Source organism: Sabulicella glaciei (assembly GCF_026183895.1).
Classification (GTDB): Bacteria; Pseudomonadota; Alphaproteobacteria; order Acetobacterales; family Acetobacteraceae; genus Roseococcus; species Roseococcus glaciei.
This window is the reverse complement of the sequence record NZ_JAPFQI010000012.1, coordinates 55,900-112,872: the sequence shown is the minus strand read 5'-3', so window position 1 is coordinate 112,872 and position 56,973 is coordinate 55,900. Positions and strand designations below refer to the sequence as shown.

Below are 56,973 nucleotides of genomic sequence, written 5' to 3'. Positions count from 1 at the left end.
CCTGCTGCTGGGTGACGTCGTTGCGCGCGATAAACACGCATTCGTAAAGCGGCATGTTGTCTCCCTATGGATGCTCAGCCCCGGCGGCCCTCGGGATGACGGCGCGCAAACGGGCATAGCCGCGGGCGTGCCACGCCGGCGGCAGGGTGGCGGGGGTTAACCACAGCCGGGACGCGGTGTCCATGGCGGCTTTCGCCGCCCTGCCCTCACAGGACGGAATAGGCCGCGCGGGACAGGGCCTGGAGGGTGGGGGCGGCCTCCGCCCCGGCCGGGAGGGTCACGCGCAGCTTCACCGTCCAGCCCGCGGACTGTCCCACGCAGGCATAGGTGTCGGCCGCCTGACCGCCCGTGAAGCGCTGCTCCGCCACCACGCAGCGTGATCCGGTGAGCAGCGAGCCCCATTCGCGCGGCGCGCCCACCGTGTATTGCCGCATGGCGCCCAGGGAGCGGATGTCCTCCTGGGCCTGGGCGAGTTCCGCCTCCACCGTGGTGCCGCGGCGATACAGGTAGATCGTCGCCACGCCCGGCCCCGAGGCCGGCCGGTATTCAGCCGCCGCGCCCAGCCCGGCCCCGCCAGGACGGGTTTCCAGGTCGGTGACCCCCCGCCGCGACCAGCCCGCCGCTTCCGCCGGCAGGCGGGAGGCGAGTTCCGCCGGGGCCTGGGCGAAGGCCGGCACGGCAGCCAGGAGCATCAGCGCGGGGAGAAGGGGTCGCATCGCACGCATCCTAACGCCAGGATGGCGGCATGAGTCGCGTGGTTCCTTTCCTTCTCCTCGTCCTTCTGGTCCTTCCCGCCCAGGCGGCGGAGCTCAAGCTCGCCACCTGGAACATCGCCTGGCTGACGCTGCGCCCGGCGGGCGACCCGACCCTGCCGCGCGACCTCGTCGCCCGCGACGCTGCCGACTGGCGCCGCCTCGCCGAATATGCGCGACGGCTGGAGGCGGACATCCTGGCCGTGCAGGAGGTGGACGGCCCCGAAGCCCTGGCGCGCATCCTGCCCGAGCGCGACTACGCCTTCTTCTTCGCGCGGGAGGCGGATGTGCAGCGCACCGGCTTCGCCATCCGGCGCGGCCTCCGCGCCGTGCAGAACCCGGACCTGGAAGGGCTGGACACCGCGCCGCACGCCCGCTTCTCGCTCCGGCGCGGGACCGACGTGACGGTCTTCCCCGAAGGGGCGCCGCTGCGCCTCCTGTCCGTCCACCTCAAGGCCGGATGCCGGGAGGGGCCCATCGCCTCCTCGCGCGGACAGGATTGCGAGGTCCTCGCGCGCCAGTCCCGCATCCTCGCCGACTGGGTGGGTGAGCGCCGCAGGGAGGGCATCGCCTTCGCCATACTGGGCGACTTCAACCGCCGCATGGACCATCCGCGCGACGACATGACCGCCGCGCTCTCGGCCGAGGCGCCGGTGCTGCGCGCCACCGCCGGCGCCTCGAACCCGTGCTGGTCCGATGCGCGCGGCGGGCGGCCCTTCATCAGCCATATCCTGCTGGGCGGCGGGGCGGAGCGCCTCGTCCTGCCGGGCAGCCTGCGCGTCATGGTCTATGCCGAGCGCGACCCGGCGCTGCGCGAGCGGATCTCCGACCACTGCCCGATCTCGGTGCGGATGCGGCTTCGGTGAACGCGTTCCTGCGCGTCACCGCGCCGCTTGCCGCGGTGAACTTCCTGAACCAGGCGAGCCGCGCGGTGCTGGCGGTGATCGGCCCGGCCCTGGCGCTGGAATTCGCCCTGTCGGCGAGCGACCTCGGCCTGCTCGCCGCGGTGATGTTCATGGCCTATGCGGCGACGCAGCTTCCTGCCGGCCTCGCCCTCGACCTGTTCGGGGCGCGACGCGTGCAGGCGGCGCTGGCGCTGACCGCCGGGGCGGGGTTCCTGCTCTGCGCCCTGGCCGAGGGAATCGGCACGGTGATGCTGGGGCGGGTCCTCACTGGCATCGGCATCGCCGCTGGGCTCACCGCCATGCTCAAGGCCAACACGCAGTGGTATCCCCGGCATCGCGTCGCCGCGATGACCGGCACCGGCCTGCTGATCGGCGCCATGGGCGGAGTGTCGGTGACGCTGCCGCTTTCCGCCCTGCTTCCCCTCATCGGCTGGCGCGGCGGCTTCGCCCTGTTGGCCGGGCTGTCCCTCGTCGTGGCGCTGTGGATCTGGCTTTCCGTTCCCGATGCGCCGCCCGGCCAGTTGCGGCCCGCCCGGCGCTCCCTGGCTGCCGAGGCGCGGGCCTTCGGGCCGATCTTCCGGCATCCCGCCTTTACCGGCTTCGTCCCCGCGGTCTGCGTCCTGTCCGCGCTGAACTTCACCTATCAGGGGCTCTGGGCAGGGCCGTGGCTGCGCGACGTCGCGGGGCTGGGCGCCGAGGCGCGCGCCGCCGTGCTCTTCGCCTATGCGGGGGGCATGGCGCTGGGCTCCTTTGCCACCGGCCAGCTCGCTTCCTGGGGGCAGGCACGGGGCGCGCCACCCATGCTCGTCCCCTTCCTGGCGATGGGGGTGCAGATCACCCTCCAGGCAGTCTTCGCCCTCGCCGCGCCGACCGGGCTTGCGGCGCTTTGCCTGCTCTGGGGCCTGTTCGCGGTGGCTGGTTCAGCGGGGCCGGCTGCCTATGCGGCGATCGGGCAGCACTTCCCGGCGGAGCTTGCCGGGCGGGTCGCCACCGCGATCAACGCCGCCATGCTCTGCCTCGTCTTCGCCCTTCAGACACTGATCGGGGCGCTGCTCGACCTTTGGCCCCGCACAGCGGCGGGCGGGTGGAACCCGGCCGGGTATTCCTGGGCGCTGGTCTTCACGATAGCGCTTCACCTCCTTGCGCTGCTTTGGGCTTGGCGCGCCGCACGCCGGGTGCGAGCCTCCGCGGCATGAAGATCGAGACCGCGGCGATGCTTCGCCGCTTCCGCGTCGAGGACGGCAAGGGATTTACCCTCCAGCAGCACGACCCCGCCGACCTCGCGGGGTCGGGGCTCGACAAGAAATCGGCGGAGAAGCTGCTCGCCAACGGCGTCTCGCGGCTCTCCGCCCTGCAGGACATGCTCTATGCGCAGGATCGCTGGGGGGTGTTGTGCATCTTCCAGGCGATGGACGCGGCCGGAAAGGACGGGGCGATCAAGCACGTCTTCTCCGGCGTGAACCCCCAGGGCTGCCACGTCGCCAGCTTCAAGGCCCCCAGCGCGACGGAGCGCGACCACGACTTCCTTTGGCGCCACGCCGCCCAGCTCCCGGCCCGCGGCCAGATCGGGATCCACAACCGCTCCTGGTACGAGGAAGTGCTGGTGGCGCGCGTCCACCCGCGCATCCTGGCGGCGCAGATGCTGCCTTCGCGCCTGGTCACCAAGGACATCTGGAAGGAGCGGCTGGAAGACATCGCCGCCTTCGAGCGCTACCTCGCCCGCCAGGGCATCGTGGTGCTGAAGTTCTTTCTCCACCTCAGCCCGGAGGAGCAGAAGCGCCGGTTCCTGTCGCGCATCGAGGAGCCGTCGAAGAACTGGAAGTTCAGCCCTGCCGACGTGGCGGAGCGGCGCCACTGGGACAGCTACATGGCGGCCTACGAGGAGGCGATCGCCCGCACCGCCAGGCCGCACGCCCCCTGGTTCGTGGTGCCGGCGGACCGCAAGTGGTTCACGCGCCTCGTCGTGGTGGAGGCGATCGTGGCGGCGCTGGAAGGGCTCGACCTCCACTACCCGGTGCTGGACGAGGCGGACCGGATGGCCCTGGCCGAGGCCAAGGCAGCGCTCGACACATGAGCCTCGTCTTCTTCCACGGCGCCAACGTGGACGATGCCGACCGCGAGGATTGGCTGCGGCGGAACGGCCATGCCGGGAAGCCGCTGCGCGCCGTTTCCACCGCGCTGCTGCTCGACCGGTGCCTGTCCTTCGAGCGCTTCGGCCGCTCGCGCGGCGGCGGGGTCGTCACCTTGTCCGTTGCGCCCGGCCATGCGGTGGAAGGCGTGGTCTTCGAGGTGGAGGACGAGGCCCTTGCCCTGCTGGACCTGAAGCAAGGCCACCCCGACGCCTATCTGCGCGAAATGGTTCATGCCGTCCTGCCCGGCGGCGCCACTTGCGAGGCGTGGATCTATGACGCGCCGCCCTCCCGCCGCCAGGGCCATGTCCCGCCCACCCGCGCCTATCTGGACCTGATCCGCCGCGGCCTCGCCTCGCATGGGCTGGGCATGGCGGCGATGGAGGCGGCGGCGACCGGGCGGCCCGCCCGTCCTGTCGTGCCCTGGCTCTTCGTCTACGGCACGCTGCGCGCGGGGCAGGCCAACGCGTCGCTGCTGGAAGGGCTGACGCGCCACCCAGCCCGGACTCGCGGCGTGCTGCACGACCTTGGGCCCTATCCCGTCATGCGCCGGGGCGACGGCGAGGTGCAGGGCGAGATCGTGCCGCTGGAACCCGCGCGCCTCGTGAGGCTGGACGCGCTGGAGGAAGCGCTTCCCTTCGGGACGCCGGGCGGGGCCTATCGCCGGACGGTGCTGGAGGTGCGGCTCAGCGACGGCAGCCGGAGGCGGGCGCAGGCCTATGTGTCCGATGCGGAATGCGCGGCGCCGGTCATCGCCTCGGGCGATTGGTGCGCGCTGGGCGACCGGCGTCCCGCCTGGGACCGCCACGCCGCAGGCCGGCGCGGCTGAGGGGATTGGTCGGGGCGACTGGATTCGAACCAGCGACCTCCTGCTCCCAAAGCAGGCGCACTACCAGGCTGTGCTACGCCCCGTCGCCGCCCTCCTAGACCAGATCGGCGCCGCACGGAACCTCAGGGGGGCGGCAGCACCTTGCCCGGGTTCATCCGGCCCGCCGGGTCCAACACGTCCTTGATGGCGCGCATGACCGATAGGGTCACCGGATCCTTCAGCCCCGCCATGGCCGCGCGCTTCGACTGGCCGATCCCGTGCTCCGCCGAGAACGAGCCGCCGAGTTCCACCGCGATCTCGCCCACCCGCTCCTCGAACCCGGCGCCGCGCCGCGCCCAGTCGGCATGGGTGGTGCCGGGGGGCGCCTGGAGGGAAAGGTGGATGTTGCCGTCGCCCATGTGGCCGATCGCCACCATCTTTCCCTCCGGGTAGCGCTCCGCGATCAGCGCGCCGCAGCTTTCGAGGAAGTCGGGGATAGCACTGACCGGCACGGCGGTGTCGGTCGGCAGGCCCGGCGCCTCCTGGCGCGAGCAGGCCGGGAAGCCCTCGCGGATGTCCCAGAGGTTGCGGCGCTGGTCCTCGCTTTCGCAGAGGATGACATCCTCCGCCTCGCCCGCCTCCAGCGCCGCCATCAGCGCAGCTTCCAGCGCCTCGCGCACCGGGATGGAGAGATGGGTCGAAGCCGCTTCGACGAGGCAGAACCAGGAGGTCGAAAGCTCCATCGGCTTCCGAACATGCGGCGCGTGCTTCAGCGTGATCTCGATGCAGGGCCGGCCGATCAGCTCGAAGGCGACGAGCTCCGCGCCGCTGCCCTGGCAGCGGGCGAGCAGGCGCAGCGCCTCGTGCGGCGAGCGGACCGCGACCAGTGCCGTTTCGCGCTTCAGCAGGGGCGGGAAGAGCTTGAGCGAGGCGGCGGTAATCACGCCCAGCGTCCCTTCCGCGCCCATGAACAGGTGGCGCAGCGCGTAGCCGCTATTGTCCTTGCGGACCCGGCGGAGGTCGTCCAGCACGCGGCCATCGGGCAGCACCACCTCCAGCCCCAGCACGAGGTCGCGCGCATTGCCATAGCGCAGGGTGCGGATGCCGCCCGCATTGGTGGACAGCGCGCCACCCACCATCGCCGAGCCCTGGGCACCGAAATGCAGCGGAAAGAATCGCCCGGCTGCCTCCGCCGCCACCTGCACCGCCTCCACCGTGCAGCCCGCTTCCGCCACCAGGGACAGGTCGAGCGGGTCGAGGGCGCGGATGCGGTTCATCCGCTCCAGCGACAGGACGACGCTGGGCGGCCCCTGCTCGATCGGCACCGCCGCGCCGCAAAGCGAGGTGCGGCCGCCCGCCGGAACGACGGCGAGGCCCAGATCGGCGCAGAGGCGCAGGGCGGAAGCCACCTCCGCCGTGCTGGCGGGGCGCAGCACCGCCTCGGGATGGCCGCGATACACGCCGCGCCAATCCACGGCATAGGGCGCGACGTCGCCCGCATCGCGCAGGAGGCCCTGGGGGCCGAGGGTGTCGGCAAGGAGGTCAAGCGGTGGCATGGCCCCATGCCACGCCCGGCCATGGCTTGCGTCAAGCGGCGCGCCGCCGGACCATGCGGGAAAGGCGGCTCGAACAGGGAGAGGCAGGGATGGAGGAAACGGACATCATCGTGGTCGGCAGCGGCTCGGCGGGGTCGGCCCTGGCCGGGAGGCTGTCGGAGGATCCGCGCCTGTCCGTCACGGTGCTGGAGGCCGGCTCGCGGGACCGCAACGCCTGGCTGCACATCCCCATCGGCTACGCCAAGACGATGTACCACCCCACCATCTCCTGGAATTACCAGACCGAGGCTGAGCCGGGGCTGGGCGGGCGTTCCGTGCCCTGGCCGCGCGGCCGGGTGCTGGGCGGTTCCTCCGCCATCAACGGGCTGATCTACATTCGCGGCCAGATGGAGGATTACGACCAGTGGCGGCAGATGGGCTGCACCGGCTGGGGATTCGAGGATTGCCTGCCCTATTTCAAGCGCGCCGAGGGCAATGAGCGCGGTCCGTCGCACCTCCATGGCGCGGAAGGGCCGCTTTGCGTCAGCGACCTGCGCGACCGGAACCCGCTTTCCGTCGCCTTCCTGGAGGCCGCACGGGAGCTGGGCTTTCCGGTCAACCCGGATTTCAATGGCGAAAGCCAGGAAGGGGCAGGCTGGTACCAGGTGACGGTGCGCAACGGCGTGCGCTGCTCCGCCGCCACCGCCTTTCTCAAGCCGGCGCTGCGCCGGCCCAACCTTCGCCTGCTGACCGACGCGCATGCGCTGCGCGTGCTGATGGAGGACGGGCGGGCCGTCGGCGTCGCCTATCGCCAGCATGGCCAGGAAAAGGTCATCCGCGCCCGGCGGGAGGTCGTGCTGTCCGGCGGGGCGATCAATTCGCCGCAGCTCCTGATGCTGTCGGGCATCGGCCCGGCCGAGCACCTGCAGGAGATGGGCATCGAGGTGCGCCGCGACACGCCCGGCGTGGGGCGCCATCTGCAAGACCACTTCCAGGCGCGGCTGATGTTCCGGGCCAGCCAGCGCGGCTCCCTGAACGAGATGGTGAACAGCCTCTGGGGCATGGCGCGGATGGGCGCGCAATACGCGCTGACACGAAGCGGTCCGCTGACCTTCGCTGCGGGGACCAGCGGCCTCTTCGCCCGCGTCCTGCCGCAGAGCGCCACGCCGGACGTGCAGTTCCACTTCATTCCCTGGAGCGCGGACACCGTGAAGGAAGGGCTGCACCGCTTCCCCGGCTTCACCATGAGCGTCTGCCAGCTCCGCCCGGAAAGCCGGGGCGACATCACCCTGGCCAGCCCGGACCCGATGGCCAAGGCGCGCATCCGCGCCAACTACCTGGCGACGGAAACCGACCGGCAATGCATGGTGGAGGGGCTGAAGCTGGCGCAGCGCCTCGCCGACACGAGGGCCATGCAGCCTTGGATCGAATCGCGCTACGCCCCGGCGCCCGGCAAGGGCGAGACGGACGAGGACCTGCTGGAGTTTTGCCGCAACACCGGAGGGACCATCTACCACCCGACCAGCACCTGCCGCATGGGCTCGGACGAGGGCGCGGTCGTGGACACCGAACTGCGCGTGAAGGGGGTGGACCGGCTGCGCATCGCCGATTGCTCCATCATGCCAGCCGTGGTCAGCGGCAACACCAATGCCGGGGCCATCATGATCGGCGAGCGCTGCGCCGAGTTCATCCGGCGGGCGGCGTGAGGACGAAGCGCAGCGCATCGAGGCCGAAAATGTGCACCCTCCCCTCCTCGCGCATGCCGATCTTCGCGAGGACGCGGCAGGAAGCCGCGTTCTCCGGCAGGGCATAGCCGACAAGGCCCGGGAGACGGAGCACGCCGAAGCCGTAATCCCGCGCCGCCAGCGCAGCCTCGGTGGCGAGGCCCTGTCCCCAGGCCCGGCTGTCCAGCATGTAAAGGATCTCCGTCTCACGGCCGAGGTCGCGCAGCCCGGCATGGCCGAGCAGGGTGCCCGACCCACGATCCTCCACCGCCCAGGGTCCATAGCCGCCCGCCTCCCAGAGCGCGGCGAAGCGCGGGACGATGCGCTCCGCATCCTCGCGCGCGGTGGCGCAGAGCGCCATGCCGCCGGGCAGGAACCTCACCACCTCGGGCTTGGCGCGGATCGCGGCGTAGGGGGCGATGTCCCCGGCCCGGAAGGGGCGCAGCTTCAGGCGCTTCGTCTCGATCACGGGTCAAGCCTACGGCAAGGCCTTGCCGAAGCGCCAACCCACGGCCATGTTTCCGGGGCCGGCGCCTTGTCCGGTGCGATGGAGATGAAGCGATGGCCTGGAAGACCCCGAAGATCACCGAAATCTCGCTCGCGCTCGAGATCAACAGCTACGCCTGCGCCGAGATCGGCTGAGGCTCCTTCCCGCCCCCATGCTGCGCGCCATCATCTTGGGTGCCGGCGCTGGGGGCGGCTTTCCTCAATGGAACTCCGCAGGGCCCGGATGCCGGCGTTCGCGCGGCGGTGACCCGGCGGCCCCGCCGCGCAGCCAGGCGAGCCTTGCGGTCAGCGCCGACGGCGATCGGTGGCTGCTGGTCAATGCCTCGCCCGATCTCCGCCAGCAGATCGCCGCGACGCCCGCGCTGCATCCCCGTCCCGAACCGCTCCGCAATTCGCCCATTGCCGCCGTGCTGCTGACGGGTGGCGAGGTGGACACGATCGCGGGGCTGCTGTCCCTGCGGGAACGCCAAGGCTTCCGCCTCTACGCCGCGCCGCCGACGCTGCGCGTGCTGGAGGAGAACCCGATCTTCCGCTGCCTCAATCCCGATTTCGTCCGGCGCGAAGCGCTGCCCCTCGGCACCGGCTTCGAGCCGTGCGACTCCGCCGGCGCGAAGCTGGGGCTGCGCATCACCGCCCACGCCGTGCCCGGCAAGGTGCCGCTCTTCAAGGAGGGCGATGCGGCGCCCGGCATCGCCGAGGATGGCGAGACGCTGGGGCTGGAGATTCGCGCCGTTTCGGGCGGCGGGACGCTCCACTACATTCCCGGCTGCGCCGCCATGACCCCGGCCCTGCGCGACCGCTTGCGCGGCGCGGAGTGCGCGCTGTTCGACGGCACCCTGTACACCGATGACGAGATGATCCGCGCCGGGGCCGGCCCCAAGACCGGGCGCCGCATGGGCCACATGCCGGTGAAGGAAACGGTGGCGGAGTTCGCGCCGCTTGGGGTCCGGCGGCGCGTGCTGGTGCACCTGAACAACACCAACCCTGCCCTGCTCGCCGACAGCCCGGAGCGCGCGGCGCTGCGCGAGGCGGGGTGGGAGGTGGCGGAGGATGGGATGGAGATCGCCCTGTGACCGATTTGCTGACCCACACCGCCTTCGAGGGCGCGCTGCGCGCCATCGGCGCCGAGCGCTACCATGTCCACCATCCCTTCCATCACCTGCTGCATGACGGGAAGCTTTCGAAGGGGCAGGTGCAGGCCTGGGCGCTGAACCGCTACTGCTACCAGGCGCATATCCCGATGAAGGACGCCTCGCTGCTGGCGCGGCTGCCAACGCCGGAGCTGCGCCGCGAATGGCGCCGCCGCCTTGTGGACCATGACGGGGACGGGGTGGCGCCGGGGGGGGTGGAGCGCTGGCTGGCCCTGACGGACGGGCTGGGGCTGGACCGGGACTACGTCGCTTCCATGGAAGGCATCCTGCCAGCGACGCGATTCGCCGTGGAGGCCTATGTGCGCTTCGTGCGCGAGCGCTCGGTGCTGGAGGCGGTCGCCTCCTCGCTGACCGAGATGTTCTCCACCGACATCATCCGCACCCGCGTCTCGGGCATGCTGGCGAACTACTCCTTCGTGTCGGAGGAAACGCTGGCCTATTTCAAGCCGCGCCTGACCCAGGCCCCGGCCGACGTGGCCTTCGCACTGGACTACGTGAAGCGCGAGGCCCGCACGCGCGAGCAGCAGGAGCAGTGCCTCGCCGCGCTGCGCTTCAAGTGCGACCTGCTCTGGGCGCAGCTGGATGCGCTGCACTTCGCCTATGTGGAGCCGGCCTTGCCGCCGCCCGGCGCCTTCCGGATCCCGCCGTCATGACGCCGCGCTTCGCCCCCGGCGTGCGGCTGCACGAGGACAAGGCGCGCGGCCGCACCGTGGTGATGGCGCCCGAGCGGATGTTCGTGCCGGATGAGATCGCGCTGGCCGTGCTGCGCCTGGTGGACGGGAAGCGGGACGAGGCGGCGATTGTCGCCGCGTTGGCCGCGCAATACGACGCGCCGGAGGAGGTGATCGCCGGCGACGTGAAGGCGCTGCTGGACGACCTCGCCACGCGCGGGGCGCTGATCCGTGGCTGACGCGCCGCTCGCCCTGCTGGCGGAGCTGACGCATCGCTGCCCGCTGCGCTGCCCCTATTGCTCCAACCCCGTGGAACTGGCGCGGGCGGGCACGGAGCTTTCGACCGGGGAATGGGAGCGCGTGCTGGGCGAGGCGGCGGAGCTGGGCTGCCTGCAGGTGCATCTCTCGGGCGGCGAGCCGACTGTGCGGCGCGACCTTCCCGAGATCGTGGCGGCAGCGCGCGGGGCCGGGCTCTACGCCAACCTCATCACCGCGGGCGTGCTGCTCGACGCGCCGTTGATGGCGCGGCTGGTCGAGGCCGGGCTGGATCACGTCCAGCTTTCGATCCAAGACGCGGAGGAAGCGGGGGCCGAGCGCATCGGCGGGATGCGCGGCGCCATGCCCCGCAAGGCGGAGGCGGCGCGGCTGGTGCGGGAGGCCGGGCTGCCGCTGACGCTCAACGCCGTCGTGCACCGGCAGAACCTGCCCAACCTGTCGCGCATGATCGAGCGCGCCCTGGAATGGGGCGCGGCGCGGCTGGAGGTGGCGCATGTGCAGTATTACGGCTGGGCCCTGCTGAATCGCGACGCCCTCCTGCCCGACCGCGCCATGCTGGACGAGGCGACGCGGGTGGTGACCGAGGCGCAGCAACGACTCCAGGGCCGGCTCGTGATCGACTACGTGGTGCCGGACTACCACGCCAAGCGGCCCAAGGCCTGCATGGGTGGCTGGGCGCGCCGCTTCCTCGGCGTCTCGCCGGCCGGGCGCATCCTGCCCTGCCACGCCGCCGAGTCGCTGACGGGGCTCGACTTCCCCAATGTGCGCGAGGTTTCGCTGCGCGCGGCGTGGGAGGACAGCCCGGCCTTCAACGCCTTCCGGGGCACCGGCTGGATGCCTGCGCCCTGCCGCGGCTGCGAGCATGCGGAGCAGGATTGGGGCGGCTGCCGCTGCCAAGCCTTCGCCCTCACCGGGGACATGCGCGCGACCGACCCGGCCTGCGCCTTGTCCCCGCACCACGCAGTGCTGGCGGAGGCGGTGGCCTCGGCCGGCGCGCCCGACTTCCGTTACCGCGGCTTCACGCGAGAGGACATCTTGCCCTCGCATGATGTGCGCCTTTCTAATGCTTGAACGGCCCGAAACGCGGCCGGGGAGGAGAACGACATGATCCGACGCCGCCTCTTGGGCCTCGCAGCCGCCGTGGCCCTGCCGGGCCTCGCGCTTGCGCAGCAGCAGCAACCTGCCCCGCCCGCCTGGGCGCAGGGCCGCCCGGCCGAGATGGCGAACTCGCCCCTCGCCCCGCATGCGCCGCGCCTGACCGTCACGCCCCCCGACCGCATCCCGGTGAACAGCCTGCGCGTGCCCGAGGGGTTCCAGGTGGAACTCTGGGCGCATGGCCTGCCCGGCGCGCGCGCCATGGCGCGCGGCCCGAACGGGACGATCTTCGTCGGCACGCGTGGCCTTGGCCGCGTCTATGCGGTGAAGGACAACGGACAGGCGCGCGAGGTCTCGACCTTGATGTCGGGGCTGGACCAGCCTTCCGGCGTCGCGGTGCGCGACGGCGCCCTCTACATCGCCGCGATGCACCGGGTGCTGCGCATCGACAATGTCGAGAGCAACCTGCAGAACCCGCAGCCCACCGACCTGACCAGCGCCTTCGGCCAGGCGACGGAGCCGCACCACGGCTGGAAGCACATCGCCTTCGGCCCGGACGGGCGGCTCTACATCCCGCGCGGCGTGCCCTGCAACGTCTGCGAGGTGCCGGAAGATCGCTTCGCGCTGATCGAGAGCTGGAACCCCGACGGTTCCGACCGCCGCATCGAGGCGCGCGGCGTCCGCAACTCGGTGGGCTTCGACTTCCACCCGCGCACCGGCCAGCTCTGGTTCAGCAACCACGGGCGCGACTGGGCGGGGAACAACAACCCCTCCGACACGCTGCACGTGAGCCTGCGGCGCGGCGAGAACCATGGCTTCCCGTGGTGCGCCGGCGGGTTCCAGGACCCGGCGGTGGAGGGGCGTCTGTGCTCCGAATTCCCGCCCCCGGCGCTCATCCTGGGCCCGCATGTCGCGCCGATCGGCACGCATTTCTACACCGGCACCGCCTTCCCGGAGCAGTACCGCAACGCGCTGTTCATCGCGCTGCGCGGCTCCTGGAACCGCGCGCCCCTGTCGGGCTTCGAGGTGATCGCTGTGCGGGAGGGCGAGAATGGGCGCCTGACGCAGCAGCCCTTCCTGACCGGTTTCCGGGATGACGCGAACCAGCGCTTCTCGGGCCGCCCGGCCGGGCTTCTGACCCTGCCCGATGGCTCGCTCCTCGTTTCCGACGAGGATAACGGCGCGATCTACCGCGTTTCCTATCGCCGGTGATGCGCGGCGCGATGCTTCCGGCGGCGGCCCTTCTGGCCGCCGCCTTTTCCTTTCCTGCCCCGGCGCAGGATGCCTCGCGCGGCGCCGCCGTGGCGGAAGCGCGGCAATGCCAGGCCTGCCACGGCCCCCAGGGCCGCAGCGAAACGCCCGAGATGCCGTCGCTTGCTGGGCAGCAAGAAGATTTCCTCACCATCCAGCTCATCCTGTTCCGGGAAGGGCTGCGGCGCGTCCCCGCCATGACCGAGGCGGCGCGCGGACTTTCGGACACGGAGGCGCAGGACCTCGCAGCCTATTTCGCCACGCTCCCCTCGGGCCCGAAGCCGGATCGCGGCAGCCCCGACCCGGCGCTGATGGCGCGGGGCGCCGAGGTGTCGGCCTCCCGCAACTGCAATGCCTGCCACATGCCCAATTTCGCCGGGCGCGCCAACGTGCCGCGGGTGAACCACCAGCGCGAGGACTACCTGCTCCATACCCTCACGGAGTACCGGGACGGGGTGCGGGTCGGGGCCGACACGCAGATGAACGGGCTGCTCTACGGCCTCACGGATGACGACCTTCGCGCCGTGGCGCATTTCCTGGCGCATCAGGAATAAGGCCTTGTTCCGGGCTGGGTGCGGCCCGACATGGGCCGGACCATGCCGATTCCCTTCGACAACAGCTATGCCCGCCTTCCCGAGCGCTTCTATGTGAAGCAGGCGGGCACGCCGGTCGCGGCGCCGCGCCTCCTCAAGCTCAACCGGCGCCTCGCGACGGAGATGGGGCTGGACGCCGATTGGCTTGCCTCGCCGGAAGGCGTGGCGGCCCTGGCGGGGAATGCGGTGCCGGAGGGGGCGGAGCCCCTGGCGCAGGCCTATGCCGGGCACCAGTTCGGCGGTTTCTCGCCCTCGCTGGGCGACGGGCGGGCCCTGTTGCTGGGCGAGGTGATGGCGCCGGACGGGCAGCGCCTGGACCTGCATCTGAAGGGATCGGGGCCGACGCCCTTTTCCCGCCGCGGCGACGGCCGGGCGGCGGTCGGGCCGGTGCTGCGCGAATACGTGATCTCGGAGGCGATGCAGGCTTTCGGCATCCCGACGACGCGCTCCTTGGCCGCCGTGGCCACGGGCGAGCCGGTGTATCGCGAGAAGAGCCTGCCCGGCGCCGTCCTGACGCGCGTCGCCGCCAGCCATATCCGCGTCGGCACCTTCCAGTATTTCGCCGCGCGCAACGACGCCGAAGCGGTGCGGATCCTGGCGGACCATGCCATCGCCCGCCACGATCCCGCGGCCGCCGAAAGTTCCGAGCCCTATGTCGCCTTCCTCGAGGGCGTCGCACGGCGCCAAGCCTCGCTGGTCGCGCAATGGCTGCTGGTCGGCTTCATCCATGGCGTGATGAACACGGACAACACGACCATCTCGGGCGAGACCATCGATTACGGCCCCTGCGCCTTTCTCGACGCCTACCACCCGGACACGGTGTTCTCCTCCATCGACCATGGCGGGCGCTACGCCTACGGGCAGCAGCCGCGCATCATGCTGTGGAACCTCACCCGCTTGGCCGAGGCGCTCCTGCCCCTGCTGGCCGAGAACGAGGAAGCGGCGATCGAGCGCGCCCAGGCCGCGCTGGAGGCCTATGCGCCTCGCTTCAACGTCGTGTACCGCGCCGGCCTCGCCCGCAAGCTGGGCCTGCGCGAGCCGGACAATGAGCTGGCCGACGAACTCCTGCGCCGCATGGCCGCGAACGAGGCGGATTTCACCCTGACCTTCCGCCGTCTGGACGGGGATGCACGCTCCCTGTTCCGCGACCCCGGTGCATTCGATTCCTGGGCCGAGGGCTGGCGGGCCCGCGTGGCGGCCGAGGCGATGAACCCGGCCGAGCGGCAGGCCATGATGCGCCAAGCCAATCCCGCCCGCATCCCGCGCAACCACAAGGTGGAGGAAGCCCTGGCCGCGGCGGTCGAGCGCGACGACCTCGAGCCCTTCGAGGCGCTGCTGCGCGCCCTGGAGCACCCCTTTGAGGACGATCCGCGCTTCGACGCCTTTGCGCTGCCGCCCCAGCCCGAGCAGCGCGTCCTCGCCACATTTTGTGGTACCTGACGAGCGAACCATCGGCGATTTCCAGCGTTGCCCTTTCTGGAAGCTCATGGCGCAATGGACGCACATCCGGGGAGCGACGATGGCCTTGTATCTCGTGACTGGCGGAGCCGGATTCATCGGTTCCCATCTGATTGATGCCCTCCTCGCCCAGGGGCATGGCGTCCGCGTGCTGGACGATCTTTCCACCGGGCAGCGCGGCAACCTCGACGGGCGCGCCGAACTGGTGATCGGCGACGTGGCGGATGCCGCGCTGGTGCGCCGGGCGACGGAGGGCACGGCAGGGGTGTTCCACCTCGCCGCCATCGCCTCCGTGCAGCGCTCCAACGAGGATTGGTGCGGCACCCACCGGACCAACCTGTCGGGCACGGTCGCGGTGCTGGACGCGGCACGGAGCGCGGGCGCCATCCCGGTCGTCTATGCCTCCTCCGCCGCCATCTATGGCGACCAGGGCGATGCCCGGATCGCCGAGACCGCCACGCCGCGCCCGCAAACCGCCTATGGCGCCGACAAGCTCGGCTCCGAGCTTCATGCCTCCGTGGCCTGGGGGGTACACGGCGTTCCGACGCTCGGCTTTCGCTTCTTCAATGTCTACGGGCCGCGCCAGGATCCCCATTCCCCCTATTCGGGGGTGATCTCCATCTTCGCCTCGCGCGCCGTTTCCGGGCAGCCGGTCACGATCAACGGCGACGGCTTGCAATCGCGCGACTTCATCCATGTCTCCGACGTGGTGCGCGGCCTGCTCGCCGGGATGCGGAGCCTCGCGGAAGCGCCGCGGGCCGAGGTGCTGAACCTGTGCACCGGGCGCGGCACGACGCTGCTCGACCTCGTCGCCGCCCTGGGACGGGTCACCGGGAACAAGCTGGCGGCGAGTCACGGTCCGGCGCGGTTGGGCGACATCCGGACCTCGCTGGGCGACCCCACGCGGGTCGAGGCCGCGCTCGGCGTGACCGCACAGCTGGGCCTGGACGAAGGGCTACGGACCTTGGTCATGCCTGCGCGCCACGCGGCCTGAGGTTCAGCCCCGCCGCCGCGCCCATTCGCGCATGCGGCGCGCGATCTCCTTCTCCGCGCCGCGCTCGGTCGGCTGGTAGAGTTCGGCGCGGGCCATGCCTTCCGGGAAGTAGTCCTGGCCGGAGAAGGCGTCCTCCGCGTCGTGGTCGTATTCGTATCCTGCGCCGTAGCCGAGCGACTTCATCAGCTTGGTGGGCGCGTTGAGGATATGCGCCGGCGGCGCGAGCGAGCCGGTTTCCCGCGCCAGCGACTGTGCCGCCTTCCAGGCGACATAGACGGCGTTGCTCTTGGGCGCGGTGGCGAGGTGGACCACAAGCTGCGCCAACCCCAGCTCGCCCTCCGGGCTGCCCAGACGCTCGTAGCTTTCCCAGGCCGCGAGGGCGAGCGGCAGCGCCGATGGATCGGCCATGCCCACATCCTCCGCCGCGAAGCGGGCAAGGCGGCGCGCGATGTAGCGCGGGTCCTCGCCTCCATGGACCATGCGCGCGAACCAGTAGAGCGCCGCATCGGGGTCGGAGCCGCGCATCGACTTATGCAGCGCGGAGATGAGGTTGTAGTGCTCCTCCCGGTCCTTGTCGTAGAGCGCGGCGCGCTTCGCCAGCAGCGACTGCAGCCCTGCCTCGTCCAGCTTCGGCGCATCCGGCAGGGCCAGGACCTGCTCCGCGAGGTTCAGCGCATAGCGGCCGTCGCCATCGGCCATGGCGCGCAGCAGGGCGCGGGCCTCCGGCGTCAGCGGCAAGGCGCGGCCCTCCAGCGCCTCTGCGCGGCCGAGCAGGCTTTCGATCGCGCTGTCATCCAGCCGCTTCAGCACCAGGACCTGGCAGCGGGACAGGAGGGCTCCATTCAACGCGAAGCTAGGGTTCTCCGTGGTGGCGCCGACCAGCGTCACCGTCCCGTCCTCCACCACTGGCAGGAACCCGTCCTGCTGGGCGCGGTTGAAGCGGTGCACCTCGTCCACGAAGAGCAGGGTGCGGCGCCCGGCGCGGCGGCGGGCGCGCGCCTCCTCGAAGGCGCGCTTCAGGTCGGCGACGCCGGAGAACACCGCCGAGAGCGAGACGAACTCCAGACCCGCCGCCTCGGCCAGCAGCCGGGCGATGGTGGTCTTGCCCACGCCCGGCGGCCCCCAGAGGATCAGCGAGGGCAGCGACCCGCGCGCCAGCATGCGCGCCAGCGTGCCTTCGGGGCCGAGCAGGTGCTCCTGCCCCGCCACCTCCTCCAGCTTCCGGGGGCGCAGCCTTTCGGCCAGGGGGGCGCCTTCGGCCGCGGGCTGGGGCGCGGCGGGCGGGGGGCCGAACAGGTCATCGGCAGTTTCAGGCTGACGGCGCTGCGCCATTGGGCCAGACTACTCCGCAAGGACAGGGAGGAAAACGCATGACCACCAGACGTGGCGTCCTCGCCGCGGCTTCGTTCGCGCTTGCCGCGCCGGCCCTGGCGCAGACGCGGCAGGTTCGGCTGATCGTCTCCTTTCCGCCGGGCGGGTCCACGGACATCCTGGCACGGCTCGTCGCGCCGGTCATGGAGCGCCACCTGAACGCCACGCTGATCGTCGAGAATCGCGGAGGCGCCAATGGCGCGGTGGGGATGGGCGCGCTGGCGCAAGCCGCGCCGGATGGCAGCACCTTCGCCCTGGATGCCGGCGGCGCCGCCACCAACCCGCACCTGATGCGCGGCCTGGGCTTCGACTATGCCACCGCCTTCGCGCCGGTCACGCGCATGACGATCCTTCCGGCCCTGCTGGTGGTGCGGAGCGAGGCGCCACAGCAGGACTTCGCCCAGTTCCTCGCCCACATGCGCGCCAATCCGGGGCGCGAGAGCTATGGCTCCTCCGGCGTCGGCACCGGCTCTCACCTCGCCTCCGCGCTGCTGATGCGGCGCGCGGGGCTGGAGGCGACGCATGTGCCGTTCCGCGGCGGCGCGGACCAGCTGACGGCGCTGCGGCGCGGCGACACGCTCTTCACCTTCTCCACCATCCCGACCATCGCAGGCGGCATCCGCGACGGGGCAATCCGCCCCCTTGCTGCCTCCACCCCGGACCGTGCGAGCGCCTATCCGGACGTGCCCACCGTGGCGGAATCCGGCTTTCCCGGCTTCGGCGTCTACGACTTCCACGCGCTCTACGCGCCCGCCGGCACGCCGGCGGAGCATGTGGAGCGCATGGCAGCGGCCGGAATGGCCGCGATGCGGACGGAGGAGCTGCGCGGGCGCTTCAGCCAGCTTGGTCTGGAACCCGCCGCCGAAGGCACGGCCGCCTTCACCCAGTTCCTTTCGCAGCAGCGGGACCGCATGGGCGCGCTGATCCGCGAGGAGGGCATCCGCCTGGAGGGCTGAACGCCGCGCGGCGGCATGCTAACACCCCCGCAACGTCCGGGAGATTCCGACCATGCAGCGCCGCGCGCTTCTCGCCACACTCGGGGCCGGCCTCGCCGCCCCGGCCCTCGCACAGGGCCAAGCCGCGGCCTGGGCGCCCACGCGCCCGGTGCGCATCGTCGCCGGCTGGCCAGGCGGCGGCTCGGCCGATGCGTCGCTGCGCCTGGTCGCGCCGCATATGCAGCAGGGGCTGGGCCAGCCCGTGGTGATCGAGAACCGGCCCGGGGCCTCCGGCTCCATCGGCGCGGCGGTGGTGGCGCAGGCGCCGGCCGACGGCCACACGCTGCTCTTCGACGCGGCGGGGCAGGTGTCCAATCCCTTCCTGATGCGCGGCCTGTCCTTTGACTACCTGACTGCCTTTGCCCCCGTCACCGTCTTCGCCCTGCTGCCGAACCTGCTGGTGGTGCGCTCCGAAACCCCGGTGCGCAGCGTGCCGGAACTCGTCTCCTATCTGCGGGCCAACCCGGGCGCGCCCTTCGCCTCCACCGGCATCGGCATCGTCTCCCACCTCGCGGCCGTGATGTTCCTGACCCGCGAGCGGCTGGAGGCGACGCATGTGCCCTATCGCGCCAGCAACCAGTCCATTCCCGGGCTGCTGGCCGGCGAGACGGTGTTCACCTTCAACACCACCCCCCTCGCCGCCCCGCTGATCCGCGACGGGCGGCTGCGGGCGCTGGCGGTGACGACGCCGAACCGCATCCCCGCCTTCCCCGACGTGCCGACCATGCAGGAAGTCGGCTACCAGGGCTTCGCGATCAACGAATGGCTCGGCCTGTTCGCGCCCGCGGGCACGCCCCAGGCCGCCATCGAGCGCCACGCCGAACTCGCGCATGTCGGCCTCTCCGATCCCACCGTGCGGGAGCGCCACGCCAATCTGGGCATGGAGATCGTGGCGGGCGGGCCCGCCGCCATGGCGCGCTTCCTGGCCGAAAGCCGCGAGCGCGTCGGACAGGTGATTCGCGACAACAACATCCGGCTGGAGGGCTGAACCCATGCACCGCCGTGTCCTGCTCGGCTCGCTCCTCGCGACGCCGGCCCTCGCCCAGGCGCACTGGTCGCCGACGCGCAACATCCGGCTCATCGCGCCTTATGCGCCGGGGGGTGGGGTGGACACCGCCGCGCGGCTGCTGGCCGGGCCGATGGGTGCCCTGCTCGGCCAGACCGTGGTGGTGGAGAATCGCGGCGGCGCCGGCGGCTCCATCGGCGCGGCGGAACTGGCGCGGGCGGCGCCGGACGGGCACACCGTGATGGTGGACGCGCTGGCGCACACGGTGAACCCGGCGCTGATGCGCGGGCTGCCGTTCAACTACGCCACCGCCTTCACCCCCATCTCGCAGATCCTGGTCTGGCCGCAGATCCTGATCGTCCATCCTTCCATGCCGGTGCGGAACCTCCAGGAATTCGTGGCCTACGTGAAGGCGCGGCCGGGCCAGCTCTCCTACGGGTCCTCAGGCAATGCCACCGCGGCGCATCTCGCCTCCGCGCTGCTGCTCAACCGCGCCGGGCTGGACATGACGCATGTGCCGTATCGCGGCGGCGCGCCGGCCTTGCAGGACCTCGTCGCCGGCAACATCGCCTTCGTGTTCGGCACGGTCGCCTCGTCCCTCCAGCTGGCGCAGGACGGCCGGGTGCGGGCCATCGCCGTCTCCTCGGCTGAGCGCCTCGCCGGGCTGCCCGATGTCGGCACGGTCGCGGAGCAGGGCTTCCCTGGCTACGAGCTGAACGAGTGGAACGGGCTCTATGCCCCCGCCGGGCTGCCGCCGCGGGCCGTCGCCCGCTGGCACGAGGCGGTGCGCCATGCCCTGGCCGACACGGCGGTGCAGGCACGGCTTAACACGCTGGGTGCCATTCCCCTCGGCTCGCCGCCCGAGGAGTTCGCGCGCTATGTCGGCGCGCAGCGTGAGGCGATGGCGGCGATCGTCCGCGACACGCGCATCACCATCGAGTAAGCGCAAGCCGGGGCGAGCCATGTTGCCCGCCCCGCGCTGGCGTTTGGGTGGCGGCCTTCAGGCCTTGTCGCCCATGTCCCACCACATGCCGGCAAAGGCGATCAGGCCTTCGCGGGCAGGGCCGGGCAGCAGGTGCTCGTCCGGCCCGTGCTGCTTGCACCCGTTATAGGAGTGCGGCACCCAAACCAGCGGCACGCCGAGATGGTCCACGAAGACATCGCCCGGCAGGCCGCCCGAGGAGTTGGGGATCACCTGCACCCGCGTCGCGAGCGAGCGCTCCATGCTGTCCTGCGCCCAGCGCACCCAAGGATGGTCCGGCGCGGTGCGGCTGGCCGCCATGCGGATGCCCGCATTCTCGATCGCGACCTGCTGCAGCCCGTGCGCGTCGAGGTGGCGGCGCAGCGCATCGGCGAATTGCGCAGGTTCGCTGTCGACCGTGTAGCGAATCTGGCAATGGGCGCGCGCATCGGGCGCCACCGCGTTCACCGGGTTTTCCGGCCGGCCGCTGACCATGGCGAGGATGATCAGGCTGTTCCAGCCATAGATCTTCTCGGCCGCCGTCAGCCCCGGCTCGCCCCATTTCTCGTCCACCGTCGCGGCATCGCCGCCGCCCCCGACGGGACAGCCTTCGAGGACACCCCGCACCGCCGCCGGCACGCCGTTCTGGGGCAGCCAGTCGCGCACCAAGATCTTGCCGTCGCGGTCCATCATCGTCCCGATGGCGTGCGCCAGGATCACCGCGGGGTCGCTGGTCAGCCCGCCCCAATGGCCGGAATGGACGCCGCCCTCGCGCAGCTTCACCACCAGGTCGAAATGGAAGGTGCCGCGCGTGCCGGTGGCGATGGTGGGCAGGGCCGGATCCACGCGCGGCCCGTCCGAGGCGATCAGCACGTCCGCCGCCAGCAACTCCTTGTTCGCGGCCACGAACTCGCGCAGACCCTTGGAGCCGCGCTCCTCCGCCATCTCGATGACGAGCTTGACGTTGAAGCCGAGCTTTCCGCCCCGCGCCTCCATCACCGCTTCCAGCGCGAGGAGGTTGATGACGTGCTGGCCCTTGTTGTCGGCGGTGCCGCGCCCGTACCACTTGCCGTCGCGCTCCGTCAGCGCCCAGGGGCGCAGCCCTTCGCTCCACTGCTCGTCCAGGCCGCGCACGGTGTCGCCGTGGCCGTAGAGCAGCACAGTCGGGCGCGACGGGTCCTCGATGCGAGTGCCGGTGAGGATAGGGCCGAAGCCTTCGACCGGATTCTCGTGGATCGCCGTCTCGAAGCCCAGGCGCCCGAGCCAAGGGGTCAGCCCTTCCTCCAGGTACCGGCGCAGATGCGGCTCGTAGCCCGGCTCCTGCGCCGTCGAGGGAATGGCGACGAGTTCGCCGAGCAGGTTCCGCAGCCGCCCGGAATCGAACATCGCCGCCGCCTCGCCGAGGGCTGAGCTGCGCGGTGAGTCGGCGTTGGTCATGCGGTTGGTCCTGCAGTTGGTGGGGGCGGGAGAGTGTCGCGCCGATCGCCCGGCGTCCAGGGAGTCAGGGCGCGGCTTCGGCGCGGCGTCGCAGCCAGGCGCCCAGCTCAAAGAGACGGAGCGGCGCTGCGGCCGGGCCGGTCGCGCGCAGCGCCACCTCCGCCTCGCCCGGCCAGGCGAGGCGGAGGTCCACGACGTCGCGCGAAAGGTCGAGCCGGCCGGACAGGCGCAGCGCCAGCCCCCCCTCGGCGAGGAGCTCGCCCGTCTCCACCCGTCCGACGCCGCGGCCGAAACCCAGGGTGACCTCGGCCCGGTCCAAAGTGGTGGTGCCTCCCGCCATCGCGGCGCGCAGGGCGGCCTCGGCGCGCGGCGTGTCCGTCCAGCCGAGGGCGGCGGCGGCCGCGTTGGCATCGAAGCCCTGCACCACCGCATCGCGCAGCGCGATGCGCGCGGGGCCATCCAGGGACTCGATCAAGGCTGCCGGGGAGTGCCCCGCCGCGGCGAGGCGCCATTCTGCGGAAACCCGTCCCGCCACGACGTCGAAGGGCGTGCCGAAGACCGGTCCGGCAAGCAGGGCTTCCTCCAGCTTTCCTTCCGTTTCCAGCGCGGGGCGATCGCCACGCCGCCAGCGCAGCCCGCCCGAAAGCGCCCCACCCGCGAGGGTGGCGCGCCCTTCTTCCAGCCGCAGCGAGTCGGCGTCACCGCGCAGAGCGGCGGAGAGTCCGGTCAGCGGCGGCAGGCCGGGCAGCGTCGCCTGATCGGCGCGCAGGGCGAGGTCGAGGGCGGGCCACTCCCCGGGCAGCAGCGTGCCCCATTCGGGCAGAGGCAGCGTGTCGAGATGAAGCCGGCCGGACAGGGAGGGCCGCTCGCCCAGGGCCAGGGCAAGCTGGCCGCGCCCGCGCAGCCCACCCGCCACGAGTTCGAAGCCGTCGGTGGAGACGGCGTCGGGCCGGGCCTGCCAGTTCGCGATCAGGGAAAAGGAGCCTTCGCCCAGGAAGCGCGGCGGGTTGCCGCCCAGCGCGGCATGGAGGAACCGACCCGCGCCCGGATGGCGCACGGTCAGCCCCCCGGTGCCGCGGCGCGTGTTCCAGTCCAGCGTGCCCTGCACCTCGACGCGCGCATCGGCCACGTCGAGCTCCGCGCGCCCGGCCAGCGCGTCGAAGGGCCCGGAGAGTTGCGCGCGCAGCCGCATCGGCGCGTCGGCCAGGGCAGGCCGCGCGAGGCCGATGAGGGCGAGGCCGGGACCCGCAGGCCCCGTCGCCTCCAGCACCGCCTCGCCGACGCGGCCGCCCGCCACCACGCCGCTCAATGCCAAGTCGACGCCCTGGTGCCGCGCGGCGAGGCGCCGCACCGCCCAGCGCCCGCCCTCCGCCGCCGCGTCCAGCGCCGCCTTCTCCCAGTCCCCATCCTCCAGCCGGATCCGCTCGGCAGCGAAGCGAAGCTGGAGGTCCGCCGCGCCGGCGCCCTCCTGCACCGCCCGCAGGAGCGCCGGCGCGGCGACCGGCAGCGTGAACTCGTCCACCTCCAGCCCCACGGCCAGGGCCGGTCGGGCGAGGCGGCGCCAGGTGAAGCCGCCCTGCATCCGCGCGGTGCCGACCCGCATCGCCAGGTCGCTCGCTGCGATGAGCGGCCCTTCGGCGGAAAGCCGCATCTGCCCCTCCGCCGCGCCAGGCGGCAGCGGGAGGGGGGCGGGCCAACCGAGGGATTCGAGCAGCGCGCGGGGCTCGGCGGCGGCGAAGCGCAAGGCGAAGTCGAGGCGCGGCCCAGCGCTGGCCCCGGTCGCCTCGATCCGCGCCTCGCCGGGCAGTTCGGCCGAGATGTCGGAGAGGGTCAGCCTCTCGCCTTCCAGATGCGCGGTGCCGCGCAGACGGCGCAGGCGCAGGGGGCCGAGCGTCGCTGCCTCCGCCGCGAGGTCGAGCGCGACGGGCAGCGCGGCGCTGCCCGTTTCGCGCAACGCATCCAGCCAGGGAGCGAGATCGAGGCGCGACGCGGCCAGCGTCATCTCCAGCCGCGGCGCGGGGGCGAGGCGCAGCGCCGCCGCGCCCGTCATGGCCTGCCCTCCCAGTTCAAGGGACAGTCCGCTCGCCGCCAGCAATTCGGGCGTGGCCGAGAAGCGCGCCTGGGCGCGGAAGGGGCCGGGCGGCGAAGGCAGCAACGCGGCGAGGTTCGACCCGGTCGCATCCAGCCGCCCTTCGAAGCCGCCCGAGTCCGGCAGGATGCCGCGCGCCGCGAGGGTGGTGCCCGCGACGGACAGCGAAAGATCGAGCGGCGCCGCGCCGTCCTCGCCGGGACGGCCCAGAGTGGCAGAGAAACGAGTTTCCCGCCCGCCCCACTGAAACACACCCTCGGCGGAAAGCGCCTCGGCCGGGCCTCCGGCGAGGAAGCGCGCCTGCACCCCTTCCAGCACCACGTCGCCGATGAGGAGGCGGCCCTGCTCAAGCCGTGCGTCGAGGCCGGTGAGCCAGGGCGGCGGCGCCAGCCAGGCGAGGCTTTGCGGCGGCCAGGGCAGGCGGATCTCCGCGCCGACGAGCGCCGCCTCCCGCACCGCGAGGCGACCGATGAGCAGGGAGGACAGGTCGAGCCGCAGCCGCAGCGCGCGCGTGGACAGCCCCAGCCCATCCCCGCCCTCGCCGATCAGCACCTCGGTGGCTTCGAGGACGGGCTGCGGCAGGAAGGTGAAGTTCAGGTCGCCGGCCAGGACGACCGGACGGCCCAGCCGCTCCGACGCCAGCCGGGCCACCTGCCCGCGCCGCGACTCCCAATCGGTCAGCGACGGAATGGCGAAGACGGCGAGGCCGGCCCCGCCGACCAGGAGGATCAGGAGCGCAAGAAGAAGGGCCCGGACGGGGCGCATCAACCCCAGCCGCCGCCGCCAGGCGTTTCCAGCACCAGCACGTCGCCCGGGGCGAGGTCGGCCTTGCCGGTGTTGCCCGGCATGTCGAGGCGGGTCCCGTCCGCGCGCTCCACCCATTGCCGGCCCGGCGCGCCATCGGCGCCGCCATGCAGGCCGTGCGGCGGGACGTTCCGGCGCGAGGCGACGACCACCGCCTGCATCGGGCGCAGGAAGCGGATGCGCCGGCGCGACCCGTCGCCGCCGCGCCACTTCCCGGCACCGCCCGAGCCGCGGCGGATGGAGAATTCCTCCAGCCGCACGGGGTAGCGCATCTCCAGGATCTCGGGGTCGGTCATGCGGGTGTTCGTCATGTGGGTCTGCACCGCGCTTGCCCCATCGAAGCCCGGGCCCGCGCCGACCCCGCCGCAGACCGTCTCATAGTACTGGTATTCGGCGTCGCCGAAGAGGACGTTGTTCATGGTCGCCTGAGCCGAGGCGCAGGCGTCGAGCGCGGCCAGCAGGGCATTGCAGGTCATCTGGCTCACCTCCGTGTTGCCGGCGACCACGGCGCGGCCGGGTTCGGGCGACAGGAAGGAAGCGGGCGGGACGACGATCCGCAGCGGCTTCAGGCAGCCATCGTTCAGCGGGATGTCCTGCCCGACCAGGGCGCGGAAGCAGTAGAGCACCACGGCGCGGCACACGGCGGCGGGCGCGTTGAAGTTGTCGGGGCGCTGCGGGCCGGTGCCGGAAAAATCGATCACCGCCTCGCGCCGCGCGCGATCCACGCGCACCGACACGACCAGCGGCGTGCCGTCATCGGTGCGGGTTTCGAAGCGCCCGTCCTTCAGCGTGTCGAGGACGACACGGACGCTTTCCTCCGCATTGTCCATCACGTGGCGCATATAGGCGCGCACCGTGTCCAGCCCGAACTCGCGCACGGCGCGGCGCAGCTCCTGCACCCCCGTCTCGTTCGCGGCGATCTGGGCCTTGATGTCGGCCACGTTCACATCGGGGCTGCGGGCCGGGTAGCGGGCGCCGGAGAGCAGGGCGCGGAACTCCGCCTCCCGGAAGCGGCCGGCCTCGACGAGGGGGAAGTCGTCGATCACCACCCCCTCCTCCTCCAGCGTGGCGGAGCCGGGTGGGGTGGAGCCGGGGGTGAGGCCGCCCACGTCGGCATGGTGCCCGCGCGAGCCGACAAAGAACAGAATCTCCCTGCCCGCCTCGTCGAAGACCGGGGTGATGGCGGTGATGTCCGGCAGGTGGGTGCCGCCGTTATAGGGATTGTTCAGCGCCACCACGTCGCCCGGCCGCAGCGTCGCCCCGCGCGAGCGGATGACGGTCTTCACGCTCTCCCCCATCGCGCCGAGGTGGACCGGCACGTGCGGGGCGTTGGCGACGAGGTTCCCCTCGGCGTCGAAGATGGCGCAGGAGAAGTCCAGCCGTTCCTTGATGTTCACCGAGAGCGAGGTGTTCTGCAGCACCACCCCCGTCTGCTCGGCGATGGACATGAACAGGGCGTTGAACAGCTCCAGCATCACCGGGTCGGGCTCGCCCGTGGCCTCGGTGCGGGCGGCGGCGCGGGCCTCGGTGCGGCGGAGGACCACGTGGTTCTGCGCCGTCACCTCGCCGGTCCAGCCGGGCTCGACCACGATGGTGGCGATGGCCTCCCGCACCAGGGCAGGGCCGGGAATGCGGTCGCCGGCGCGCAGCGCCTCGCGGTCCAGCACCGGCGCCTCGTGCCAGGCGCCCGCGGCGAAGAGGCGCACGCGGTCCAGCTCGGGCATCGCCTCGCCGGGTGCGCGGGGGGCGAGCGGGGCTTCGCGCACCGCCTCGCCCGGCATGGTCACCTCGGCGAGAGCGGCCTCCACGATCACCGGGCGCTCGGGCGTGGCGAAGCCGAAGCGGGCACGATGCGCCTCGGTGAAGGCGGCCAGCACGGTCGCGTGGTCGCCCATCGACACGGGCAGGAAGGCATCCGTCCCGGCATAGCGCAGGTGCAGCCGGTGCTCCGCGCGCAGCGCCTCCGGCTCGGCGCCCTGGCGGGCGAGTTCGGCGCGGCCCTCAGCCTCAAGCGCGGCCAGCCTTTCGCCCAGCCCCGCCATGGCCTCCGGCGCGAGGGGCTGCTCCACCGCCGCCTCGCGGATCACGCTCTGGTCGGCGAGGCCCATGCCGTAGGCCGAGAGCACACCGGCGAAGGGATGGAGGAACACCGTTTCCATGCCGAGCTCGTCGGCCACGAGGCAGGCATGTTGACCGCCCGCACCGCCGAAGGAGGTCAGCGCGTATTTCGTCGCGTCATACCCGCGCTGGAGCGAGATCTGCTTGATGGCATGGGCCATGTTGGCGACGGCGATGCGGATGAAGCCTTCCGCCACCTCCTCGGCCGACCGTCCGGCCTGCTTCGCCAATTCGGCGAATTTCTCCCGCACCACACCGGCATCCAGGGGCTCGTTGCCGTCGGGGCCGAAGATGGCGGGGAAATGCGCTGGCTGGATCTTGCCCAGCATCACGTTCGCGTCGGTGACGGTGAGTGGCCCGCCGCGCCGGTAGCAGGCCGGGCCGGGCACGGCCCCCGCGCTGTCCGGCCCGACCCGGAACCGCGCCCCGTCGAAATGCAGGATGGACCCACCGCCCGCCGCGACCGTGTTGATCGCCATCATCGGCGCGCGCATCCGCACTCCGGCCACCACCGTCTCGAAGGCGCGCTCGAAGGCGCCGGCATAGAGCGCCACGTCGGTCGAGGTGCCGCCCATGTCGAAGCCGATGATGCGGTCGAACCCCGCCATGGCCGCGGTGCGCGCCGCGCCGACGATGCCGCCGGCCGGGCCGGACAGGATGGCGTCCTTGCCGCCGAAGCGCGACGCCTCGGCAAGCCCGCCCGAGGACTGCATGAAGTAGAGCCGCGTCCCCTCGCCCAGCTCGGAGGCGACCTGGGCGACGTAGCGGCGCAGGATGGGCGAGAGATAGGCGTCCACCACCGCCGTGTCGCCCCGCGGGACGATGCGCGGCAGCGGGCTCGCCTCGTGGGACAGGCTGACCTGGGTGAATCCTTCCTCCCGCGCGATGGCGCCGACCCGCGCCTCGTGCGCCGGATGCTTCCAGGCATGCATCAGCACGACGGCCACGGCACGGATGCCGGCGGTGAAGGCGTCGCGCAGCGCGGCGCGGGCCGCCGCCTCGTCCAGGGGTTCGAGCTCGGTCCCGTCCACCGCAACGCGGCCGCCGATCTCGGCCACGCGCTCGTGCAGGAGTTCCGGCAGGCGGACGTCCAGGTCGAAGAGGCGCGGCCGCGCCTGGTTGCCGATGCGCGCGAGGTCGGCGAAGCCGCGATTCACCAGCAGCAGCACGCGCTCGCCCTTGCGCTCCAGCAGCGCGTTGGTGGCGACGGTGGTGCCCATCTTCACCGCCTCGACGAGGCCGGGCGGCAAGGCGGCGCCGGGCTCCAGCCCCAGCACCTGCCGGATCCCGGCCACGGCGGCGTCCCGGTAGCGGCCCGGATTCTCCGAGAGCAGCTTGGCGGTGGAGAGCGTGCCGTCCGGTGCGCGCGCGACGATGTCGGTGAAGGTGCCGCCCCGGTCCACCCAGAATTGCCAACCGGTCGCGTTCATCAAAGACTTCCTTCGCCTCGCCTCGCGGCCATCCGTGCGGATGGGCCATCCCGTCGTCAACCGATGCCGGCGCCCCGCATACTGCCTGAGCATGACGCTGTCGCAAGGAGGCTCCCGGCGCCGAGCCCTGTCCGGCACGTATGACGAGGCTGCGCGGATCGCCGCCACCGTCTGACACACTCATGCGTTGGGCGCTCGCATGACCCTGCCCCAGATCATTGTCTTCGCCATCCTCGCCGTGATGATGGCGCTCTTTGTCTGGGACCGTATCCGCTACGACCTTGTCGCCCTGCTGGGGCTGCTGGCGGCCGTCGCGGCGGGAGTGGTCGCGCCCCAGAAGGCCTTCGACGGGTTCGGCGACGACGTGGTGATCATCGTCGCCTCCGTCCTCGTGGTCAGCGCTGGGATCGGAAAGTCGCGGCTGATCCGTCGGCTGATCCGGGTGCTGGAGCCGCGCATGCGGACGCCCGGCGCCCAAGTGGCCACGCTGACCGGCGCGGTGACCTTTTTGGCGGCGGTGATGAAGAACATCGGCGCGGTGGCGATCTTCCTGCCGATTGCGCTCCAGGTGGCGCGCCGCACCGGCACCTCGCCTTCCCTGCTGCTGATGCCGATGGCCTATGGATCGCTGGTCGGGGGCATCGTCACGCTGGTCGGCACCTCGCCCAACATCATCGTCTCCCGCGCCCGGCAGGAGATGACCGGCGAGGCCTTTGGCATGTTCGACTTCACCCCGGTCGGGCTGGGGGTGGTGGCCGTGGCGCTGCTCTTCCTGTCGGTCGGCTGGCGCCTGCTGCGCGGGGTCGGCCAGGGCCCGACCAACGGCGCCGCCATGCCCGCTCCCTACCTGGCCGAGGCAAGGTTGGGGACCGACTCGCCCTTCGCCGGAAAGACGGTAGGGGAGCTGGAAACGGAGGTGGAGGGCGAGGTCCATGTCGCCGCCATCGTGCGCGAGGAGGGGCGGCGCTACTTCCCGGCCGGCCATTGGCGCCTCCATCCCGGCGACCAGCTCGTCCTGCGCGGCGACCCGGATGCGATGCGTACCCTGGTGGCGGAGGCGCAGCTGGAGCTGGGCCACACCGGCAAAGACGGCGCGCGCGGCGCCGCCGCCGAGGAAGATGCGGTGGAGGTCGAGGAAGCCGTGGTGCTGCCCGGCTCCCCCCTCGCCGGCACGACGGCCCGCGCCCTGCGGCTGCGCGACACGCAGGGGGTGAACCTCCTGGCCGTGTCCCGGCGTGGCGAGGCGGTGACGGCGCGAGTCCGCGACCTGCGCCTGCGCGTCGGCGACGTGCTGGTGGTTCAGGGCGCCGCCGAGACGCTTTCCGCCTCACTGGACGAGCTGGGCTGCCTGCCCCTCGTCCCGGTGGCGACGGAACTGGGGAAGCGCCGGCTGGACTACCTGCCCATCGGCCTGATGGCCATCGCCATGGCGAGCGTGGCGGCAGGGTTGGTCCCCGTCGCCATCGCCTTTTTCGGCGCGGCGGTACTGACCGTGGCGCTCGGCGTCCTTTCGCTGCGCGAGGCCTATGAGGCGATCGACCTGCCCATCCTGGTCCTGCTGGCCTGCCTGATCCCGATCAGCGACGCGGTGACGGAGACGGGCGGCGCGGCCCTGCTGGCCGGCGGGCTGGCGCATGTGGCGGGGGCATTGCCGGCGATCGGTGCGCTGGGGCTGACCGTGGTCGCGGCCATGGCCCTCACCCCCTTCCTGAACAACGCGGCCACGGCACTGATCATGGCCCCCGTCGCCGCGCAGATGGCGGACCAGTTGGGGATGAACGCCGACCCCTTCCTGATGGCAGTGGCGATAGGCTGCGCCTGCGACTTCCTCACCCCCATCGGCCATCAGTGCAACATGCTGGTGATGGGGCCGGGCGGGTACCGCTTCCTCGACTATCCGCGGCTCGGCCTGCCGCTGACCCTGCTGGTCGCCACGACGGCGACGCTGCTGATCCCGCTCGTCTGGCCGCTGACGGGCTGACGCTGCCCCTTCCCATGCCCACATGCTATGGACCGGGGGCACGGAAAGGGCGGGCGGTGAGTTTCTGGGGCAAGATCATCGGGGGCATTGCGGGCTTCGCGACCGGCGGACCCCTGGGCGCCGTGCTCGGCGCAGCCGCGGGCCACGCGGCCGACTCGGCGCAGCTGGGCCCCGGTGCGGCCAACCTCGCCGCCCTGCTCGGCTCGCGTGAGCAGCTCTTCGCCATCTCCGTCGTCGTGCTCTCGGCCAAGCTGGCCAAGTGCGACGGGCCGGTGAAGCGGGAAGAGATCAACGCTTTCAAGCGCTTGTTCCGCATCCCTCCGGAGAACATGCGCGACGTCGCGCGGCTTTTCGACGAGGCCAAGCAGAGCGCCACGGATTTCGAGCCCTTCGCCGACCGGCTGGGCGAGGCCTTCGCCGACAACAAGGCGATGCTGGAGGACGTGCTGGCGGCGCTGTTCCAGATCGCCCGCGCCGATGGCTCCCTCACGAAGGGCGAGGTGCGCTTTCTCCAGCGCGTCCAGCTCGGCTTCGGGCTGGAGGCGCGGTCCTGGGAGCGGGCGCGCGACGGCGCGGCTCGGCCGGGTGCCGGGGATACGCCGGGCATCGACCCCTACAAGGTGCTGGGCTTGCCCGCCAACGCGACGGATGAGGAAGTCCGCGCCGCCTGGCGCCGGCTGATGCGGGAGAATCATCCGGACGCCCTTGCCTCGCGCGGGGTGCCGGCCGAGTTCGTCAAGCGCGCGACCGACAAGGTGGCCGAGATCAACGCCGCCTGGGACCGGATCAAGCGGGAGCGGAGGCTTTGACGCTTCCCCTCGTCGGCGGGCTTCGGGTCACGGAGCTTCCTTCCCCCAACCACGACCCGCGCCCCGACGGCACGGCGGTGGACATGATCGTGCTGCACTACACCGGCATGCGATCGGGCGCGGAGGCGCTGACCCGGCTGCGCGACCCGGCGGCGGTGGTGTCCTCCCACTACCTCGTCGAGGAGGATGGTGAGATCTTCCGCCTCGTGCCGGAGGATCGGCGCGCCCGCCATGCCGGGACCTCGTCCTGGCGGGGGCGGGAGGCGCTGAACGCCCATTCCATCGGCATCGAGATCGTGAATCCCGGCCACGAATGGGGCTATCGCGACTTCCCCGCGCTGCAGATGGGCGCGGTGGCGGAGTTGTGCCTCGACATCCTGGCCCGCCGCCCGGGCATCGAGCCGCGCAACGTGGTGGCGCACAGCGACATCGCCCCCGACCGCAAGCAGGATCCCGGCGAGCGATTCGACTGGCGGGGCCTTGCCTCGCTCGGCATCGGGGTGTGGCCGCGCCGCGACGGGGCGGCGAAGGGCGACCCGCTCACCCTGCTGGGGCGAATCGGCTACCGCACCGATCTTCCGCTGCCGGTGCTGGTTTCCGCCTTCCAGCGTCACTGGCGGCCGGAGCGGGTGGACGGCGTCGCCGATTCCGCGACCCTCGCCCGCATGAACGGCCTTCTCTCGGCGCTGGGCCTCGCCCGCCGGGCTTGACCGGGACCGGCCGTCGGCCCCATCTCCCGCCCCGGTGCCGGGAGGCCGGGCGACCGCTGGCGCGTCGAGCGATCGCGCGCTGGAGGAAAGTCCGGGCTCCACGGGAAGACGGTGCCGGCCAATGGCCGGCGGGGGGCGCGAGTCCCTCAGGGAAAGTGCCACAGAGAACAGACCGCCCGGACGCCGCAAGGCCTCCAGGCAAGGGTGAAACGGTGGGGTAAGGGCCCACCGCGCTTCCAGCAATGGCGGCGGCACGGCAAACCCCACCGGGAGCAAGGCCGAATAGGGAGGGCTGCCGAAAGGCAGGGGGTTCCCGCCCCGCCCTCCGGGTTGGCCGCGCGAAGCCAGCGGCGACGCTGGCTCCAGAGGAATGGTCGCACAGGCCCGAAAGGGCTGGACAGAACCCGGCTTACAGGCCTTCCGGCACCACTTTCCTGCTGCGGCATGCAGGCCGCAAGCACGTCACTGGCAAGTCACAAAGTTTCTTTTTTGTTCCCTGTGGCAGCTTGGCCACTGGCGGAAGCCGCCCCAAGGACCATTCCGTACAAACCCTTAAAAACCTCTCGTAACTCCTTGAACCAAATCATTTATAACAAAATTGCGGCAAAGGGGGCCCAAGCATTATCCCTTGCGCTCCCATCACGGCCCACGTAGAACCATTACAGCCCAGTTGGGGCCACATCTCGCTCGGGGGGGCGGGCGGCACTGACGGGCTGGTCGGGCGAGCCGGCGAGGTCGGGGGGCCTCGTCGGCCGCTGCTCCCCACCCCAACGCGTGGGGGGCGGCCCGGTCTCTCCCCCGTGGCGAGGACGTGATCGCACACCCCGGAGGCGCCCCGCGCCAATGGCGGTTCACTGCGGTCTGCAACGGGGGGGCATCCGGGCGCAGATGACCCAGTTCCGGGGCAAGTTCACCAACAAGCTGGACGCGAAGGCCCGCGTCAGCGTGCCTGCCCCGTTCCGTGCCCGCCTCGCCGGCGAGGGCCTGGTCCTGCGCCGCTCCACCCGCCACCCCTGCATCGAAGCCTGGCCGGCCTCGCATTTCGACGCCGCCGCGCGCGCCGTCAGCCCCCTCGACGAACCGACGGAGGAGGATGACGCCATCGCCTACGCCCTCCTCGCCGACGTGCTCGACATCGCCCCCGACCCCGAAGGCCGCATGGTTCTCCCCCGCGACCTGCTGGACCACGCTTCGCTGTCCGCCGCCGTGACCTTCATGGGAAGGGGCGAGTATTTCGAGCTTTGGGAGCCCGACGCGGCCGAGGCGCAGATCGCCGCGGCGCGCGAGCGCATGGCCGCCCGTGCCCGCGCCAAGGCCGAAGGGAGCGGGGCATGAGCCACGTCCCTGTCCTCCTCCACGAAGTGCTGGCGACCTTGTCCCCCCAGGCCGGCGAGGTGATCCTGGACGGCACCCTCGGCGGCGGCGGCTATGCCTCCGCGATCCTGGACGCCGCCCCCTGCACCCTCTGGGCCATGGATCGCGACCCGGATGCGATCCGGCGCGGCGCCGCCCTCGCCGCCCGGCACCCGGGCCGGCTGCACCTGATCGAAGGCCGGTTCGGCGACATGGCCGAGCACCTGGCCGCGCGCGGCGTTTCCCGGCTGGACGGCGTCGTGCTGGACCTCGGCGTGTCCTCCTTCCAGCTGGACGAGGCGCATCGCGGCTTCTCCTTCCGGTCCGACGGCCCGCTGGACATGCGCATGGAGATGGCCGGCCCCTCCGCGGCCGACCTCGTGAACGGACTGCCGGAGCGCGAGCTCGCCGACCTGATCTGGGAACTGGGCGAGGAGCGTCATTCCCGCCGCATCGCGCGCGCCATTGTTGCCGCCCGAGCGGAAGCCCCCATCACCACCACGCTGCGCCTCGCCGAGATCATTCGCGCCTCGGTTCCGCGCGATCCGTCGGGCCTCCACCCGGCGACCCGGGCCTTCCAGGCACTGCGGATTCGCGTCAACGACGAGCTGGGCGAGGTTTCCCGTGCGCTGGAATCCGCACTCTCCCTGATGGCGCCCGATGGCAGAATCGTTGTCGTCTCCTTTCATTCCCTCGAGGACCGATTGGTGAAGCGCGCATTCCAGACTGCCGCGGGCCGGACGCCCGGCGCCTCGCGCCACGACCCCCGCTCCCTGCTGCCGGGCGCCGAAGCCCCCGCAGGCTTCCGGCTGCTGACGCCCCGCTCCATTCGTCCTTCCGACAGCGAATGCGCGGCCAATCCCCGCGCCCGATCCGCCCATCTCCGTGCCCTCCAGCGCCTTCCAGAAAGCGCCGCCGCATGATCCATCCCCTGACCGCCATCACCTTCGCCGCCTTTTTCGGGGCCGGCTTCTATGTCTTCCAGACGAAGGAGGAGGTGGCGCAGCTCGACCGCGACCTGCGCGACATCCGCCGCCAGACCGAGGCGGAGATGAGCCGCACGCAGATCCTGAATGCCGAATGGGCGCGGCTGAACGACCAGGAGCGGCTGCGCCACATGGCGACCAGCCACCTGCGGCACATGCAGCCCATGGAGCCGGCCCAGTTCCAGCGCCTGGAGGACGCGCAGCGCCGCATGCCGCAGGCCATCGCCTTCACGCCGGTCGCGACCGGCTTTGGCCCCCGCACCGAACTCGCCTCCGCGCCCGGCGAGGCGCTGGTCTTCACCGTCGCCGATTTCCGCCCGTCGACCACCCCGGCCACCGCGCCGGCCGCCGCACCCGTCGTCATGGCCGAAGCCCCGCGTCCCGAGGCTGTGCGTCCCGCGCCCGAGGCGCCGCGCGCCGATGCCCCGGCCGCGCCCGTGCTCGCCGCCGCGGCCGCCCCGGCGCCTGCCCCGTTGGTGATCGCCGCCGTGCCGGAGGCGACCCGCGCCGCACCCCGCGTGGCCGACCCCATCCGCCCCGTCCGCGCCGAGATCCCGGTCGCCGAGGCCCCGCGCCCCGCCCCGCGCCGCGTCCGCACGGAAATGGCCTCCCTGCCTTCCGTCACCAGCGCCGGCCAGCCGCCGCGTCCAGCGCAGCCGCCGGTCATCCACACCCCGGCCTCGCCGAACTCGGCCATCCCGCAACCCGCCTTCCGCACCGCGATGGCCGCTCCCATTCAGGTCAGCGGCTCGCTTATCGGCGGCGGCATGGCCCTGCCCCCGCCGGTGCCCTTCGGCCGGTAATCCGTGACGCACCTCCCCCCACCTTCGCCGGACGCCGCGCCCCGGGGCCGCCCGGAGGCGCCCCTGCCGCCGCAGGAAAGCGCCTCCCGGGCCCTCGTGCGCGTCGCCCCGGGCGAGGCGCTCATGCGCACGCGCATGAAGGGGAGGCTGTTCTTCGCCGCCGCGGGCTTCGGCCTGCTGTTCACCGCGGTCGGGCTCAAGCTGACGGACGCCACCGTGCTGGACCCGGCGGCCTCGCGCATCGCCACCGCCCCGCGCTCCGCCCCCGTGGTCGAGCCACCGGTCGCCCGCGCCGAGATCACCGACCGCAACGGCGAGGTGCTGGCGGTGACGGTGCGCGGCACCGCCCTTTATGCGCGCCCGGCGCAGATCGACGACCCGCGCGCCGTGGCGGACCAGCTGGTCCGCATCCTGCCGCACCTGGAGCGGGATCGCCTGATCCAGCGCCTCTCCCCGCCGCGGCAATTCGCCTACATCGACCGCTTCATCACGCCGCGCCAGGAACAGGCGATCAACGACCTGGGCATCCTCGGCCTCCACTTCGAGACGGCCGAGCGCCGGACCTATCCGCGCGGCCGCGACGCCGCCCACGTGCTGGGCGTGGTGGACGTGGACGGGGTGGGCATCGCCGGCGTCGAGAAATGGTTCGACGAACGGCTGCGCGTGTCCCGCGCCCCGCTGCGCCTCTCCATCGACATCCGCATCCAGCGCGAGCTGCGCGAGGCGCTGGAATGGGCGATCGACCGGTTCAGCGGCATCGGCGGCGCGGCCATCATGATGGACGTCCACACCGCCGAGGTGCTGGGCATGGTGTCCCTGCCCGACTTCGCGGCCTCCGACCTCGCCCACGCTCCGGCGGAGCAGCGCTTCAACCGCGCCGTCACTGGCGTCTACGAGCCCGGCTCGACCTTCAAGCTGCTCACCTCCGCCATGGCCCTCGACCTCGGAACGGTGCAGCTGCATTCCGGCTTTGACGCCTCGCGCCCCATCCGGATCGGGCGGCACACCATCAACGACTTCCGCGGCAAGAATCGCTGGCTCGCCCTGCCGGAGATCATCGCCTACTCCTCCAACCTCGCCACCGCGCACATGGCGATGACGGTCGGGCCGACCCGGCACCGCGAGTTCATCGGCCGGATGGGGCTGCTGCAGCGCCTCTCGGTGGAACTGCCCGAGGCGGCGGTGCCCCTCGCGCCCTCCCAGCGCAACTGGCGCGACGTCAACACGATGACGATCGGCTTCGGCCACGGCATCTCCGTCACGCCGCTGCACGTCATCACCGCCACCAGCGCCCTGGCCAATGGCGGCATCCTCCGCCCGCCCACCGTCATCGCCCAGCCCGAGGGGGTGGAGCGCCAGGGGGTGCGCGTGATCTCCGAGCGCACCTCGGAGCAGATGCGCCGGCTGATGCGTGTGGCGGTGACGGACGGTTCCGCCCGTTCCTCCGAAAGTCCCGGCTACTTCATCGGCGGCAAGACCGGCACGGCGCAGAAGCTCAATGACCGCGGCGTGTACATCGAGAACCGCCGCATCTCCGCCTTCGTCGGCGCCTTTCCGATGAACGCGCCGCGCTACTCCATGTACATCATGGTGGACGAGCCGAAGCCCCGCGCCGACACGGGCGGCTTCGCCACGGCAGGCGTCGTTGCCGCCCCCACCGCGCGCCGCGTGCTGGAGCGCACGGCACCCATCCTCGGCATGGTGCCGGAAATCGAGCGGCAGCAGCAGATCCAGGCCACCATCGCCCTTCCCCTTCAGCCGGGCCGCCCGGCAGCGGTGCCGCGTGTCCAGCCCGCCGCACAGTCCACCCCCGCCCCGCGCCCCGCGCCGACCCTGGCGCCCCGCACCGCCGTGCCGCCGCCGGGCTTCGAGCCCAGCCAGGCGCCGCTGCGCCGCACCGATGCCGGGGATGGGGTGGCGATGCCGCGCCTCGTCATCCACGGGATGAGCCCCGAGTCCGGCCGTGCGGCTCGATGACCTGCGCGGCTGCGGTGTCGCGGTTCCCGAAGCAGCGGCGGATGCGTGCTTCACCCGCCTGACCGCCGATAGCCGCGACGTCGGCCCGGGCACCGTCTTCTTCGCCCTGCCCGGCAGCCGCCACGACGGCCGCGCCCATATCGGCGGCGCGGTGGAACGCGGCGCCGTCGCCGTCGTCGCGCCCGAAGGGACGACCTGGCCGGAGGGCGTTCCGCCGCGCCCACTGCTCCTCGCCGCCGATCCGCGCCGGGCGCTCGCCCTTGCCGCAGCGCGGCTGACGCCCGGGCAGCCGGAATTCGCGGTCGCGGTGACGGGCACCAACGGCAAGACCAGCACCGCCGACTTCCTGCGGCAGATGGCGGAGCTGGCCGGGCACAAGGCGGCGTCGCTCGGCACGCTGGGCCTCCTCGCGCCGGGCTTCCCGCCCGGGCCTTCCCTCACCACGCCCGACCCGGTCACGCTCCATGCGACGCTGGCTGCCCTCGACGGCGCGAGGGTGACGCGGCTGGCCATGGAGGCCTCGTCGCACGGGCTGGACCAGCGGCGCCTCGACGGGGTGCGGCTTGCCGGTGCCGGCTTCACCAACCTGACGCGCGACCACCTCGACTACCACGGCTCCCTCCCCGCCTATCGCGAGGCCAAGCTGCGCCTGTTCGAGGCGCTGCTGCCGCAAGGCGCCATCGCGGCCGCCGGTGCGGGCATGGACGGGGAAACGCGGGACGCACTGCGCGCGGTCGCCACGCGCCGTCGCCTCGAATGGCGGGAGGCGGCAGTAGAGGACTGGCGCCCCCTGCCGGACGGGCAGGTGGCCCGCATCGCCGGACGCGAGGTGGAGCTTCGCATTCCCGGCCGCTTCCAGGCGGAGAATGCTGCCCTCGCCGTCGCCTTGGCCCCGGCCCTCGGCCTCGCGGACCCGCTCGGCCTGCTGCCGCGCCTGACCGGGGTGCGGGGTCGGATGGAGCTGGCCGCCACCCTGCCCAATGGCGCCGCGGTCTTCGTGGACTACGCCCACACCCCCGATGCGCTCACCCGCCTCCTCGCCGCGCTGCGCCCGCATGTGGCGAAGGGCGCGCGGCTGCACGTGCTGTTTGGCGCCGGAGGCGATCGCGATCCCGGCAAGCGCCCCCTGATGGGCGAGGCCGCCGCGCATGGCGCCGACCGTGTCTGGGTGACGGACGACAACCCCCGCTCGGAGGACCCGGCCGACATCCGTCGCGCCGTGCTGGAGGGTGCCCCCGGCGCCGTGGATGCGGGCGCGCGGGAGGCGGCGATCGCCCGCGCCCTGGACGCGCTTGGCCCGGGCGACGTGCTGGCCGTGGCCGGCAAGGGGCACGAGCAGGGCCAGACGATCGCGGGCGTCACCCTTCCCTTCGACGATGTCGAGGTGGTGCGCCGCCTCGCCGGAGCGCGCGCATGACCCCCCTCTGGACCGCCGCAGAGCTGCGCGAGGCGACGGGCGGGGAATGCGACGACGCGCTCGCCGCGAACGGCATCTCGATCGACACCCGCACCGTCCAGCCGGGCGACCTGTTCGTGGCACTGCGGGCGGAGCGGGACGGGCACGATTTCGTGGCGCAGGCCTTCGCCGCCGGGGCCGCCGCCATGGTGGACCGTGACGTGCCGCCCGGCCCCACGCTGCGCGTCGCCGACACGCTGGCCGGGCTGACCGCGCTGGGCGCCGCCGGCCGCATGCGCTCCGGCGCGCGCGTCATCGGCGTGACCGGCAGCGTGGGCAAGACCACGACCAAGGAGATGCTGCGCCGCGCCTGTGCCGGCCTCGGCCCGACCCATGCCAACGCGGCGAGCCACAACAACCACTGGGGCGTGCCCCTCACCCTCGCCCGGATGCCGCGCGACGCGGAATGGGCGGCGGTGGAGATGGGCATGAACCATCGCGGCGAGATCGCGCCGCTGTCGCGCCTCGCCCGGCCGCATGTGGTGGTGGTGACCAATGTGGGCACGGCGCATATCGGGCACCTGGGCAGCCAGGAGGCGATCGCGGAGGAAAAGGCCGACATCGCCGCCGGACTCGTGCCGGGCGGGGTGGCGGTGCTGCCCGCCGAGAGCCCCCATTTCGCCCGCATGTCCGCGGTGGCCGCCGGATACGGCGCGCGCGTCATCGGTTTCGGCGAGGGGCCGGAATGCGAGGCGCGGATGCTGGAATTCGCGGGTGGCGAGGCTTCCTCCACCGCCACCTTTTCCCTGTCCGGCCGCCACGTGACCCTGTCCCTGTCCCAGCCCGGCAGGCACATGGCGCTGAACGCGCTGGCCGCGCTGGCCGCGATCCAGGCGGCGGGCGGCGACGCCGGGCTGGCGGCGGCAGCGCTGGAGGGCTTTGGTGCCGGGGCCGGCCGGGGCGAGATGCGCCGCATCGCCACCCGGGATGGCGGCGTCGCCCTGCTGCTGGACGAAAGCTACAACAGCAGCGACACGGCGCTGCGCGCGGCGCTGGGGGTGCTGGCGGCACAGAAGGCCAAGCGGCGCATCGTCGCGCTCGGCGACATGCTGGAAATGGGAAGCCACGGTCCGGCGTTGCACGAAAACCTCGCTCCGGAAGTCGCGTCGCACGCCGATCTGGTCTTTGCCTGCGGCCCCTTGATGGGCCGCCTCTTCGCTGGCATCCCCCCCGCGCGGCAGGGCTTCTGGGCGGACACGTCCGAGGCCCTTGCGCCCCAGCTCGTGGCCGCGTTGCGCGACGGGGACGCCGTTCTGGTCAAGGGCTCACTCGGCATGCGGATGGCGGCGGTCATCCGCGCGCTGGATGCCGCCGGTGGGAAGGCTTCCGCATGATTCCGCTGCTTCTCGGCCCTTTCGCCGAGGAATTCATCCTGTTCAACCTGACGCGCTACATCACCTTCCGCGCGGGCGCCGCCTGCATGACCGCGCTCGTGCTCACCCTTGTCTTCGGCCGTCCCATCATCGCCTGGCTCCGCACCTTCCAGCCCGCCGGCCAGCCCATCCGGGAGGACGGGCCGCAATCGCACCTCCTCACAAAGAAGGGCACGCCCACCATGGGCGGGGTGCTGATCCTGTTCTCGCTCACCCTGTCCTTCCTGCTCTGGGCCGATCTGCGGAACGGCTTCGTGTGGCCGGTGATGCTGGTGACGCTCGGCTACGGCGCGATCGGCTTCACCGATGACTGGCTGAAGGTGACCAAGCGCAACACCAAGGGCGTGTCCGGGCGGCAGAAGCTGGTGGCGCAAGGCGTGATCGGCCTGGCCGCCGCCTTCTGGTTCTGCATGCTCCTCCCGGCCGGGCTGGAGGACACGCTGGCGATGCCGATCTTCAAGCAGGTGCTGATCCCCTTCGGCATCCTTTTCCCGCTCGTCGCCATGTTCGTGATGATGGGCGCCTCCAACGCCGTGAACCTGACGGATGGGCTGGACGGGCTGGCCATCGTGCCGGTGATGATCGCGGCCGCGGTCTTCGCGCTGATCGCCTACCTGGTCGGCAACCGCATCTTCGCCGACCACCTGCAGCTGCACGGCGTCCCGGGCGCGGGGGAGCTGGCGGTGATCTGCTCGGCCCTCATTGGCGCCTCGCTCGGCTTCCTGTGGTTCAACGCCCCGCCGGCGGCGGTCTTCATGGGCGACACGGGCTCGCTTTCCCTGGGCGGTGCGTTGGGCGCGATCGCCGTCGCGACCAAGCACGAAGTCGTGCTGGCCATCGTCGGCGGGCTGTTCGTGGTGGAGACGCTCTCCGTCATGATCCAGGTCTTCTGGTTCAAGCGCACCGGGCGGCGCGTCTTCCTGATGGCGCCGCTGCACCACCATTTCGAGAAGAAGGGCTGGGCCGAGCCGACCATCGTGATCCGCTTCTGGATCATCGCCATGGTGCTCGGGCTTGTCGGCCTTTCGACGCTGAAGATCCGATGATGCCGTTCGCGGGGCAGCGCGTGGCGGTGGTGGGGCTCGGCAAGGCCGGGCTGCCGGCCGCGCGCCGCCTCACCCAATGGGGAGCGGAGGTGACGGCCTGGGACGACCGCGAGGAAGCGCGCGATGAAGCCCGCCGCGCCGGGCTGCCCGTCGCCGACCCGGCCGAGCGCTTCTCCTTCGACGTGCTGCTGCTCTCGCCCGGCATCCCGCACCGCCTGCCCCGCCCGCACCGCGCGGCCGAGGCGGCGCGGGAAGCGGGCGCGCCCATCCTGTCCGAGATCGAGTTCCTGTTCCGCGCCGTTCGCCATGCCGGATCGCGCGCGCGCTTCGCCGGCATCACCGGCACCAACGGAAAGAGCACCACGACGGCGCTGCTGGCGCATCTGCTGGAACGCGCCGGGCGCGAGGTCGCGGCGGGCGGCAATCTCGGCCCGCCGGCGCTGGACATGCCGATCCTCGGCGATGACGGCGTCTACGTGCTGGAAATGTCCTCCTACGCGCTGGAGCGGCTGGACCGGACGCGCTTCGACGTAGCCGCCGTGCTGAACCTCTCGCCCGACCACCTGGATCGCCACGGCGACATGGCGGGCTACCGCGCCGCCAAGGCACGCATCTTCGCCCATCACGGGCAGGACGACGTCGCCGTGCTGGGCCAGGGCGACGCGCTCACCGCCTCGCTTGCTGCGGAGATTCCTTCGCGCATCGTTCCGCTCGGCCCGGGCGGGGTGTGGTGGGAAGGGCGCATCCTGCGAGACGCGGCCGGTCCGATCGCCGACCTCGCCGGCTGCCCTTCCCTGCCGGGCGACCACAACGCCCAGAACGCCGCCGCCGCCTGCGCCATGGCGATGGCCCTGGGGCTGCCGCGTGACGCGCTGGCCGAGGGACTGCGGAGCTATCCCGGCCTGCCGCACCGGCAGGAGATCGTGGCCGAGCGCGACGGCATCCTGTTCGTGAACGACAGCAAGGCCACCAACGCCGACAGCGCCGAGAAGGCCCTCGCTTCCTACGGGCGCATCGTCTGGATCGCAGGCGGCACGGGCAAGGAGGGCGGGATCGCCCCCCTCGCGCCGCTCTTCGGGCGCATCGCCCACGCGCTGCTAATCGGGCGCGACGGCCCCGAATTCGCCAGCACCCTCGCGTCGCATGGCATCGCGCACGAGGTGGCGGGCACGCTGGAGGCGGCGGTGCCGCGCGCCATGGCGCTCGCCCAGCGCGGCGACGTGGTGCTGCTCTCGCCCGCCGCGGCCTCCTGGGATCAGTTCACCGGTTTCGACGCGCGGGGCGACCGCTTCCGCCAACTCGTGAGGGAGGCACTCGGCTGATGGCCGTCTCGCGCAACGACACTTCCGTGCTCGGCCGCTGGTGGTGGAGCGTGGATCGCTGGACCCTGGCGGCGCTCCTTTCCCTCGTGGCGATTGGCTACGTGATGATGCTCTCGGCCAGCCCTGCGGTGGCGGAGCGCATCGGCGCTTCCTCCCGTCATATGTTCCTGGCGCGGCAGGTCATGTACTCGATCCTCGCGGTGGGGGTGATGGTGGCGGTGTCGCTGCTCTCGCCCCGCTGGGTGCTGCGGCTGGCCATGCTGGGCACGGTCGGCGCGCTGGCGCTGACCGCGATGACGCTGGTGGTGGGCACGGAGATCAAGGGCGCGCGGCGCTGGATCTCCCTGCCCGGCATGTCCCTGCAGCCCTCGGAATTCCTGAAGCCCTGCCTCGCCGTGGTGTGCGGCTGGCTGATCGCCGAGGGCAAGCGCACGCCGCGCTTCCCGGGCCTCGTGGTGTCCTTCGTGCTGATCGGGATCGTGGCGGTGCTGCTGAAGCGCCAGCCCGACATCGGCATGCTGGCGGTGATCGTCGCGGTGTTCCTCGCCCAGGTCTTCGTCTCGGGCATCAACATCTTCTGGGTGGCCGTGGGGGGCGCCGGCGTCGCCGGGTTGGGCGTGCTCGCCTACACGCTGCACGGCCACGTGCGGATGCGCATCAACCGCTTCCTTTATCCAGAGACCAACAGCAACTCCGACGGCGACTTCCAGATCCGCATGTCGCTGGAAGCCTTCGGCAATGGCGGGCTGCTCGGGCGCGGCCCCGGCGAGGGGCGGGTGAAGGACGTGCTGCCCGACGCCCATGCCGACTTCGTCTTCCCCGTGGCGGCGGAGGAGTTCGGCCTCGTCGCCTGCCTCGTCATCCTGGGCATCTTCGCCTTCGTGGTGCTGCGCGGCCTGCTGCGCCTGTGCGAGGAACGGGACATCTTCGTTTCCCTCGCCGCCGCGGGCCTGCTGACGCAGTTCGGCCTCCAGGCCTTCATCAACATGGGCTCCTCCCTGCGCCTCATTCCCACCAAGGGGATGACGCTGCCCTTCGTCTCCTATGGCGGTTCCTCCGTCGTCGCGCTGGCGCTGGGCATGGGCTTCCTGCTGGCGCTGACGCGGCGGCGCGTGTCGCGGATGGACCCGGGCGCATGATCGCCATCGCGGCCGGGGGCACGGGGGGCCACCTCTTCCCGGCCGAGGCCCTGGCCGCGGAGCTGTCCGCGCGCGGCGAGCGCATCGCGCTCTTCACCGACGCGCGCTCCGCTGCCTTCGACAGCCCCGCCTTCGCCCAGGCCGAGCGCTTCGTCCTGCAGGGCGGCGGGGTGGCAGGGCGCAGCGCGCTGCGCGCCGCCCAGGGCCTCGCCCAGCTTGGCCAAGGGACGATGGTGGCGCGCGGACTCCTGCGCCGCCTGGGCGCGCGGGCGGTGGTGGGGTTTGGCGGCTATCCGGCCATCCCGCCGGCCATCGCCGCGCTCACGCTTCGCAGCACCCGGCCGGTGCTGGTTATCCACGAGCAGAACGCCGTGCTGGGCCGGGCCAATCGGCTCCTCGCCCCGCGCGCCGACGCGCTCGCCCTCACCTATGCCGAGACGGCCAAGGTGCCCGGCGGGGCGAAGCCGCATGTGGTGGGCAATCCGGTGCGCCCCGCACTCGCCGCCCTGGCCGGGCATGGCTACGAGGCGCCGCGCGAGGGGGCGATCCGGCTGCTCGTCACCGGCGGCTCGCTCGGTGCGCGGGTCTTTGCCGACACCGTGCCCGCCGCGATCGCTGCCCTGCCGGAATCCCTGCGCCACCGCCTGATCGTCACGCAGCAATGCCGCGCAGAGGATCTGGAGCGGGTACGCGCGGCCTATGCCGGCACCGGCATCCCGGTGGAGCTTTCACCCTTCTTCTCCGACATGCCGCGACGGCTGGCGACGGCGCATCTGGTGGTGGCCCGCGCCGGCGCCTCGACGCTGGCGGAACTGGCCTGTGCCGGCCGCCCTGCCCTACTTGTCCCGCTTCCCTCCGCCATCGACGATCACCAGGCCGCCAATGCGCGGGCGCTCGCCGAAGCCGGCGCGGCCCGGGTGCTCCCGCAGACGGAAATGGATGCGGGCGCCTTGTCCAGCCTTCTCTCGACATGGCTGCTTGCGCCGGAACGGCTTGCGGAAGCCGCCCGCGCCGCGTCATCCCTCGCCCGCCCGCAGGCGGCGCGCGACCTCGCCGACCTCGTCCTCGCCCTTCTTCGCCGGAAAGCCTCCTGAGATGCGCGCATTGCCCCTGTCCATCGGCACGCTTCACTTCGTCGGCATCGGCGGGATCGGCATGTCCGGCATCGCCGAGGTGCTGCACAATCTCGGCTATTCCGTGCAGGGCTCCGACATCGCGGAAGGCTACAACGTCGCCCGGCTGCGGGAGCGGGGCATCCCCGTCCATGTCGGCCACCGCGAGGAGAACCTCGGCGACGCGCAGGTGGTGGTCGTTTCCACCGCCGTGCGGAAGGACAACCCGGAGGTCCAGGCCGCGCGCAAGCGCCTCCTCCCCGTCGTGCGCCGCGCCGAGATGCTGGCCGAGCTGATGCGCCTGAAATGGGGCATCGCGGTGGGCGGCACCCACGGCAAGACCACCACCACCTCGCTCATCGCCTGCGTGCTGGAGCAGGCGCGGCTCGACCCCACCGTGATCAATGGCGGCATCGTCAACGCCTATGGCGGCAACACCCGCATGGGCACCGGCGAATGGATGGTGGTCGAGGCCGATGAGAGCGACGGCTCCTTCCTGCGCCTGCCCGCCACGGTCGCCGTCGTTACCAACATGGATGCCGAGCACCTGGACCATTGGGGCACGGAGGAGGCGATGCGCGACGGCTACGCGCAATTCGTCGGCAACATCCCCTTCTACGGCTTCGCCGTGCTCTGCATGGACCACCCGGGCGTGCAGGCGATGATCCCCAAGCTGGACCGCCGCCTCGTCACCTATGGCTTCTCGCCCCAGGCCGACGTGCGGGCGCAGAAGCTGCTCACCGACCGTGCGGGCGCCACCTTCGAGGTGACGGTGCAGGATCGCGCCACCGGCCGCTCACGCACCATGAAGCCGTTCCGCCTGCCCATGCTGGGCCAGCACAACGTGCAGAACGCCCTGGCCGCCATCGCCGTGGGCGTCGAGATGGAAGTGCCGGAGGACGTGATCCGCCAGGCCCTGGCCGGGTTCAAGGGCGTGAAGCGGCGCTTCACCCGCGTCGGCGAGACGGGCGGCATCGCCGTCATCGACGATTACGGCCACCACCCGGTCGAGATCGCGGCGGTGCTGAAGGCCGCGCGGCAGGCGGGGGCGCGGGACGTGATCGCCGTGGTGCAGCCGCACCGCTATTCGCGCCTGAAGCAGCTCTTCGCCGAGTTCTGCACCTGCATGAACGATGCGGGCACGGTGATCGTCGCTGATGTCTACGCGGCCGGCGAGGCGCCGCTGGAAGGCATGGACAAGGACGCGCTGGTGGAAGGGCTGCGCGCGCGCGGCCACCGCTCCGTCGTCCCCCTGCCCGAGCCCGACGCCCTGCCCGAGATGATCAACGCCATCGCCAAGCCCGGCGACTTCGTGGTCTGCCTGGGCGCGGGCAACATCACGAGCTGGGCCCATGCCCTGCCGGCGCAGCTTTCCGAGTTGCAGGCGAAATCGGGGCGGCTCGTGCCGCTCAAGCGCGCATGAGCGGGACCCTCACCCTTCCCGCACTGCGCGGACGGCTGGAGGCGGACGCACCCCTTGGCCCGCAGACCTGGTTCCGCGTCGGCGGCCCGGCGGAGTTGCTGGCGAAACCAGCCGATGCCGAGGATCTGGTCGCGCTGCTGGCCGGGCTGGAGCCTGCCATGCCGCTCACGGTGCTCGGCGCGGCCTCCAACCTGATCGTGCGCGACGGCGGCGTTCCCGGGCTGGTGGTCCGGCTGCCGGCACGTGGCTTCGGCACGGTCGCGGTCGAGGCGGACGGCATCGTGGCCGGCGCCGCCGCGCTGGACGTGACGCTGGCCGAGCACGCCGCCGCCGCCGGCCTCGCCGGGCTGGAATTCCTGTGCGGCATCCCGGGCAGCGTCGGCGGCGCCGTTGCCATGAATGCCGGCGCCTACGGCACCGAGGTGAAGGACGTGCTGGACTGGGCCGAGGTGGCGACCGCGCGGGGCGTCGAGCGCCTGCCGGCCGCCGCCTTCCGCTTCGACTACCGCCACGCCACCCTGCCGGAGCGCGGCGTCGTGGTCCGGGCCCGGTTCCGCGCCGCGCCGGGCGACGCCGCCGCCATCGCCGCCCGCATGGCGGAGATCCGATCCGCGCGGGAAGCGTCGCAGCCCGTCCGCGCCCGCACCGGCGGCTCCACCTTCCGCAACCCGGAGGGTGCGAAGGCCTGGGCGCTGATCGACGCCGCCGGCTGCCGCGGCCTCCGGCGCGGGGGCGCGATGGTGAGCGAGAAGCACGCGAACTTCCTGGTCAACACGGGCGGCGCCACGGCGGCCGAGATCGAGGGGCTGGGCGAGGCGGTGCGCGAACGGGTGCTTGCCCATTCGGGCGTCCCGCTGCATTGGGAAATCCGGCGCATCGGGGTCGCGCAATGAACACGGTGGCAGTGCTTTACGGCGGCATCTCGGCGGAGCGGGAAGTGAGCCTTTCCTCCGGCCGGCAGATCGTGGCCGCGCTGCGCGAGGCGGGCTTCGCGGTGACGCCGATCGAGGTGGGGAGCGACCTTTCCGCCACCATCGGGGCGCTCCAGGCCGCGCGGCCGGACGCGGTGTTCAACGCCCTGCACGGGCGCTTCGGCGAGGATGGGTGCATCCAGGGCGTGCTGGACTGGATGGGGCTGCCCTACACCCATTCCGGCGTCCGCACCTCCGCCGTCGCCATGGACAAGTCGGCCGCCAAGGCGGTGTTCGAGGCGCATGGCCTGCCCGTCGCCGCCCACAAGGTGGTCTCCCCCGAGGAGCTGGAGGAGGAGGACCCACTCCCCCTGCCCTACGTGGTGAAGCCACTGGACGAGGGCTCCTCCGTCGGCGTGTCCATCCTGCGCGAGGGCGACAACCGGCGGCGCGAGATCGCGCGCGGCTGGCGCTTCGGCCCGCGCATCATGGCGGAGCGTTTCATCCCGGGCCGCGAGCTGACCGTGGCGGTGATGGGCGACCGTCCTCTCGCGGTGACGGAGATCGCGACGGACAACCAGTTCTACGACTACGAGGCGAAATACGCCGATGGCGGCTCGCGCCACGTCCTGCCCGCGCGCGTCCATCCGGAGATCGAGGCGGAGGCGAAGCGCGTGGCCCTGGCCGCGCACCGCGCCCTGGGCTGCCGTGGCGTGTCGCGCTCCGACTTCCGTTACGACGACACGGAGGGCGAGCCGGGCAAGCTCTACCTCCTGGAAGTGAACACCCAGCCGGGCATGACGCCCACCTCGCTGCTGCCGGAGCAGGCGGCGCATCTGGGCATTCCCTTCCCGTCCCTTTGCCGCTGGATCGTGGAGCAGGCGCGCCATGGCGCGTGAGCCGACCAACGCACGGCCGCGCCTGGCGGCGGAATCGCGGCAGCGCGCCACGGCCAAGGCGCCGCAGCGCCCGTCGCGCCTGCGGCTGTGGATGCGGCGGCGGCGCAACTGGCTGAAGGGCGCGGGCATTGCGACCCTGGCCGTGGGCGGGCTGGGCGCGCTGTCGCTGGGCCTCCTCGCCCTCGACCCGGCGGCGCGGCTGCGCGACGCGGCACACCACCTCGCGGCGCTGGGGCGCGGCCCCGGCCTTTCGGTGCAGGAGATCCGCATCGAGGGGCGCGAATTCACCCCGCGTGAGGCACTGCTCTTCGCCCTGCGGACCCAGCCGGGCGAGCCCATCCTGGACTTCGATCCCCATGCCGCGAAGCAGCGCCTGGAGGAGATCGCCTGGGTGGACGAGGCGCATGTGGAGCGCCGACTGCCCGGCACCGTGCTGGTTCGCCTCGTCGAGCGGCGCGCCTTCGCCATCTGGCAGAAGGATGGCCGCTTCTCCGTGATCGACCGCGAGGGCCGCGTCATGGCGTCGGAGCGGCTGGAGGCCTTCGGCCCCCTCCCGCTGGTGGTCGGCAACGGGGCGGAGCGCCACGCCGCGGCGATGATCGACCTGCTGCGCGGGACGCCCGAGATCGGCGAGCGCGTGCAGGCCATCATCCGCGTTTCCGAGCGGCGCTGGAATCTCCGCCTGCTCAACGGCGCCGACATCCTGCTGCCCGAGGGGCACGAGGGCGCGGCCCTGGCCCGCCTTGCCGAGCTGCATGGGCGCGACAAGCTGCTCGACCGGCCGCTCGCCTCCGTCGACATGCGCCTGCCGGACCGGCTGGTGCTGCGCCCGCAGCCGAATGCCGCGCCCACGCCCGCAGCCGCCGCGACCCCTGCCGCCCCGAGCCGGTCGCCGCGCGGATGAAGGACCTCGTCCGCTTCCAGCCCCAGGCGGCCGAGCCGCCTGCGCGGTCCCGCCGCCTTGCCCCTGCCCGCTCCGGCCCCTTCGGCGTGCTCGACATTGGCTCCTCCAAGGTGGTTTGCCTGATCGCGCGCATCGAGGGCGACGGCGTCCCGCGCGCGCTGGGCTTCGGCTGGCAGAAGTCGCGCGGCGTCAAGGCCGGCTCCATCGTGGACATGGAGGCGGCGGAGCAGTCCATCCGCGCCGCCGTCGCCCATGCGGAGGAGATGGCCGACCACCTGCTGACCGGCGTCATCACCAACCTCTCTTGCGGGCAGCCGGAAAGCCGCCTCCACAACATCCTCTGGCCGGTGGGCGGGCGCGCCGTCACCGATGGCGACCTGCGCTCCATCCTGGCGGAAGGGGTGCGCCGCACCGCCTCCGAGGGGCGGGAGGCGGTGCACGCCTTCCCGCTTGGCTTCCAGGTGGATGCGACGGCCGGCGTCGAGGATCCGCGCGCCATGGTGTGCGACACCCTTTCCGCCCGGCTGCACGTGGTGGACGCGGCGAGCCACGCCCTCGCCAATCTTGGCGTCACGCTGCATCGCTGCGAGCTGGAGGCGGAGGAGATGGTCAGCGCGCCCTTCGCCGCCGGCCTCGCCACCCTCGTCGAGGACGAGCGTGAGATGGGCACCGTGGTGGTGGAGATGGGTGCGGGCACGACCAGCCTCGCCGCCTTCGCCGAGGGGCGGCTGACCCATACGGCGCAGCTTCCGGTCGGCGGCTGGCAGGTCACGAACGACCTGGCCCGCGTGCTGTCCACCCCGATCGCCCATGCCGAGCGGCTGAAGACCATGCACGGCTCCGTCCTCGAATCCGCCGAGGACCGGACGGAACTCATTTCCATCCCGCAGGTGGGCGAGGAGGAGGACCAGATCGTCCGCGTCCCGCGCGAGATGGTGGTGCGCATCATCCGCCCCCGGCTGGAGGAAACCTTTGAGCTGCTGCGCGACCGGCTGGACGGCTCCGGCCTGCCGCTGGAGTTGCGCCGGCGCATCGTGCTGACCGGCGGCGCCTCGCAGCTGATCGGCGTGCGGGAGCTGGCGACGCGCATCCTGGGGCGCGAGGTGACGGTGCGCCTCGGCCGGCCGCGCATGGTGCGCGGGCTGCCCGAAACCGCCTCCGGCGCCGGCTTTTCCGGCGTGGTCGGGCTCTTGGCTTGGGCCGCGGGCGAAGGTCGCCCCTTGTTGGACCTTGCGCCCGGCCCCGTCCCGCGCGATGGGGTGATGGCGCGCCTCGTTCGATGGGTCCGGGAGCGTTTGTGATTCTTCCGGGGGTCGGGAGTTTCACGAGGGAAGACCCGACTCGACACAGGTCCTATCCTGGGGGTGAGGAGAGACAGGCCATGACGCTGAACCTGACGTTGCCCGTGACGCAGCACACGGATTTCTCGCCCAGGATCGCCGTCATCGGCGTGGGCGGGGGCGGCACCAATGCCGTCAACAACATGATTGCCCTTGGCCTGGACGGGGTCGAGTTCATCGTGGCCAACACCGACGCCCAGGCGCTGCTGAACAGCCGCGCCGAGCGCCGCGTCCAGCTTGGCCCGCACCTGACGCAGGGTCTGGGCGCCGGCGCCAAGCCGGAGATCGGACGCGCCGCCGCCGAGGAGGCGACGGATGAGCTGGCCCGCCACCTCGAGGGCTGCCACATGGTGTTCGTCACCGCCGGCATGGGCGGCGGCACTGGCACCGGCGCGGCGCCGGTCATCGCCCGCATGGCGCGCGAGCGCGGCATCCTCACCGTCGGCGTCGTCACCAAGCCCTTCGACTTCGAGGGGCCGAAGCGCAAGCGCGCCGCCGATTCCGGCCTGGAGGAGCTGCAGCAGTTCGTGGACACGCTGATCGTAGTCCCGAACCAGAACCTCTTCCGCATGGCGAATGAGCGCACGACCTTCGCCGAGGCGTTCAAGATGGCCGACAACGTCCTCTACATGGGCGTGCGCGGCGTGACCGACCTGATGGTCAATCCCGGCATTGTGAACCTGGACTTCGCCGACATCCGCACCGTGATGGCGGAGATGGGCAAGGCCATGATGGGCACGGGCGAGGCCGAGGGCGACGACCGCGCCGTGAAGGCGGCCGAGGCGGCGATCAGCAACCCGCTGCTGGAGGACACCTCCATGCTCGGCGCCAAGGGCGTGCTGATCAACATCACCGGCGGCCTCGACATGACGCTGTTCGAGGTGGACGAGGCGGCGAACCGCATCCGCAAGGAAGTGGACGAGGAAGCCAACATCATCTTCGGCTCCTCCATCGACGACACGATGAACGGCCGCATCCGCGTTTCCGTGGTCGCGACGGGCATCGACGTGGCGAGCGCCGCGGCCAGCGCCGGTCCGCGCCTCGCCGTGGTGAACCCGGCCACCGCCGCTCCGGCCGCGACGCAGCGCCCGGCCGCGCCGGTGCAGCCCGCCGCGCGCCGCCCGGCTGCCCCCGGCATGGCCGGCATGCTGCGCCAGGCCGCCATGCCGGTCGCGCAGCCCGTCGCGCAGCCCCTTCCCTACGTGGAGGAGCAGCCGATGCCGCAGCCGGTTCCGGTGGCCGCGCCGCCAGTTTCCATGGAAGCGCCGGCCGCTGCCCCGGCGCCGGAAGTGTCGCCGGCCCTCGGCGGCGGGCTGCGTGGGCTGTTCCGTTCGGTCACTGGCCTTGCGCCCATGAAGCGCCCGGTCGAGCCGCAGCCCCAGGCGCCGCGGGCCGAGCCGGCGATGGAGCCTCGCGCCGCCACGCCGCGCCCGGTCGCCCAGCCGGACGAGAACGGCCTGGACATCCCGGCCTTCCTGCGCCGCCAAAGCAACTGAAGCACCGCCTTCGTGCATCTGCGCGGCCGCCCCGGAAACGGGGCGGCCGTTTGCATTTCAGGGCATGGAGAAATGTGGTCGAAATGGGGCAGTGAATCGCTTGTAATTGCTTTTCGAATCAATGCCTTGCGACGAAACATCAAGAAACAACGCTTGACTGGCCTTCGCGGGTGCGAAGTGGCATCTGAGCCTCGTAGCGGCACGGCGCGGGGGGCGTCCTGTCACTCAGCAAGGGGATTTCGTACCGCATGGATGGTTTCGCACAGCTTCCGCTCGGCCGTCGCCGGCGCCTCGCCGCCAGCATCTCGTGCCGTGGCGTGGGCCTGCACAGCGGGGCGTCCATCACCCTGACGCTGCGCCCGGGCCAGCCCGGCCAGGGCATCGTGTTCCACCGCACCGACATCGACGTCACCATTCCCGCACGCCACGACCACGTGGTGGACACGCGGCTCTGCACCGCCCTCGGCCTGCCCGACCAGAAGGAAGCCCGCGTGGGCACGGTCGAGCACGTGATGGCCGCCCTCGCCGCCGCTGGCATCGACGATGCGGTGGTCGAGCTGGACGGACCGGAAGTGCCGATCCTCGACGGTTCGGCCGAGCCTTTCCTGTTCCTGATCCAGTGCGCCGGCACCACGGAGCAGCCCGGCACGCTTCGCGCCATCGAGGTGCTGAAGACCGTCCGCGTGCAGGACGCGCAGGGCGGCTGGGCCGAGCTGGAGCCGGGCGAGGAACCCTTCTTCGACGCCGCCCTTTCCATCGAGTTCGCCGGCACGGCGATCGGCACGCAGCGCTTCTCCTTGCGCGTCACGGCCGACAGCTTCCGCGAGGAGCTGGCCAATGCGCGCACCTTCACCCTCGCCGAGGAGGTGAACCACCTCCGCTCGCTCGGCCTCGCCCAGGGCGGCGGACTGCACAACGCGGTGGTGGTGGACGGCCCGCTGGTGCTGAACCCGGGCGGGCTGCGCCGTCCCGACGAGTTCGTGCGCCACAAGCTGCTGGACGTGGTGGGCGATCTTGCCCTCGCCGGACACCCGATCCATGGCCGCTTCACCGGCCACCGCTCGGGCCACGCGCTGAACAACCAGCTGCTCCGCGCCCTTTTCGCCGACCGTTCGGCGTGGCGCTTCGCTGGCGCCGCCATCCCGGCCGCCGAGACGCGGGTTCCCGTCGCCGCCTGAGCGGCGCCGGTCGAGGGGGCGGGTGCGCCCCCTCGCGGCGGGCGCGTTCCGTGGTATGCAGCGCCCCGAAGGAGCCATGCCCGACCTCATGACCATTCCCTCGCGCCCGCTTCTGTTGCTGGCTGTCCTCCTCCCCCTTTCCGGCTGCGGCATCACGCAGTGGGACGGCTCGATGGGAAGCCTGTTCCGCGAACGATCCTCCACCGCCGGCATCGTGGACCGCTCGCCCGAAGGCCTCTACGCCGCAGGGATCGAGGCGCTGCAGGCGCAGCGCTATCCCCAGGCCGTCGAGATCTTCGACACGCTGGAGCGTGAGCATCCCTTCTCCACCTGGGCAACCAACGCCAAGATCATGGGCGCCTATGGCGAGTACATGCGCAACCGCTACACCGAGGCGATCGGCTCGCTGGACCGCTTCATCCAGCTCCACCCCTCGCATCGCGACGTGGCCTACGCCCATTACCTGCGCGCCCTCGCCTATTATGAGCAGATCTCCGACAGCCAGCGCGACCAGCGTGGCACGGAACTGGCCATGACGGCCTTGCAGGAGGTGGTGAACCGCTTCCCCGACACGGCCTATGCCCGCGACGCCCGGCTCAAGATCGACCTCGCCCGCGACCACCTCGCCGGCAAGGAGATGAATATCGGCCGCTTCTACCAGCGGCAGGGCCTGCTGAACGCGGCGATCGGCCGGTTCCGCCGCGTGGTGGAGGACTACCAGACCACCAACCACGTGCCCGAGGCGCTGCACCGCCTGACCGAGATCTACACCGCCCTCGGCCTGAGGGACGAGGCGCAGCGGACCGCCAGCGTGCTGGGCCACAACTTCCCCGGCTCCTCCTGGTACCAGGACAGCTATGCGTTGTTGACGCCGGGCGCCCTGCCCGCGCCGCAGGACCGTCCGGGGATGTTCCGCCGCGCCTGGAACACCATCTTCTGAGGATGAAGCCGCGCCGCAGGGCCTAGCCCCATGCTCGCCTCCCTTTCCATCCGCGACGTGGTGCTGATCGAGCGCCTGGACCTGCAATTCGGTCCGGGCCTTTCCGTGCTGACCGGCGAGACCGGCGCGGGCAAATCCATCCTGCTCGACAGCCTGGGCCTCGCCCTCGGCATGCGGGCGGAGGCTGGGCTGGTGCGCGCGGGCCAGTCCCAGGCCAGCGTCGCCGCCGTGTTCCTGCCCCCCGCCGCCCATCCCGCCCACGCCATCCTCGCCGAGCAGGGCATGGAGGCGGAGGAAGCGCTGGTGCTGCGCCGCGTCGTGCAGGCCGATGGGCGTTCGCGTGCCTTCGTGAACGATCAGCCGGTCGGAGTGGGCCTGCTGCGCCGCATCGCCGCGACACTCGTGGAGGTGCAGGGCCAGCACGATCAGGTCGGCCTCGCCGATCCTTCCACCCATGGCGCGCTGCTGGATGCCTTTGGCGGGCTCGAGGCGCAACGCGGGGTAGTGGCCGCCGCGCACCGCGCCTGGAAATCTGCCGAGGCGGCGCTGCGCGAGGCGGAAGAAGCCGTGGCCGCAGCGCTGCGCGACGAGGAATGGCTGCGCCACGCCGTCGAGGAACTCTCCACCCTCGCGCCCGAGGAGGGCGAGGAGGAGGCGCTGAGCCAGGAGCGCACCGCCTTGCAGCAGGGCGAGCGCCGCAATGAAGCCATCGCCTCCGCCCTGTCCGAGTTGCAGCCGCGCGACCGCCGCAGCACCAACCCCGCCGCCGCGCTCCGCAACGCCGCCCGTGCGCTGGAGCGCCTGCCCGGCGCGCCGGCCCAGAAGGACAACACGGCCGAGGCGGCGCTGGCCGCCCTTGCCGCCGCCATGGATGCGCTGGCGGAGGCCGAGCAGCAGCTGGAGCGCCTCGCCGCCGATGCCATGCCGGATCCGCGCCGGCTGGAGGTGCTGGAGGACCGGCTCTTCTCGCTCCGCGCCGCCGCGCGCAAGCACGCCGTGCCGGTGGTGGAACTGCCCGCGCTGCTGGAAACGCTGCGCGACCGCCTCGCCGCACTAGACGCCGGGACGGAGCGCGTCTCGGCGCTGGAAGCGGCGCGGCGTGAGTCGCGCACCGCCTATGCCAGTGCGGCCGGTGCCCTGACCGCCGCGCGGCAGGATGCGGCGCGCAAGCTGGAAAAGGCGCTGGCGCAGGAATTGCCGCCGCTCAAGCTCGACCGGGCCCGCGTGGTCCTCGAGATCCTCCCGCGCGAGGAGGCAGCCTGGGGGCCGGATGGGCAGGACCGGGTGACCATGCTGGTTTCCACGAATCCCGGCCAGGCGCCAGGTGCGCTGATGAAGATCGCCTCGGGCGGCGAGTTGTCGCGGCTGATGCTGGCGCTCAAGGTCGTGCTGGCGCGCGGCTCGCCGGTGCCCACCCTGGTCTTCGACGAGGTGGATGCGGGAATCGGCGGCGCCACGGCGGCCGCGGTGGGTGAAAGGCTGCAGCGCGTGGCCGAGCAGCTGCAGGTGCTGGTCGTCACCCACTCGCCGCAGGTCGCCGCGCGCGGGGCGCATCACCTGCGCGTCGCCAAGGCGGTGCGCGGCGAGGCGGCGGAAACCCGGGTCACCCCCCTGAAGGCCGAGGACCGGCGCGAGGAGATCGCCCGCATGCTGGCCGGCGAGCGTGTCACGGAAGCCGCACGCGCCGCGGCCGAGGCGCTGCTGGAAGGCGCGGCGTGATCCGCGCCGCCCGCGCCGGCGAGGAAGCGCAGGTCGCCGCCCTGATCAACGCGATCAACAGCCTCGACGGCCCGCCCCCGGCGCGGCCGATGACGGTGGAGATCGTCCTGCGCGACCTCCTATGCGCCGAGCCCAGGGCGCTGCTGCACGTCGCGGAGCATGAGGGCGCCCTTGTCGGCTTCGCCACGGCGGGCTTCGTTTATGACGCGGAGCGCCAAGCCGACGCGCTCATGCTGCTGGACCTTTACGTCGAGCCGGGCGCGCGCCGCCGCGGCCTCGCGCGCGGCCTGATGGCCGCCCTGGCGCGGGACGCGAGGCGCCATGGCGCGGGCTGCCTGTGGTGGGGCGTGGACGAGGGCGACGACGAGGCGCTGCTTTTCTACCGTTCGATCGGCGCGCGGAGCGAGGGCCTCTTCAGCGGCGAGATCGTGGAAGGCGCGGCGCTGGACCGGCTGGCGGACATGGCATGAGCGAGACGACCGAGGCAGCGGCGGCGGAGATCGAGCGCCTGACCGCCGAGATCCGCAGCCACGACAAGCTTTACTACGAGAACGACGCGCCCGAGATCAGCGACGCCGAGTACGACGCGCTGATGCGCCGGCTGAAGCAGCTGGAGGCGGAGCATCCGTCCCTGCTGCGCCCGGACAGCCCGACCCAGAAGGTTTCGGGCGCGCCCAGCGAGGGCTTCGCCAAATCGCGCCACCTGGCGCCCATGCTGTCGCTCGACAACGCCTTCGGCGAGGCGGATTTCGCGGAGTTCGAGGCGCGCATCCGCCGCTTCCTCGCCCTGCCTGCCGACGAGAAGCTGCCCTTCGTGGCGGAGCCGAAGATCGACGGGCTTTCGGTGAACCTGCTCTATGAGGATGGGCGCTTCGTGAAGGGCGCGACGCGCGGCGACGGCACGGTGGGCGAGGACGTGACCGCCAATCTCCGCTCGCTGAAGGACCTGCCCGACACGCTGCCTGCCCCCTTCCCCGCCCGCATCGAGATCCGCGGCGAGGTCTTCATGGACCGCGAGGATTTCCACGCCTTCCGGAAGGCCCAGGCGAAGCTGGCCGAGGAGCGCGAGGCGCGGCGCGAGCGTGGCGAGAAGCTGGGCCCGGCCGTGCCCGTCCCGGTGAACCCGCGCAACGCTGCCGCCGGCTCGCTGCGCCAGCTCGACCCCACGGTGACGGCGACGCGTCTGCTCAAGCTCTTCGCCTATGCGATGGGCGAGGCGAGCGAGGTTCCGGCCGAGACGCACTGGCAATGGCTGGAATGGCTGCGCGCCAAGGGCTTCACGGTGAACCCGCTTTCGGAACGGATCAGCGACGCCCCCGGCTTCCAGGCCCGCATCTCCGCCGAGCGGCCCGGCCTCGCCTACGAGATCGACGGGGTGGTCTACAAGCTGGACCGGCTGGACTGGCAGCGCCGCCTGGGCTTCGTCGGCCGCGCGCCGCGCTGGGCCATCGCGTGGAAGTTCCCGGCCGAGCGCGCGACCACCACGCTGGAGCGCATCGAGATCCAGGTCGGGCGCACCGGGGCGCTGACGCCGCGTGCCGTGATGCGCCCGGTGCCGGTGGGCGGCGTCACCGTCACCCACGCCTCCTTGCACAACGAGGACGAGATCCGCCGGCTGGACGTGCGCCCCGGCGATCGCGTGGTGATCCAGCGCGCGGGCGACGTGATCCCGCAGGTGGTGGAGGCCTTGCCCCCCACGGAGGGCGAGCGCGCCCCGCCCTACGACTTCCCGGGCACCTGCCCCGCCTGCGGCTCCCACGCCGTGCGCCCGCCGGGTGAGGTGGTGCGGCGCTGCACGGGCGGACTGGTCTGCCCGGCGCAAACGGTGGAGCGGCTGAAGCACTTCGTGTCCCGCCGCGCCATGGACATCGAGGGGCTGGGCGAGGAGCGCATCGCCCTGCTGCACGAGAAGGGCTGGCTGTCCTCGCCGGCCGACATCTTCCGCCTCCCGGAGCGCGAGGCCGAGCTCCGCACCCTGGAAGGCTGGGGGCAGCTTTCCATCCGCAACCTGTTCCGCGCGGTCGAGGGGCGGCGGG

Annotated in this window: 49 protein-coding genes, 1 tRNA gene and 1 other RNA gene (2 of these 51 cut by a window edge); 42 read left to right on the top strand and 9 right to left on the bottom strand. The window is 72.2% G+C overall.

Annotated elements, in window-relative coordinates; genetic code table 11:
• Together rpsF and OF850_RS15170 are read right to left on the bottom strand one after the other, a co-directional pair.
• Positions 1–55, bottom strand: partial view of a 30S ribosomal protein S6 gene (gene rpsF / locus OF850_RS15175; RefSeq protein ID WP_301591116.1) — the 5' portion only. The gene continues 413 nt to the left of window position 1, outside the view; the window shows 55 of its 468 coding nt (coding positions 1–55); its start codon is at positions 53–55; its stop codon lies beyond the left edge, outside the window.
• Between the two features lie 151 nt (positions 56–206).
• On the bottom strand, positions 207–716 hold the full coding sequence (locus OF850_RS15170; protein ID WP_301591114.1) for a hypothetical protein: 510 nt from the start codon (positions 714–716) through the stop codon (positions 207–209).
• A 29-nt stretch (positions 717–745) separates the two neighbouring features.
• On the opposite strand from OF850_RS15170, the gene OF850_RS15165 reads away from it, so the two are divergent.
• The 4 genes from OF850_RS15165 to OF850_RS15150 are packed head-to-tail and all read left to right on the top strand — an operon-like array spanning position 746 to position 4,615.
• A complete protein-coding gene (locus OF850_RS15165; protein ID WP_301591113.1) occupies positions 746–1,618 on the top strand; it encodes an endonuclease/exonuclease/phosphatase family protein in 873 nt (290 codons plus the stop codon).
• The gene (locus OF850_RS15160; RefSeq protein WP_301591112.1) at positions 1,615–2,853 is read left to right on the top strand and encodes an MFS transporter; all 1,239 of its coding nucleotides are present in this window, start codon (positions 1,615–1,617) and stop codon (positions 2,851–2,853) included. The genes OF850_RS15165 and OF850_RS15160 overlap by 4 nt, the downstream gene beginning before the upstream one ends.
• A complete protein-coding gene (locus tag OF850_RS15155; RefSeq protein ID WP_301591111.1) occupies positions 2,850–3,731 on the top strand; it encodes a polyphosphate kinase 2 family protein in 882 nt (293 codons plus the stop codon). Before OF850_RS15160 ends, OF850_RS15155 begins: the two co-directional genes overlap by 4 nt.
• Positions 3,728–4,615, top strand: a complete 888-nt coding sequence (locus OF850_RS15150) for a gamma-glutamylcyclotransferase family protein (RefSeq protein WP_301591110.1) — start codon at positions 3,728–3,730, stop codon at positions 4,613–4,615. The genes OF850_RS15155 and OF850_RS15150 overlap by 4 nt, the downstream gene beginning before the upstream one ends.
• 6 nt (positions 4,616–4,621) lie before the next feature.
• Here OF850_RS15150 and OF850_RS15145 read toward each other — a convergent pair.
• Both OF850_RS15145 and OF850_RS15140 read right to left on the bottom strand, forming a co-directional pair.
• Positions 4,622–4,698, bottom strand: a tRNA-Pro gene (locus tag OF850_RS15145).
• 39 nt (positions 4,699–4,737) lie between these two features.
• Positions 4,738–6,150: an FAD-binding oxidoreductase gene (locus OF850_RS15140; RefSeq protein WP_301591109.1), complete on the bottom strand. Its 1,413-nt coding sequence runs from the start codon at positions 6,148–6,150 to the stop codon at positions 4,738–4,740.
• Here OF850_RS15140 and OF850_RS15135 point away from each other — a divergent pair.
• Positions 6,144–7,835: a GMC family oxidoreductase gene (locus tag OF850_RS15135; protein WP_301591108.1), complete on the top strand. Its 1,692-nt coding sequence runs from the start codon at positions 6,144–6,146 to the stop codon at positions 7,833–7,835. The genes OF850_RS15140 and OF850_RS15135 overlap by 7 nt on opposite strands.
• On the opposite strand, the gene OF850_RS15130 is transcribed toward OF850_RS15135, so the two are convergent.
• Positions 7,816–8,322, bottom strand: coding sequence for a GNAT family N-acetyltransferase (locus OF850_RS15130; RefSeq protein WP_301591107.1), 507 nt, complete (start codon positions 8,320–8,322; stop codon positions 7,816–7,818). The genes OF850_RS15135 and OF850_RS15130 overlap by 20 nt on opposite strands.
• A gap of 92 nt (positions 8,323–8,414) precedes the next feature.
• On the opposite strand from OF850_RS15130, the gene pqqA reads away from it, so the two are divergent.
• The 9 genes from pqqA to OF850_RS15090 all read left to right on the top strand — a co-directional run bounded on the left by pqqA (position 8,415) and on the right by OF850_RS15090 (position 15,849).
• On the top strand, positions 8,415–8,495 hold the full coding sequence (gene pqqA / locus OF850_RS23720) for a pyrroloquinoline quinone precursor peptide PqqA (protein WP_368044697.1): 81 nt from the start codon (positions 8,415–8,417) through the stop codon (positions 8,493–8,495).
• Positions 8,496–8,512: 17 nt separating this feature from the next.
• Entirely contained in the window at positions 8,513–9,433 is a 921-nt protein-coding gene (gene pqqB / locus OF850_RS15125) for a pyrroloquinoline quinone biosynthesis protein PqqB (RefSeq protein WP_301591106.1), read from the top strand.
• Complete coding sequence (gene pqqC / locus OF850_RS15120; protein ID WP_301591105.1) at positions 9,430–10,164, top strand: pyrroloquinoline-quinone synthase PqqC; 735 nt, start codon at positions 9,430–9,432, stop codon at positions 10,162–10,164. The genes pqqB and pqqC overlap by 4 nt, the downstream gene beginning before the upstream one ends.
• Positions 10,161–10,421 carry a pyrroloquinoline quinone biosynthesis peptide chaperone PqqD gene (gene pqqD, locus OF850_RS15115; RefSeq protein ID WP_301591104.1) on the top strand — a complete coding sequence of 87 codons (261 nt, stop codon included), beginning with the start codon at positions 10,161–10,163 and terminating at the stop codon, positions 10,419–10,421. Before pqqC ends, pqqD begins: the two co-directional genes overlap by 4 nt.
• Positions 10,414–11,529, top strand: coding sequence for a pyrroloquinoline quinone biosynthesis protein PqqE (pqqE, locus tag OF850_RS15110; protein WP_301591103.1), 1,116 nt, complete (start codon positions 10,414–10,416; stop codon positions 11,527–11,529). The genes pqqD and pqqE overlap by 8 nt, the downstream gene beginning before the upstream one ends.
• A gap of 33 nt (positions 11,530–11,562) precedes the next feature.
• Positions 11,563–12,765 carry a PQQ-dependent sugar dehydrogenase gene (locus tag OF850_RS15105; RefSeq protein ID WP_301591102.1) on the top strand — a complete coding sequence of 401 codons (1,203 nt, stop codon included), beginning with the start codon at positions 11,563–11,565 and terminating at the stop codon, positions 12,763–12,765.
• A gap of 11 nt (positions 12,766–12,776) precedes the next feature.
• A complete protein-coding gene (locus tag OF850_RS15100; RefSeq protein ID WP_301591101.1) occupies positions 12,777–13,358 on the top strand; it encodes a c-type cytochrome in 582 nt (193 codons plus the stop codon).
• Between the two features lie 42 nt (positions 13,359–13,400).
• Positions 13,401–14,837, top strand: a complete 1,437-nt coding sequence (locus OF850_RS15095) for a protein adenylyltransferase SelO (protein ID WP_301591100.1) — start codon at positions 13,401–13,403, stop codon at positions 14,835–14,837.
• A gap of 79 nt (positions 14,838–14,916) precedes the next feature.
• Complete coding sequence (locus OF850_RS15090) at positions 14,917–15,849, top strand: NAD-dependent epimerase/dehydratase family protein (RefSeq protein ID WP_301591099.1); 933 nt, start codon at positions 14,917–14,919, stop codon at positions 15,847–15,849.
• 3 nt (positions 15,850–15,852) lie between these two features.
• Here the strand turns inward: OF850_RS15090 and OF850_RS15085 are convergent, their stop codons facing one another.
• Positions 15,853–17,181 (bottom strand): replication-associated recombination protein A, encoded by a 1,329-nt coding sequence (locus OF850_RS15085; RefSeq protein WP_301591098.1) that lies wholly within the window; start codon positions 17,179–17,181, stop codon positions 15,853–15,855.
• A gap of 38 nt (positions 17,182–17,219) precedes the next feature.
• Between OF850_RS15085 and OF850_RS15080 the strand changes: the two genes are divergently transcribed.
• From OF850_RS15080 to OF850_RS15070, 3 genes are read left to right on the top strand one after another with little or no spacing between them, the layout of a single operon-like run.
• Complete coding sequence (locus OF850_RS15080) at positions 17,220–18,176, top strand: Bug family tripartite tricarboxylate transporter substrate binding protein (protein WP_301591097.1); 957 nt, start codon at positions 17,220–17,222, stop codon at positions 18,174–18,176.
• A 52-nt stretch (positions 18,177–18,228) separates the two neighbouring features.
• Positions 18,229–19,203, top strand: a complete 975-nt coding sequence (locus tag OF850_RS15075; RefSeq protein ID WP_301591096.1) for a Bug family tripartite tricarboxylate transporter substrate binding protein — start codon at positions 18,229–18,231, stop codon at positions 19,201–19,203.
• A 4-nt stretch (positions 19,204–19,207) separates the two neighbouring features.
• On the top strand, positions 19,208–20,164 hold the full coding sequence (locus OF850_RS15070; protein WP_301591095.1) for a Bug family tripartite tricarboxylate transporter substrate binding protein: 957 nt from the start codon (positions 19,208–19,210) through the stop codon (positions 20,162–20,164).
• A gap of 57 nt (positions 20,165–20,221) precedes the next feature.
• Here OF850_RS15070 and OF850_RS15065 read toward each other — a convergent pair whose 3' ends face one another.
• The 3 genes from OF850_RS15065 to OF850_RS15055 all read right to left on the bottom strand — a co-directional run bounded on the left by OF850_RS15065 (position 20,222) and on the right by OF850_RS15055 (position 28,060).
• Positions 20,222–21,619 carry a M20/M25/M40 family metallo-hydrolase gene (locus OF850_RS15065; protein ID WP_301591094.1) on the bottom strand — a complete coding sequence of 466 codons (1,398 nt, stop codon included), beginning with the start codon at positions 21,617–21,619 and terminating at the stop codon, positions 20,222–20,224.
• Positions 21,620–21,683: 64 nt separating this feature from the next.
• Positions 21,684–24,473, bottom strand: coding sequence for an AsmA family protein (locus OF850_RS15060; RefSeq protein ID WP_301591093.1), 2,790 nt, complete (start codon positions 24,471–24,473; stop codon positions 21,684–21,686).
• The gene (locus OF850_RS15055) at positions 24,473–28,060 is read right to left on the bottom strand and encodes a hydantoinase B/oxoprolinase family protein (RefSeq protein ID WP_301591092.1); all 3,588 of its coding nucleotides are present in this window, start codon (positions 28,058–28,060) and stop codon (positions 24,473–24,475) included. Before OF850_RS15055 ends, OF850_RS15060 begins: the two co-directional genes overlap by 1 nt.
• Positions 28,061–28,259: 199 nt before the next feature.
• On the opposite strand from OF850_RS15055, the gene OF850_RS15050 reads away from it, so the two are divergent.
• The 25 genes from OF850_RS15050 to ligA form a co-directional block, all read left to right on the top strand.
• On the top strand, positions 28,260–30,041 hold the full coding sequence (locus tag OF850_RS15050; protein WP_301591091.1) for an SLC13 family permease: 1,782 nt from the start codon (positions 28,260–28,262) through the stop codon (positions 30,039–30,041).
• Between the two features lie 56 nt (positions 30,042–30,097).
• Positions 30,098–30,850, top strand: coding sequence for a TerB family tellurite resistance protein (locus OF850_RS15045; protein WP_301591090.1), 753 nt, complete (start codon positions 30,098–30,100; stop codon positions 30,848–30,850).
• Entirely contained in the window at positions 30,847–31,560 is a 714-nt protein-coding gene (locus OF850_RS15040) for an N-acetylmuramoyl-L-alanine amidase (RefSeq protein WP_368044696.1), read from the top strand. The genes OF850_RS15045 and OF850_RS15040 overlap by 4 nt, the downstream gene beginning before the upstream one ends.
• 37 nt (positions 31,561–31,597) lie before the next feature.
• Positions 31,598–31,988: RNase P RNA component class A (gene rnpB, locus OF850_RS15035), an RNA gene on the top strand.
• Between the two features lie 460 nt (positions 31,989–32,448).
• On the top strand, positions 32,449–32,895 hold the full coding sequence (locus tag OF850_RS15030) for a division/cell wall cluster transcriptional repressor MraZ (protein ID WP_301591089.1): 447 nt from the start codon (positions 32,449–32,451) through the stop codon (positions 32,893–32,895).
• Complete coding sequence (gene rsmH, locus OF850_RS15025; protein WP_301591088.1) at positions 32,892–33,836, top strand: 16S rRNA (cytosine(1402)-N(4))-methyltransferase RsmH; 945 nt, start codon at positions 32,892–32,894, stop codon at positions 33,834–33,836. The genes OF850_RS15030 and rsmH overlap by 4 nt, the downstream gene beginning before the upstream one ends.
• Positions 33,833–34,702 (top strand): cell division protein FtsL, encoded by an 870-nt coding sequence (gene ftsL / locus OF850_RS15020; protein WP_301591087.1) that lies wholly within the window; start codon positions 33,833–33,835, stop codon positions 34,700–34,702. Before rsmH ends, ftsL begins: the two co-directional genes overlap by 4 nt.
• A gap of 3 nt (positions 34,703–34,705) precedes the next feature.
• A complete protein-coding gene (locus OF850_RS15015; protein ID WP_301591086.1) occupies positions 34,706–36,679 on the top strand; it encodes a penicillin-binding transpeptidase domain-containing protein in 1,974 nt (657 codons plus the stop codon).
• Positions 36,666–38,096, top strand: a complete 1,431-nt coding sequence (locus OF850_RS15010) for a UDP-N-acetylmuramoyl-L-alanyl-D-glutamate--2,6-diaminopimelate ligase (protein ID WP_408906474.1) — start codon at positions 36,666–36,668, stop codon at positions 38,094–38,096. Before OF850_RS15015 ends, OF850_RS15010 begins: the two co-directional genes overlap by 14 nt.
• Positions 38,093–39,469 carry a UDP-N-acetylmuramoyl-tripeptide--D-alanyl-D-alanine ligase gene (locus OF850_RS15005; RefSeq protein WP_301591085.1) on the top strand — a complete coding sequence of 459 codons (1,377 nt, stop codon included), beginning with the start codon at positions 38,093–38,095 and terminating at the stop codon, positions 39,467–39,469. The genes OF850_RS15010 and OF850_RS15005 overlap by 4 nt, the downstream gene beginning before the upstream one ends.
• On the top strand, positions 39,466–40,554 hold the full coding sequence (gene mraY, locus OF850_RS15000; RefSeq protein ID WP_301591084.1) for a phospho-N-acetylmuramoyl-pentapeptide-transferase: 1,089 nt from the start codon (positions 39,466–39,468) through the stop codon (positions 40,552–40,554). Before OF850_RS15005 ends, mraY begins: the two co-directional genes overlap by 4 nt.
• Positions 40,551–41,876, top strand: coding sequence for a UDP-N-acetylmuramoyl-L-alanine--D-glutamate ligase (gene murD / locus OF850_RS14995; RefSeq protein WP_301591083.1), 1,326 nt, complete (start codon positions 40,551–40,553; stop codon positions 41,874–41,876). Before mraY ends, murD begins: the two co-directional genes overlap by 4 nt.
• Positions 41,873–43,015: an FtsW/RodA/SpoVE family cell cycle protein gene (locus tag OF850_RS14990; RefSeq protein ID WP_408906475.1), complete on the top strand. Its 1,143-nt coding sequence runs from the start codon at positions 41,873–41,875 to the stop codon at positions 43,013–43,015. Before murD ends, OF850_RS14990 begins: the two co-directional genes overlap by 4 nt.
• Positions 43,012–44,109 (top strand): undecaprenyldiphospho-muramoylpentapeptide beta-N-acetylglucosaminyltransferase, encoded by a 1,098-nt coding sequence (gene murG, locus OF850_RS14985; protein WP_301591080.1) that lies wholly within the window; start codon positions 43,012–43,014, stop codon positions 44,107–44,109. Before OF850_RS14990 ends, murG begins: the two co-directional genes overlap by 4 nt.
• Position 44,110: 1 nt before the next feature.
• Complete coding sequence (murC, locus tag OF850_RS14980; RefSeq protein ID WP_301591079.1) at positions 44,111–45,550, top strand: UDP-N-acetylmuramate--L-alanine ligase; 1,440 nt, start codon at positions 44,111–44,113, stop codon at positions 45,548–45,550.
• Complete coding sequence (gene murB / locus OF850_RS14975) at positions 45,547–46,443, top strand: UDP-N-acetylmuramate dehydrogenase (protein ID WP_301591078.1); 897 nt, start codon at positions 45,547–45,549, stop codon at positions 46,441–46,443. Before murC ends, murB begins: the two co-directional genes overlap by 4 nt.
• Positions 46,440–47,360: a D-alanine--D-alanine ligase gene (locus OF850_RS14970; RefSeq protein WP_301591077.1), complete on the top strand. Its 921-nt coding sequence runs from the start codon at positions 46,440–46,442 to the stop codon at positions 47,358–47,360. Before murB ends, OF850_RS14970 begins: the two co-directional genes overlap by 4 nt.
• On the top strand, positions 47,350–48,264 hold the full coding sequence (locus tag OF850_RS14965) for a cell division protein FtsQ/DivIB (protein WP_301591076.1): 915 nt from the start codon (positions 47,350–47,352) through the stop codon (positions 48,262–48,264). The genes OF850_RS14970 and OF850_RS14965 overlap by 11 nt, the downstream gene beginning before the upstream one ends.
• Complete coding sequence (gene ftsA, locus OF850_RS14960; protein ID WP_301591075.1) at positions 48,261–49,565, top strand: cell division protein FtsA; 1,305 nt, start codon at positions 48,261–48,263, stop codon at positions 49,563–49,565. The genes OF850_RS14965 and ftsA overlap by 4 nt, the downstream gene beginning before the upstream one ends.
• A gap of 80 nt (positions 49,566–49,645) precedes the next feature.
• Entirely contained in the window at positions 49,646–51,100 is a 1,455-nt protein-coding gene (ftsZ, locus tag OF850_RS14955) for a cell division protein FtsZ (protein ID WP_301591074.1), read from the top strand.
• Positions 51,101–51,348: 248 nt separating this feature from the next.
• On the top strand, positions 51,349–52,278 hold the full coding sequence (lpxC, locus tag OF850_RS14950; protein ID WP_301591073.1) for a UDP-3-O-acyl-N-acetylglucosamine deacetylase: 930 nt from the start codon (positions 51,349–51,351) through the stop codon (positions 52,276–52,278).
• Positions 52,279–52,354: 76 nt separating this feature from the next.
• Complete coding sequence (locus OF850_RS14945) at positions 52,355–53,218, top strand: outer membrane protein assembly factor BamD (RefSeq protein WP_301591072.1); 864 nt, start codon at positions 52,355–52,357, stop codon at positions 53,216–53,218.
• 30 nt (positions 53,219–53,248) lie between these two features.
• Entirely contained in the window at positions 53,249–54,937 is a 1,689-nt protein-coding gene (recN, locus tag OF850_RS14940; protein WP_301591071.1) for a DNA repair protein RecN, read from the top strand.
• The gene (locus OF850_RS14935; protein WP_301591070.1) at positions 54,934–55,407 is read left to right on the top strand and encodes a GNAT family N-acetyltransferase; all 474 of its coding nucleotides are present in this window, start codon (positions 54,934–54,936) and stop codon (positions 55,405–55,407) included. The genes recN and OF850_RS14935 overlap by 4 nt, the downstream gene beginning before the upstream one ends.
• Positions 55,404–56,973, top strand: the 5' portion of a protein-coding gene (ligA, locus tag OF850_RS14930) for an NAD-dependent DNA ligase LigA (protein WP_301591069.1). It continues 518 nt past the right edge of the window; 1,570 of the gene's 2,088 nt are visible here — the first part of the coding sequence; its start codon is at positions 55,404–55,406; its stop codon lies off the right edge, out of view. Before OF850_RS14935 ends, ligA begins: the two co-directional genes overlap by 4 nt.

Excerpts from the sequence above, each read along its gene's own strand:
- murB (WP_301591078.1), top strand. The coding sequence starts at position 45,547 with ATGAGCGGGACCCTCACCCTTCCCGCACTGCGCGGACGGCTGGAGGCG.
- recN (WP_301591071.1), top strand. The coding sequence starts at position 53,249 with ATGCTCGCCTCCCTTTCCATCCGCGACGTGGTGCTGATCGAGCGCCTG.
- OF850_RS14970 (WP_301591077.1), top strand. The coding sequence starts at position 46,440 with ATGAACACGGTGGCAGTGCTTTACGGCGGCATCTCGGCGGAGCGGGAA.
- OF850_RS15005 (WP_301591085.1), top strand. The coding sequence starts at position 38,093 with ATGACCCCCCTCTGGACCGCCGCAGAGCTGCGCGAGGCGACGGGCGGG.
- OF850_RS15055 (WP_301591092.1), bottom strand. The coding sequence starts at position 28,060 with ATGAACGCGACCGGTTGGCAATTCTGGGTGGACCGGGGCGGCACCTTC.
- lpxC (WP_301591073.1), top strand. The coding sequence starts at position 51,349 with ATGGATGGTTTCGCACAGCTTCCGCTCGGCCGTCGCCGGCGCCTCGCC.
- OF850_RS15060 (WP_301591093.1), bottom strand. The coding sequence starts at position 24,473 with ATGCGCCCCGTCCGGGCCCTTCTTCTTGCGCTCCTGATCCTCCTGGTC.
- ftsZ (WP_301591074.1), top strand. The coding sequence starts at position 49,646 with ATGACGCTGAACCTGACGTTGCCCGTGACGCAGCACACGGATTTCTCG.
- OF850_RS14965 (WP_301591076.1), top strand. The coding sequence starts at position 47,350 with ATGGCGCGTGAGCCGACCAACGCACGGCCGCGCCTGGCGGCGGAATCG.
- mraY (WP_301591084.1), top strand. The coding sequence starts at position 39,466 with ATGATTCCGCTGCTTCTCGGCCCTTTCGCCGAGGAATTCATCCTGTTC.
- ftsA (WP_301591075.1), top strand. The coding sequence starts at position 48,261 with ATGAAGGACCTCGTCCGCTTCCAGCCCCAGGCGGCCGAGCCGCCTGCG.
- OF850_RS15080 (WP_301591097.1), top strand. The coding sequence starts at position 17,220 with ATGACCACCAGACGTGGCGTCCTCGCCGCGGCTTCGTTCGCGCTTGCC.
- OF850_RS15085 (WP_301591098.1), bottom strand. The coding sequence starts at position 17,181 with ATGGCGCAGCGCCGTCAGCCTGAAACTGCCGATGACCTGTTCGGCCCC.
- OF850_RS15030 (WP_301591089.1), top strand. The coding sequence starts at position 32,449 with ATGACCCAGTTCCGGGGCAAGTTCACCAACAAGCTGGACGCGAAGGCC.
- OF850_RS15140 (WP_301591109.1), bottom strand. The coding sequence starts at position 6,150 with ATGCCACCGCTTGACCTCCTTGCCGACACCCTCGGCCCCCAGGGCCTC.
- murC (WP_301591079.1), top strand. The coding sequence starts at position 44,111 with ATGCGCGCATTGCCCCTGTCCATCGGCACGCTTCACTTCGTCGGCATC.
- OF850_RS15155 (WP_301591111.1), top strand. The coding sequence starts at position 2,850 with ATGAAGATCGAGACCGCGGCGATGCTTCGCCGCTTCCGCGTCGAGGAC.
- murD (WP_301591083.1), top strand. The coding sequence starts at position 40,551 with ATGATGCCGTTCGCGGGGCAGCGCGTGGCGGTGGTGGGGCTCGGCAAG.
- rsmH (WP_301591088.1), top strand. The coding sequence starts at position 32,892 with ATGAGCCACGTCCCTGTCCTCCTCCACGAAGTGCTGGCGACCTTGTCC.
- pqqD (WP_301591104.1), top strand. The coding sequence starts at position 10,161 with ATGACGCCGCGCTTCGCCCCCGGCGTGCGGCTGCACGAGGACAAGGCG.
- OF850_RS14945 (WP_301591072.1), top strand. The coding sequence starts at position 52,355 with ATGCCCGACCTCATGACCATTCCCTCGCGCCCGCTTCTGTTGCTGGCT.
- OF850_RS15100 (WP_301591101.1), top strand. The coding sequence starts at position 12,777 with ATGCTTCCGGCGGCGGCCCTTCTGGCCGCCGCCTTTTCCTTTCCTGCC.
- OF850_RS15070 (WP_301591095.1), top strand. The coding sequence starts at position 19,208 with ATGCACCGCCGTGTCCTGCTCGGCTCGCTCCTCGCGACGCCGGCCCTC.
- OF850_RS15075 (WP_301591096.1), top strand. The coding sequence starts at position 18,229 with ATGCAGCGCCGCGCGCTTCTCGCCACACTCGGGGCCGGCCTCGCCGCC.
- OF850_RS15090 (WP_301591099.1), top strand. The coding sequence starts at position 14,917 with ATGGCCTTGTATCTCGTGACTGGCGGAGCCGGATTCATCGGTTCCCAT.
- OF850_RS15170 (WP_301591114.1), bottom strand. The coding sequence starts at position 716 with ATGCGACCCCTTCTCCCCGCGCTGATGCTCCTGGCTGCCGTGCCGGCC.
- OF850_RS15095 (WP_301591100.1), top strand. The coding sequence starts at position 13,401 with ATGCCGATTCCCTTCGACAACAGCTATGCCCGCCTTCCCGAGCGCTTC.
- OF850_RS15065 (WP_301591094.1), bottom strand. The coding sequence starts at position 21,619 with ATGACCAACGCCGACTCACCGCGCAGCTCAGCCCTCGGCGAGGCGGCG.
- OF850_RS15105 (WP_301591102.1), top strand. The coding sequence starts at position 11,563 with ATGATCCGACGCCGCCTCTTGGGCCTCGCAGCCGCCGTGGCCCTGCCG.
- murG (WP_301591080.1), top strand. The coding sequence starts at position 43,012 with ATGATCGCCATCGCGGCCGGGGGCACGGGGGGCCACCTCTTCCCGGCC.
- OF850_RS15150 (WP_301591110.1), top strand. The coding sequence starts at position 3,728 with ATGAGCCTCGTCTTCTTCCACGGCGCCAACGTGGACGATGCCGACCGC.
- pqqA (WP_368044697.1), top strand. The coding sequence starts at position 8,415 with ATGGCCTGGAAGACCCCGAAGATCACCGAAATCTCGCTCGCGCTCGAG.
- OF850_RS15050 (WP_301591091.1), top strand. The coding sequence starts at position 28,260 with ATGACCCTGCCCCAGATCATTGTCTTCGCCATCCTCGCCGTGATGATG.
- ftsL (WP_301591087.1), top strand. The coding sequence starts at position 33,833 with ATGATCCATCCCCTGACCGCCATCACCTTCGCCGCCTTTTTCGGGGCC.
- pqqB (WP_301591106.1), top strand. The coding sequence starts at position 8,513 with ATGCTGCGCGCCATCATCTTGGGTGCCGGCGCTGGGGGCGGCTTTCCT.
- OF850_RS15165 (WP_301591113.1), top strand. The coding sequence starts at position 746 with ATGAGTCGCGTGGTTCCTTTCCTTCTCCTCGTCCTTCTGGTCCTTCCC.